A 55,542-nucleotide genomic window follows, 5' to 3' on the forward strand; every position below is an offset into this window, starting at 1 on the left:
AGGGGGCTGCGCCCCCTCGCGCTCCCCCCTTGCGTATTTGGGGAAAGATGAAGCCGAGGCCGGGCGGATGCGATCAGGCGTTCCAGGCGATGGCGGTCTGGGTCTGTTCGCCGAGGCCCTCGATGCCGAGGCGCACGGTCTGGCCCGCGCGCAGGTAGGTCTGCGGCTTCTGGCCCATGCCGACGCCGGGCGGCGTGCCCGTGGAGATGATGTCGCCGGGCTGAAGGCTCATGAACTGGCTGACGTAGTGGACGCGGTGGCGCACGCCGTAGACCATCGTCCGGGTCGAGCCGTCCTGGTAGCGGTGGCCGTCGACCTCGAGCCACATGGCGAGGTCCTGCGGGTCGGCAACTTCGTCTTGCGTCACGAGCCAGGGGCCGATGGGGCCGAAGGTATCGGCGGATTTTCCCTTGATCCACTGGCCGGATCGCTCGTTCTGGGAGGCGCGTTCGGAATAATCGTTGATCACGCAGTAGCCCGCGACGTGGTCCATCGCGTCGGCCTCGTCGACATAGGAGGCGGTCCGGCCGATGACGACGCCGAGCTCGACCTCCCAGTCGGTCTTTTCCGAGCCGCGCGGGATGCGCACGGGGTCGTTCGGCCCGCAGATCGCGGAGGTGGCCTTGGCGAAGATCACCGGCTCGGGCGGGACCTCCATGCCGCTTTCGGCGGCGTGGTCGGCGTAGTTGAGGCCGACGCAGATGAACTTGCCCACGGCGCCGACGCAGGGGCCGAGGCGGGGCTCGCCCTCGACCACGGGCAGCGTCGCGGGGTCGAGGGCCGCGAGCCGTGCGAGCCCCTCGGGCGTGAGCGTGTCGCCCGCGATGTCGGCCACCGCGCCCGAGAGGTCGCGGATGCGGCCCTCGGCGTCGAACAGTCCCGGCTTTTCCGAGCCCGGAGGCCCGTGGCGCAAGAGTTTCATGTCCCTGTTTCCCGTCGCTTGGTTCGGTCAGACGTTGGACCAGCCGCCGTCGATCACGACGGCCTGCCCGGTCATGAAGGCGCTTTCGTCGCTGCCGAGGTAGACGGCGAGATGCGCGATTTCTTCGGAGGTGGCGATGCGGCCCATCGGCTGGCGCGCGATGAAGTCGGCGCGCGCCTTGTCCACGTCGCCGATGGCCTCGCCCTGCGCGCGGACCCGCGCGTGCCACGAGGGGCTTTCGACGGTGCCCGGGCAGATCGCGTTGGCGCGGATGCCCTGCGTGACGAAATCGGCGGCGACGGACTTGGTCATGGCGATCACCGCGGCCTTGGTGGCGCCGTAGACGAAGCGGTTGGGGGCGGCGATGATCGAGGAGACGGCGGAGGCCATGTTGACGACGGTTCCGCCGCCCGCGCCGATCATGGCCGGAAGGAAGGCACGGGTCATGCGATACAGGCCGCGCACGTTGAGATCGAGCGAGAACTCGAACGCGTCGGGGTCGCAATCGAGGATCGTCCCGTGGTGGACGTGGCCCGCGCAGTTGAACAGGATGCCGATGGCGCCGGTTTCGGCGGCGAAGGCCGCGACGGCGTCGGCGTCGGTCACGTCGAGGCGGTGCGTCCGGGCGCCCGCGGCGGCGAGCGGGGCGAGGCTGTCGCCGTCGATGTCGGTCGCTATCACCTCGGCGCCCTCGGCGATGTAGGCCAGGGCCGTGGCCTGGCCGATCCCGGCGCCGGCCGCCGTGATGACGGCGCGTTTGCCCTTCAGTCGCATCGATCCCTCCGATCGGGCCGCGAGGCGGGCTTGCCGCCCCCACCGGCCTTGGCTAACATGCTAGAATGTTATCTGGCGTCACAAGCGGACCGCAACCCGAAAACGGACCCGATGCCGGGGCCGGTGCGTCGCGCCTGGCGCCGCTGGAGGCCTACGAGGGCTCGTTGGCCACGCGCGTCTACCAGAGCCTGAAGGACGCGATCCTGTCGCTTGCCTATCAGCCGGGCGAGATCCTGCGGAAGGGCGAGATCTGCGAGCATCTCGGCATCTCGCGCAGCCCCGTGTCGGAGGCGGTGACGCGGCTGGCGGCGGAGGGCCTTGTCGACGTGGTGCCGCAGGCCGGGACCTTCGTGGCGCGGTTCTCGATGTCGGAGATCCGCGAGGGGGCGTTCCTGCGCGAGGCGCTGGAGGTGGCCGCGATCGAGCAGGTCGCGGACGGCCTCACCGAGGAGCAGCTGGTGGCGCTGCGCCGGAGCCTGCGCATCCAGGAGGCGCTGGTGGAGGATGACGACGTCGCGGGCTTCTACAAGCTCGACGCCGAGATGCACGAGCTGATGCTGTCCTTCACCGGCTACCGGCGGCTGGCGCAGATCGCCGAGACGAGCTGGCTTCAGGTGAACCGCGCGCGGCGGCTGGTCCTGCCCAACCGGCGCCGGATCGCGGAGACGCTCGAGGAGCACCGCGCGATCGTGGATGCGCTGGAGGCGCGCGACCCGGAGGCCGCGCGGACCGCCACCCGCACGCATCTGCGCCAGCTGCTTCGCTACCTCGAGCCGCTGGAGCGCGAGCATCCGGAACTGTTCCAGCGCAAATGAGCCGTCCGAACCGTCCCCGCTACGCCGCCCGCCTCAACGCCTTCAGGCGCAAGGGGGAGACGGTGATCGACATGATCGGGCGGGCGGCCGAGGTGGGCGGGCTGGACGCGGCCGACCTGAACTATCCCGACCATTTCGCCGATCACCGCGCGGGCGAGGTCGCGGCGCGGCTGGCCGATGCGGGCATGGCGGTGAACGGGCTCGCGATGCGCTACTACACCGATCCGGGCTTCCGGCTGGGGGCGTTCACCCATCCCGACCGCGCGGTTCGGCGCAAGGCCATCGACCAGACCAGGGACGGCATCGACACCGCGCTGTCCATGGGCGCGCGGCTGATGACGCTGTGGATGGGGCAGGACGGGTTCGATTACGCCTTCCAGATGGACTACGCGCGGGCCTGGGACGATACCATGGCCGCGCTCGAGGAGGTCTGCGCCCACGCGCCCGAGTGCGGCATCGCGCTGGAATACAAGCCCAACGAGCCGCGCGCCTTCGCGCTGATGCCGGACGTGGGAACGACGCTTCTGGCCTGCCGCGAGGTGGGGCGCGAGAACCTCGGTGTGACGCTCGATTTCGCGCATGTGCTTTACGCCGACGAGATGCCCGCGCATTCGGCCTACCTCGTGTCGCGGCATTCGCGGCTGATGGGCCTGCACCTGAACGACGGATACGCCAAGCGCGACGACGGGCTGATGGCGGGCTCGGTGCACCCGGTACAGACGGTCGAGCTGCTGGTCGAGGTCGCGCGGCAGGGCTACGACGGGGTGATCTACTTCGACACCTTTCCCGACATGGGCGGTCTGGATCCCGTGGCCGAGGCGCGGGCCTCGATCGCGATGACCGAGCGGCTGAAGGTGCTGGCGGGCGAGCTTTACGCCAGCGAGGCGCTTGCGGCGGCCATCGCGCGGCAGGACGCGGCGGCCTCGTCGCGGATCGTGGCCGCGGCGCTTTACGGGGCCTAGGGGCGGATGTCCGGCCTTCTGGTGGTGGGCGCGCTGCACTGGGACGTGGTGGTGCGCGCGCCGCGCCTGCCGCGCGTGGACGAGACGCTCAAGGGGCAGGCGGTCGATTACAGGTTCGGCGGCAAGGGCGGCAACCAGGCGCTGGCGGCGGCGCGCGCGGGCGCGCGGACGGCCTTCGCGGGGCGCGTCGGCGCGGACGACCCGGGGCGTCGGATGCGGGCCGCGCTTGTCGCGGCGGGCGTCGATGTCGCGGGCCTGCAGGAGGGGCGGGGCGCGTCGGGCATGAGCGTGGCGATCACCCGCGGCGACGGCGCCTACGGCGCGGTGATCGTGTCGGGCGAGAACCTTGCGATCGACGCCGCGGCGCTGATGGTGCCCAAGGGGTGCCGGATGGTCCTTGCGCAGAACGAGATCGCCGCCGCGACGCTTGGCCTTCTGCCGGGGTTGGCGCAGGCGGCGGGCGCGGAATTCTGGCTGAACGCGGCGCCGGCTGACGATCTGCCCGAGGGCCTTCTGCGGCAGGTGGACGGGTTGATCGTGAACCGGCTGGAGGCGGGCGACCTGCTGGGCTCGGCGGCCCTTTCGCCGGGGGAGATGGTCGAGGGGCTGTCGGCGATGGCGACGCGCGCGACGGTGATCGTGACGCTGGGCGAGGAGGGCGTGGCCCATGCCGTGCCGGGCGGCGATCCGGTGATCGCGCCGGCGCGGCGGGTCGAGGTGCGCTCGACCCATGGCGCGGGCGACATGTTCGCGGGCAGCCTTGCCGCGGCGATCCTGCGGGGCGACGATGTCGGCGCGGCGGTCGCCTTCGCGCAGGAAAGGGCGGCGGCGCTGATCTCGAGCCGCCGCTGAGACGCGCCTAGATCCGGTAGAACCGCGCCGCCGTGCCGCCGAACACGGCCTCCTTCGCCGATGGCGACAGGTGATCGGTCAGCGCCTTGGCCGCCTCGCGCCAGTCGTCGTAGCTGGCCTCGAGCTGGCAGACCGGCCAGTCCGAGCCCCACATCACCCGGTCCGGGCCGAAGACGTCGAGGACGTGGCGGGCGTAGGGTTCCAGTCTGTCCAGCGTCCAGCCGTCGCTTTCGGTGACGATGCCCGACAGCTTGCAGCAGGCGTTCGTGTCCTCGGCGATGGCGCGCATCCCGTCGGCCCAATGCGCGAAGCTTTCGACCGAGTGGGACCTGATCTGGGGCTTCATGCAATGGTCGATCACCACCCGCATCTCGCGGTGATGGGTGAGGATCTTGTAGAAGTTTTCGAGATGCCGCGGAAAGCCGAGCGCATCGAAGGTCAGGTCGAGGTCGATCAGCGCCTCGTAGGCCCATGCGATGTCGTCGCGCAGCATCCAGTCGTCGTCCGCGATGTCCTGTATCATGGGCCGGACGCCGGAGAACCTGGGATGCTCGGCCAGCCGTTCCAGATGCGCGCGGTCCGACGGTTTCTCGAAGTCGATCCAGCCCACGACGGCCGCGACCGACGGCGTCGCGTCGGCGATGCCGAGCATGTATTCCGTCTCGAAGACGGTGGCGGCGGCCTGCACCAGAACGGTGCGCGAGATGCCGTGGCGGTCGAGCATGGGGGCGAGGTCGGCCGGATGGTAGGGCCGCGCGAGCGTGGCGTCGTCCATGGGCATCCAGTCGTAGTCGCCCCGCCGCGGGTGCCAGTAGTGCTGGTGCGCGTCGATCATGTCCATCTCTCAGTCCTCTGTCGGCGCGTCGTCGCGCATGAGTCCCTCGGCCTTCAGGTCGGCCCAGAGAGCGGACGGGATCGCGGCCCCGGCCGCCCGAAGGTTGCTGTCCATCTCGGCCACGCCCTGCCCGCCGGGGATGACCGACACGACGCAAGGATGGCGCAGCGGGAACTGGAAGGCCGCGTCCACCAGCCGCACGCCGTGCGCGCCGCAAACCGCCTCGATGCGGGCGGCGCGGTCGAGGATCCCGGGCGGCGCGGGGTCGTAGTTGTAGAACGCGCCGGGCCGGGGTCCGGTGGCGAGGATGCCGGAATTGTAGGGCCCGCCGATGACGACGCCGATGCCGCGCGCCTCGCAGAGCGGGAGGAAGCTTTCGAGGGCGTCCTGTTCCAGCAGGGTGTAGCGTCCGGCAAGAAGGAAGAGGTCGAAATCGCCGCGCTCGGCCAGCCACTGACACGGCTGCCATTCGTTCAGCCCCGCGCCGAAGGCCCTGATCGTGCCTTCCTCGCGCAGCCGCAGAAGCGCCCTGTAGCCGCCCTCCATGAACTCGGCCAGCCGCGCGTCCAGCGCCGCCTGCGAGCCGTGGTTGAAGACGTCGAGATCGTGGGCGTAGAGGATGTCGATCCGGTCGACGCCAAGCCGCTCGAGGCTGAACTCGACCGAGCGCAGGACGCCGTCGTGGCCGTAGTCGTAGACTTCCTGCCGGGCGGGCACGTCGAACCACTTGCCGACGCCGTCGCGGTCCTCGGGCGCGCAGGCCCGCAGGAGCCGGCCCACCTTGGTCGACAGGACGTAGCCGTCGCGCGGCTTGCCGCGCAGGAACCGGTTCAGCCGCGTCTCGCCGAGGCCGAGGCCGTAAAGCGGCGCGGTGTCGTAGTAGCGGATGCCCGCATCCCACGCCCGGTCGAGGATCGCCTGCGCCTCGTCGTCCGGTATCGCCCTGTAGAGATTGGCGAGCGGCGCGGTGCCGAAGCCGAGCCGCGTGAAGGTCAGCCCGCCGTTTCCCAAGCGGTCCCAATGCCTTGTCTCTTGCGCCATGCAGCCCCTCCGTCAACTGACATGCTAGAATAAAACGCGGTGGACTGCACCTGTTTCTTGCGCCAGCATGGACGCGAGGAGAGGGATCATGGACCGTTTCAAGCATACGTTCGGCACGTCGAAGCCGGTGATCGCGATGGTGCATCTCGGCGCCCTGCCGGGAAGCCCGCTGCACGATGCGCAGGCCGGCGTGGCCGGCATCGTCGAGGCCGCCGCCCGCGACCTCGACGCGTTGATGGCCGCGGGCGTCGACGCGGTGATGTTCGGCAACGAGAACGACCGCCCCTACGAGCTGGAGGTGGACGCGGCCTCGACCGCGACGATGGCCTACGTCATCGGCCAGCTGCGCGGGCGCATCGCCGTTCCGTTCGGCGTGAACGTGCTGTGGGACCAGATGGCGACAGTCGCACTGGCGGCGGCGACCGGCGCCGCGTTCTGCCGCGAGATCTTCACCGGGCTCTATGCCTCGGACATGGGGCTTTGGGCGCCCGACGCGGGCCGGGCCATGCGCTACCGCGACCGGCTGGGGCGGCGGGACATGCTCATGCTCTACAACGTGTCGGCAGAGTTCGCGGATTCGATCGACCGCAGGCCGCTGGCCGACCGCGCGCGCTCGGCGGTGTTCTCGTCGATCCCCGACGCGGTGCTGGTGTCGGGCGCGATCACCGGCGAGGCCGCGCGGATGGAAGACCTGGAGGCGGTCAAGGCCGTGCTGCCCGGCACGGCGGTCCTGGCCAATACCGGCGTGAAGCACGAGACGGTGGCCGAGGTCTTCCGCATCGCCGACGGCTGCGTGGTTGGGTCCTCGCTGAAGGTGGACGGGCAGACCTGGAACGCCGTCGATCCCGAGCGCGCCGCCGACTTCATGGCGCGCGTCCGCGCCGCGCGGGGCGGCGCATGAGCCGCATCGCCGACGACCTCAAGGCGCTGATGCTGGTGCCGGGCGTCGCCGGCCACGAGGAGCGGGTGCGCGCCGCGCTCCGCGAGCTGCTGCCGGTGGAGGCGCGGACCGACGCGCTGGGCAACCTGATCGCGAGCATTCCGGGCGAGGGGCCGCCCGTCATGCTGTTCACGCACATGGACCAGCTCGGCCTGATCGTGCGCAAGGTCGAGACGGACGGCCTGATCCGGGTGCACCGGCTCGGCGGCATTCCCGAACGCGCGCTGCCCTGCCAGGAGATGATCCTGTGCGCGCGCGGCGGCGACATCCCGGCCATCGTCGGCATGAAAAGCCATCACGCGACCCAGCCCGACGAGAAATACAAGGTGCTTCCGGCCACCGACCTCTACCTCGACGCCGGGTTCTCCTCGAAGGCCGAGGCGGAGGCGGCCGGCGTCGTGATCGGAACGCCCGTGGCCTACAGGCCGCAGGCCGTCGAGCTTGCCGGGGGGCGTATCGCCGGGACCAGCGTGGACGACCGTGCCGGCTGCGCCGTTCTTGTAGACGTTTGCCGCTGGTTGGCGGAGCGCGAGGTCGGGCCGCCCGTCCACGTCGTCTTCGCCACGCAGGAGGAGTTCAACCTGCGCGGCGCGCAGGTGGCCGCGCAGGCGCTTCGGCCCGCCATCGCCATTCAGGTCGACCTGATGATGGCGACCGACACGCCCGACATGGCCCATCTCGGCGAGATGCGGATGGGCGGTGGGCCGGGCATCAGCCTCTACAGTTTCCACGGGCGCGGCACGCTGAACGGCGTCCTGCCGCATCCCGCGCTGGTCGATCTGTTCGAAGGGGCGGCGGCGGCGGAAGGGATGGCCCTGCAACGCTCGGCCCAGATCGGCGTGCTGACGGACAACTCCTATGTCCAGCTGGTGGGCGAGGGCGTGGCCGCGATCGACGTGGGGTTCCCCATGCGCTACAGCCACGGGCCGCGCGAGATGGTGCAGGTCTCAGACCTCGAGGATCTCTCGCGGCTGATCCTTGCCGCGCTGTCGCGGATCGGACCCGGCTTCCGGACGGAGCGCGGGTGATGCGCTACACGCTCGGCGTGGATATCGGCACCTACCAGACCAAGGGCGTTCTGGTGGACGACGAGGGCCGGGTGGTGGCCGAGGCGGCGCGCGATCACCAGATGATCGTGCCGCGCCCCGGCTGGGCCGAGCATCGCGCCGAAGAGGACTGGTGGGGCGACTTCGTCCACGTCACCCGCGCGGTTCTGGCGGCCTCGGGGGTGCCCGGCGACGAGGTCGCCGCCGTCGCCTGTTCGGCCATCGGACCGTGCATGTTGCCGGTGGACGGGCAGGGCGCGCCCCTGATGAACGGCGTGCTTTACGGGGTCGATACCCGCGCCATGGCCGAGGTCGAGGAGATGACGCAGGCCATCGGCGCGGATGTCGTCCTCGACCGGTGCGGCAACGCGCTGACTTCGCAATCGGTGGGCCCGAAGATCCTCTGGCTGAAGCGAAACCGCCCCGAGGTCTTCGACGCGGCGGCGCGGATCCTGACCTCGACCAGCTTCGTGGTGCACCGCCTGACCGGCGAATACGTCATCGACCACTACACGGCCGCAAACTTCTCGCCGCTCTATGACGTGGGCGCGCAGGACTGGTGCTTCGATCTCGCGCCCGACCTGATCGGGGCGGATCGCCTGCCGCGCCTGCTGTGGTCGTCGGAGATTGCGGGCAGGATCACGGACAGCGCCGCCGCCGAGACCGGCCTCGCCGCCGGGACGCCGGTGACGGCGGGCACGATCGACGCGGCGGCCGAGGCGCTTTCGGTGGGCGTCCGGGGGCCGGGCGACATGATGGTCATGTATGGCTCGACCATCTTCATCATCACGCTGACGCCCGAGCGGGTCCGCGACGCGCGCCTTTGGTATGCGCCGTGGCTGTTTCCCGGACAGCACGCCTCGATGGCGGGGCTCGCGACCTCGGGCACGCTGACCCACTGGTTCCGCGACCAGTTCGCGCGCGAGCTGCCCCGCGACGAGGCCTTCGCGACGCTCGCCGCCGAGGCGGCCGGGATCGCGCCCGGCGCCGACGGGCTTTTGTTCCTGCCATATTTCTCGGGCGAGAGGACGCCGATCCACGACCCGCACGCCAAGGGCGCCTTCTTCGGGCTGAACCTGACGCATACCCGAGCGCATCTCTATCGCGCGCTGCTGGAGGGGATCGCCCACGGCACCGCCCATGTGGCCGAGACCTACCGCGGGGCGGGCGCGCCGCCGACGCGCGTGCTGGCGGTGGGCGGCGGCACGCGGAACGCGATCTGGATGCAGGCCACTTCGGACATCTCGGGGCTGGATCAGGAGGTCTGCGAACGGACCACGGGGGCAAGCTACGGCGACGCGTTTCTCGCGCGCGTCGCGCTGGGCGAGGCCGAGGCGGGCGACATCGCCGCGTGGAACCCTGTGGCGCGCAAGGTGGTTGCCGGAAGGCGGCCGGAATACGTGCGGGCCTATCCGCTGTTCCGGCGCCTCTACGAGCAGACCAAGGACATCGCGAGGGATCTTTCGACATGAGCCCGAGGGACTTCGCCAGAACGGCGCTGGCCGAGATCGGCGAGGTCATGGACCGGCTTGACGTGGCGCCGGTCCGCGCGGCCTGCGAGCGCATCGTCACGTCGCGCCACGTCATGGTCCACGGCTGCGGGCGCGAGGGGCTGATGATGCGCGCCCTCGCGATGCGGCTGCATCACCTCGGCCTCTCGGTCTCGGTGCAGGGCGACATGGCGGCGCCGCCCCTGTCGCGGGGCGATGTCTTCGTCGTCTCGGCGGGACCCGGGGAACTGTCGACCGTCACCGCGCTGATGGGGCAGGCGCGCGAGGCGGGGGCGGACATCATCTTTCTGACCGCCGTGCCCGAAACCCACGCCGCGCATCTTGCGAGCCTTGTCCTGCCGATCCCCGCGCAGACGCGGGCGACCGAGCACGAGGCGTCCTCGGCCCTGCCGATGGGGTCGCTTTACGAGGGGGCGATGTTCGTGCTGTTCGAGGCGATGATCGACGATCTCGCCCGTCATCTGGGCCAGAGCGCCGGGGACATGCGCGCGCGCCACACGAACATGGAATGAGGCCTCACTTCACCGCGCCGGCGGCCATGCCCTTGATGATGTAGCGCTCCAGCACGATGCCGATGACCACGAGCGGCAGGATCGCCGCCGTCGAAAGCGCCGCCATCGACCACCAGTTGATGCCCTGCGATCCCGTCTGCGAGGCGACCATGACCGGCAGCGTCACGGCGTCGGTCGAGGCCAGGAGGGCCGCGAAGAAGTATTCGTTCCACGTCAGCACGAGGCACAGGATGAAGGCCGCGACCATGCCGGGCAGGGCGATGGGCAGGATGATCGTCAGGAACGCCCCCCAGATCGACAGCCCGTCGACCAGCGCGGCCTCCTCCAGCTCGGTGGGGATGGAGCCGAACTGGTCGCGCATGATCCAGATGACGATGGGCATGACCGTGAGGGCGTAAAGCAGGATCAGCCCGATCCGCGTGTCCAGAAGGTCGATCTCGCGGTAGAGCACGAGGAAGGGCAGGGCGAGGACCACGGGCGGCAGGATCAGCTGGCTGAGGAAGAAGAACGAGATGTCGTCGTTCTTCATCGGACCGAAGCGGTATTCGAAGCGCGACAGCCCGTAGGCCGCGAGCGAGCCCAGCACCAGCGCCAGAAGCGACGCGCCGACGGAGACGACGGTTGAGTTCCAGAACCGCAGCATGAACTGCTCGCGGACCGTCGAGGGTTCGATGATCGTCTCGGGGCTGAGGCCCAGCGACCGCCAGCCAAGCCATTCGGGCTGGTAGTGCACCCAGGGGATCAGGTTGCCCTGCATCACGTCCGGCGCGGTCTTGAACGAGGTCGTGACCGTCCAGAAGATCGGCCCGAGGCAGATGATCGTCCAGAAGATCAGCACCGAGTAGATCGCGACCCGGCCCAGGTACCATTTCGGGCGAAAGGCACGGTCGGCCTCGGTGTCGCGGAAGATCTGGGTGGTCGCGTCTGCCATGTCAGTATCGGGGCCTCATCCAGCGGGACACGAGCTTGATGAAGATCGTGAAGGCGATGACGATGAGCACGAGGTAGACCACGGCCAGCATCGTGCCGTAGCCAACGTTCGAGCGGTCGCGGTATTCGCGGAAGATGTAGGACGTCACGCTGTCGGTGGCCCCGCCGGGACCGCCGGAGGTGATCGTGATGATGATGTCGGCCAGCTTCAGCTTGAAGATCATACGGATCATGATCGCGGTGATCGAGACCGGCAGCATCAGCGGGAACGTCACCTCGCGGAAGTTCTGCCACGGCGTCGCGCCATCGACGCGCGCGGCCTCCTGGATGTCCTTCGGGATCGACTGCAGGCCGGCCAGCAGCATGATCATCATGAAGGGGATGAAGGTCCACGCGTCGAGCGCAGCGATCAGGTAGGGCGCGATCTCGGCGTTGCCGAAGAAGCTGGGGTTCTGCCAGCCAAGCTCGCGGGCGACCCGTGCGAGGGGGCCGAAGCGGGCCTCGAACATCGACTTGCCGATCATCCACGACACCGCCACCGGGCTCAGCATCAGGGGCAGAAGGAAGGCCACGCGGAAGAACTTGCGCGCGCGGATCTGGCTGTTGAGGATCAGCGCGAGGCCGAAGGCGATGACGTATTCGACCGCGATCATCGCGGTGTAGAACACCATGTTGCCGAGCGCGTTCCAGTAGAAGCGGTCGCCCCACATCTGGCGCACGTTGTCGAGGCCGTTGAACTGCTGCCCGCCGACGGACGAAAGGTTCCAGTCGGAAAAGGCGATGGTGACCGCGAAGATCAGCGGGAAGATCACCATCGACACGATGAAGATCGTCGCCGGCGCGATGAAAAGCTGCCGCTTGCCGCGCTCGCCGAAGCGGATGACGAGCGACGCGCAATAGGCGGTGATGAACAGGCACCATGCATAGAGGGTGGGGCGCCAGGTCTCGACCAGCGCCGGGATCGAGGGGTCGGCCGCGCCGCGGTGGGCCACGATCTGCGCCCCGGCGACCGCGGCAAGGATGGCGAAGGCGCCCCACAGGAGCAGGCGGCCCAGCCGCTCGCGCGTGGGGCCGATCTGATCGTTGGTGACGACGTAGAGGCGGTCTTCGCTCATGCTCGCTCGCTGCCCGGTCCTGCCCCTCGGGGCGAAAAGGGTGCGGCAGGTCCCCCCGCCGCACCCGGTCGTGTCACGTCCCGGCGGCCCCGGTCACATGCCGAGCGACGCGCGGTAGAGCGCGACCTGGCTTTCGCGGCCGATCTGGTCGGTGATGCCTTCCCATGCCGCGGCGATGGCGTCCGCCGTCTCCTGCGCCGAGCCGTATTCGCCCGAAAGGCCCCGCACCAGTTCGTCCTCGGCGATCGAGTAGTACTGGAAGATGCCCGGGATGCGCGGCTCAACGGCGGCGTTGGGGTGGTTGTAGCTGTCGAGGTTCGAGCTGAGGTAATCCTCGACGAAGGCCCGGTCGTATCCCGCCGCTTCCCATTCCTCGTAGTTGAAGTGCGAGTTGCGGTAGGGCTGGAAGCCCGAGGGATAGGCCGAGCACCACAGCGACAGGTCGCGCCCGCCGAGATGCGCCGCCGCCGACCAGGCCGCCGTGCGCTTGCGCTCGTCGCCCTGGACGTTGTTGGTGACGTAGACCCCCCAGCCGATATAGGCGTTGTTGGGCGCCTCGTTCATCATCTCGTCCCAGGCGCCCGAGCGACTGTTGTAGACCCGCGTCGCGCCGGGGTTGATCGAGAAGCCGACGACGTCGCCCACCAGCGAGGTGTCCGAGGTCCGCGCGTTCGAGCCCACGTCGCCCCACCAGGTCAGGCCCATGCCGGTGCCGGCGAGGAACTGCTGGAAGGCCGTGGTGTTGGGGTCGGCGTTCAGCTGGTCGGCGGGGTAGGCGCCCTCGACCTGCATCAGGTCCATGACGTCCTGGATCGCCTGCACCCACGCGGGGTTGTTCACGCGCGGGGTCATGTCCTCGGGGTCGAACAGCCATGCCGGGTCGTCGGGATGCTTGGCGTAGGAGGCCGCGCGGTCGGCGAGGAAGTAGAACCCGAAGCCGCCCCAGGTGTATTTCAGCGGGTCGAGGAAGCCATGCGCGGGAAGGCCGGTCAGCGGGTCGGTCTTGCCGGCGAGGAAGCGCGAATGGGCGTTCACCTGCTCCCAGGTGGCGGGCGGCGCCCAGTCCGACCCATCGCCCTCCTCGGCCCAGGCCGCGGCAAGCTCGTCGCTCTCGTAGTAGTCCTTGCGGTAGGCGAAGGTATGGCAGTCGCCGTCGATCGAGACGCGGTAGGTCTGGCCGTCCCATGTGCCCACGGGCGCCTTGAGGTAGTCGACGTAGTCGTCCATGTCGATGTCGGCCGCGACCCATTCGGGCATCGGGTCTAGAAGGCCCCGACCGGCGGTGTCGCCCTCGAACGGCGCGCCCATCTCGAGCACGTCGAAGTCCACGGTGCCGGTCGCGATCGACTGTTGCAGGCGGGCGTTGTAGTCGGCCTGCGCGAGGTCGATCCAGTTGATCGTGGCGCCGGTGTATTCCTCCCAGGGGCGCAGGAAGCCGCGGAACAGGAAGTTGTGGAGGTTCTGGTTGTTGAGCCCCATGAAGGTCAGCTCGACCCCCTCGAACTCGCCTTGCGCGAACCGCTCGCGGGTGGAACCGAGGCACAGCTCGCCCACGCGCTGCCAGTCGCTGTCGGTGGGGCTGCCCATGCCGACGCCGGGTATCTGCAGGATCTGGGCGCGCAGGTCGCCCTGGGCTCGCGCGGCCCCGGTCAGGCCCGGAAGGCCGCCCGTCGCGGCCAGCGCGCCGACGCCGGCGGCCCCCCTCAGCATGGCGCGGCGGGACATCATCGCCCGCACAACGGCGTTGTAGTTCGAGACTTTCATTCCAAGATCCTCCCAATCGGTTCAGGGCTTCGACGACCCGTCGTTCCGCCTTCGCCATGTCCGGTCTAGCGCCGGATCGCCGGTGTCGAATGCGGAGGGGAGGCGCGCCTCCTCCCGGCGCAATCCCCGCACGGGGTGACGTCCCATGGGGGGATGTTCGGTCAGCGCCCGCCCGTGTGTCAAGCATCTAACATGTTAGTATGGTCAGATGGTGGACAGGCCCCTTGCCCTGCGCTACCCATCGATGGGGCGGCGGACCGAAGGGGCGCCCGCCGGGGAGGCATCCGGGGAGGCACACGGGGAGGGACATGGCAGAGGTCGCCATCAGAAGCCTGCGCAAGAACTACGGCGCGGTCGAGGTGATCCACGGGATCGACCTCGAAATCGGGCGCGGGGAATTCGTGGTGCTGGTCGGGCCCTCGGGCTGCGGCAAGTCCACGCTCCTGCGGATGATCGCCGGGCTGGAGGAGGTCACCGACGGCGACATCCTGATCGGCGACAGGCGGGTCAACCACCTGTCCCCGAACGAGCGCGACATCGCCATGGTGTTCCAGTCCTACGCGCTCTATCCGCACAAGACGGTGCGCGCGAACATGGGCTTCTCGCTGAAGCTGCGGAAGATGGACCGGGGCGAGATCGACCGGCGCGTGAACGAGGCGGCCGAGATCCTCGGCCTCACGCCCTACCTCGACCGCTATCCCCGCGCGCTCTCGGGCGGGCAGCGCCAGCGCGTCGCGATGGGCCGCGCCATCGTGCGAAACCCGCAGGTGTTCCTGTTCGACGAGCCCCTGTCGAATCTCGACGCCAAGCTTCGGGTGCAGATGCGCACCGAGATCCGCGAGCTGCACCAGAGGCTGAAGACCACGACCGTCTACGTCACCCACGACCAGATCGAGGCGATGACGATGGCCGACAAGATCGTCGTGCTGAACGGCGGCAACGTGGAGCAGGTGGGAAGCCCGCTGGAGCTTTACGACAGCCCGAGGAACACCTTCGTGGCAAGTTTCATCGGTTCGCCCGCGATGAACCTGATGGCGGGCGGCGTGCTGGGCGTCGAGGGCGGGACGGCGCGCATCGACCTCGGGCAGGGAAGCGTCGTGGAGATGCGCGCGCCGCCCGGCCTCGGCGCCGGCGCTAAGGTGACGCTGGGCGCGCGGCCCGAACACCTGCGGCTTGCCGATGACGGCCTGCCGGTGACGGTGCGCGTGGTCGAGCCCACGGGATCGGAGACCCACGTCGTGTGCAAGTTCCAGGACCGCGAGATCACCGCCATCTTCCGCGACCGGGTCACGCTGCGGCCCGGCGACACCGCGACACTGGCGCCCGAGACCGAAAGCCTGCACATCTTCGACGGTGAAACGGGCGACCGGTTGGGCGCGGCGTCCTGAGCGACAGGGAGGAAAGACATGCTGAAGGGAATCGACCCAAGGCTGAACGCGGACGTGCTGCACGCGCTGCGCTCCATGGGGCATGGCGACGTGCTGGTGGTGGCGGACACGAACTTCCCCTCGGACAGCGTCGCGCGGCACACCGTCTACGGCGAGCTTCTGCGGATGGAGAACCTGAGCGCGGGCGAGGCGATGCAGGCGATCCTGTCGGTCTTTCCGCTCGACACCTTCGTGGACGATTTCGCGGCGCGGATGGAGGTGGTCGACGCCCCCGGCGAGATCCCGCCGCCGCAGGCCGAGGCGCAGGCCGAGATCGACCGCGCCGAGGGCAGGCCGCGGCCCATGGTCGGCGTCGAGCGGTTCGAGTTCTACGAGCGCGCGCGCGAGGCCTACGCGGTGATCCAGACCGGCGAACGGCGGTTCTACGGCTGCTTCCTTCTGCGGAAGGGCGTGATCGGGCCGGAGGGCTAGGGCCTTGGCGCACGACATCGTCATTCTCGGCGTCTTCGTGGCCGACACCGCCTACCGCGCGGGGCGGATGCCGCGCATGGGCGAGACGATCCTCGGCCAGAGCTTCGCGCTCGGGCCCGGCGGGAAGGGCTCGAACCAGTCCGTGGCGGCTGCCATGGCGGGCGGCGACGTCGGCTTCGTCACGAAGCTCGGGCGCGACACCTTCGCCGAGATGGCGCTGGCGACGTGGGAGAAGGCGGGCGTGACCTCGCTCGCCACCCAGCACGACGACAGCTACACGGGGGCGGCCTTCATCTTCGTGGACGACGCGACGGGCGACAACGCGATCATCATCAGCCCCGGCATCGCGGCGACGATCTCGCCCGCGGACGTCGAGGCGCAGGCCCCCGCCATCGGCGGGGCGCGGGTCTTCGTCACGCAGCTGGAGCAGCCGCAGGACGCGGCGATCCGGGCGCTGTCCATCGCGCGCGAGGGAGGTGCCGCGACGATCCTCAACCCCGCGCCCGCGGCCGAGATCCCCGACGAGATGCTGGCGCTTTGCGACTACATCACGCCGAACGAGACCGAGGCCTCGGAGCTGACGGGGATCGAGGTCACGGACATCGCGAGCGCCGAACGCGCGGCCGCGGCGCTGATGGGGCGCGGCGTCGCGAAGGCGGTCATCGTGACGCTGGGCGAGAACGGATGCCTGTGGTTCGACGGCAACGCGCGCCTTCACGTCCCCGCGCTGAACGCCGGCCCGGTGGCCGAGACGACGGGGGCGGGCGACGCCTTCAACGGCGGCTTCGCCGTGGCGCTGGCCGAGGGGATGACGCCCGAGGCCGCGCTGCGCTTCGCCAACGCGACGGCCGCGATTTCGGTGACGCGGCCCGGAACCGCGCCGTCGATGCCCGCGCGCCCGGAGATCGAGGCGCTTCTGGCGCAGGGCTGACTACTCGGCCAGCTGGCGCAGAAGGTCGCGCATCTCGCGCAGACGCGCGGCGCCGATGCGCTCCTGAAGGGCGTGCTCGTGTTCGGCGGCGGCGCGGGAAAGGTCCCTGAACGCCGCCTCGCCGGGCGGTCTGAGGGCGAGGATCTCGACGCGGCGGTCCCGCTCGCTCGTGCGGCGTTCGAGGAATCGCCTCGCCTCCAGCGCCGCCACCGCGCGCGATACCTTCGTCTTGTGGATCCGCGCGCGCCGCGAGATCTCGCGCGCCGACATCTCGCCGTAGCGGCCAAGGTGGAACAGGACGCGCCATTCCGTGCGCAGCATCCCGTAACGCTCCTTGTAGACGCGCGAAAACCGCAGCGACTGCGCCTCGGCGGCCGCGTTCAGAAGGTAGGGCGTGAAATCGCTCAGCTCGAAATCGCCGGTTTCGGACATCCCTTTACACCCCGCCGCCCTTGTTGGTTACAAAAGTAACCATACACCTGTCGCGACCGGAAAGGGAGGATCGAGCGCATGACCGACCAGTCACCTTCGCGCGACATGGTGCAGGACCGCAACGCGCAGGGCACGCATCCGGGCTACATGCCGGGCTTCGGCAACGACTTCGAGACCGAGGCGCTTCCCGGCGCGCTGCCGCAGGGGATGAACAGCCCGCAGAAATGCGAATACGGCCTTTACGGCGAGCAGCTGTCGGGCACCGCCTTCACCGCGCCGTCCCACCAGAACGAGCGGACGTGGTGCTATCGCATAAGGCCCTCGGTGAAGCATTCGCGCCGCTACGAGAGGATCGACCTGCCCTACTGGAAATCCGCGCCGCACATCCCCGAAGACGTGATCTCGCTCGGCCAGTATCGCTGGGACCCGGTGCCGCACACCGATCAGGCCCTGACGTGGCTGACGGGGATGCGCACGATGACGACGGCGGGCGACGTGAACACGCAGGTCGGCATGGCGAGCCACATCTACCTCGTCACGGCGTCGATGGTGGACGACTACTTCTATTCCGCCGACAGCGAGATCCTGATCGTGCCGCAGGAGGGACGGCTGCGGTTCCTCACCGAGCTTGGCGTCATCGACCTGAAGCCGCAGGAGATCGCGATCATCCCGCGCGGGCTGGTCTACCGCGTCGAGGTCGTGGACGGCCCCGCGCGCGGCTTCGTCTGCGAGAACTACGGCCAGAAGTTCGAGCTTCCGGGGCGGGGACCCATCGGGGCCAACTGCATGGCGAACAGGCGCGACTTCAAGACGCCGGTGGCGGCCTTCGAGGACCGCGAGGTGCCGTCGACCGTCACCGTCAAGTGGTGCGGCCAGTTCCACCGGACCGAGATCGGGCATTCGCCCCTCGACGTGGTGGCCTGGCACGGCAACTATGCGCCGGTGAAATACGACCTCACGACCTACTGCCCGGTGGGCGCGGTCCTTTTCGACCACCCCGACCCGTCGATCTTCACCGTTCTGACCGCACCCTCCGGCGTGCCGGGGACGGCCAACATCGATTTCGTGCTGTTCCGCGAGCGGTGGATGGTGGCCGAGGACACGTTCCGCCCGCCGTGGTATCACAAGAACATCATGTCCGAGCTGATGGGCAACATCTACGGCCAGTACGACGCGAAGCCGCAGGGCTTCGTGCCGGGGGGCATGAGCCTTCACAACATGATGCTTCCGCACGGGCCGGACCGCGAGGCCTTCGAGGGCGCGTCGAACGCAGAGCTTGCGCCCCGGAAGCTCGACAACACGATGTCGTTCATGTTCGAGACCCGGTTTCCCCAGCACCTGACCGAGTTCGCCGCACGGGAAGCGCCGCTTCAGGACGACTACATCGATTGCTGGGACAGTCTCGAGAAGAAGTTCGACGGCACGCCCGGACGAAAATGACGCGGCGCCCGCGGCAAGGGAGGAAGACCATGACCAAGGCATTCGCCAGCGCAGGCGACCTGACCGAAAAGAAGGTCAGCTTCACCGAGATCGGTCCGGGCATCCACGCCTTCACCGCCGAGGGCGATCCGAACACGGGCGTCATCATCGGCGACGACAGCGTCATGGTGATCGAGGCGCAGGCGACGCCGCGCCTTGCGCGCAAGGTGATCGAATGCGTGCGCTCGGTCACGGACAAGCCGATCAGCCACCTCGTCCTGACGCATTACCACGCGGTTCGCGTCCTCGGCGCCTCGGCCTACGGCGCGCCGCAGATCATCATGTCCGAGGGCGCCCGGTCGATGGTGGCCGAGCGCGGCCTGGAGGACTGGGACAGCGAATTCGCCCGCTTCCCGCGCCTGTTCGAGGGGCATGACGAGATCCCCGGCCTGACCTGGCCCACGACCACGTTCTCGCAGGCGATGACGGTCTACCTCGGCAATCGCCGCGTGGACATCTTCCGGCCCGGCCGCGCCCACACGTCCGGCGACGCGGTGATCCGGGTGCCGGACTGCGAGGTGATGTTCACGGGCGACATCGTGGAATACCGCTCGGCCTGCTACTGCGGCGACGGGCACCTGAGGGAATGGACGGACACGCTCGACGTCATCGCGGGCTTCGAGCCGCACGCCATCGCGCCGGGGCGGGGCGATGCGCTGGTCGGCCGCGAGATGGTGGCCGCCGCCATCGAGAGCACGCGGGATTTCGTGGCCTCGACCTACCGCCCGGCGGCGCGCGCCGCCGCGCGGGGCGGCACGCTCAAGGACGCATGGGAGGCCGTGCGCGAGACCTGCGATCCGAAATTCGCCGACTTCGCGATCTACGAGCATTGCCTGCCCTTCAACGTCTCCCGCGCCTATGACGAGGCGCTCGGCATCGACACGCCGCGCATCTGGACCGCCGAGCGCGACGCGAAGATGTGGGCGGCGCTGCAGGGATGAGGAGGCGCACGGGTCCCCCGCGCATGGCGCGCGACGAAGCCCCGGCAACTGCGCGGCGGATGCTGGCCGGATCCGCTGTGCCGCCGACCACGCGCACCAAGGTCCTGCCCGTATTCGCGCGGCACGCCGCCGCCGCATTCCACGCCTGACCCGCAGGAGAGGACGCCATGCCCGCCCATCCTCATGCCGAGCAGCCCTTCGTCCGCCCGCCGGAACTCGACGGCGGGACCACGCAAGCGCAGGTCGCCATCGTCGGCGCGGGGCCGGTCGGCCTGTCCATGGCGATCGACCTCGCGCTGCACGGGGTGGCGAGCGTCGTCCTTGACGACGACAACGTGGTGTCGGTGGGTTCGCGCGCGATCTGCTGGGCGAAGCGGACGCTCGAGATCTTCGACCGGCTGGGCGTGGGCGAGCGGATGCTGGAGAAGGGCGTGACGTGGAAGGTCGGGCGGCTGTTCCACGGGGACGCGGAAGTCTATTCCTTCGACCTCCTGCCCGAGGCGGGCCACAAGTATCCCGCCTTCATCAACCTGCAGCAATACTACGTCGAGGAATACCTGCTGGATCGCGCGCGGGAGTTTCCCGGCCTCATCGACCTGCGGTTCCTGTCGCGGGTCGCGGACCACGAGGACAGGGGCGAGGACGGCGTGCGCCTGACGGTCGAGACGCCGGAAGGCCGTTACGTCCTCGACGCGCGCTACATGCTGGCCTGCGACGGGGCGAATTCGCCGACGCGCGCGCGCATGGGCCTCGACTTCGAGGGGCGGACCTTCGAGGAGCGGTTCCTGATCTGCGACATCGAGATGAAGGACAGCCCCTTCGGCGAGCATGGCGTGCCCGAGCGATGGTTCTGGTTCGATCCGCCCTTCCACGCGGGCAAGTCCGCGCTTCTGCACAAGCAGCCCGACGACATCTACCGCATCGACCTGCAGCTGGACGCCGCCGCCGATCCGAAGGCCGAGGCCGAGGAGGCCCGCGTGATGCCGCGCCTGCGCGCGATCGTGGGTGACAGGCCGTTCCGCATCGACTGGCTATCGGTCTACCGGTTCCGCTGCATGATGCTGGAGCGCTTCGTGCATGGCGGGGTGATCTTCGTGGGAGACAGCGCGCATGTCGTGTCGCCCTTCGGCGCGCGCGGCGGCAACGGCGGCATCCAGGACGCCGACAACCTCGGCTGGAAACTGGCCGCCGTCCTGAACGGCGAGGCGCCCGCGACGCTGATCGACAGCTACGACGACGAGCGGCGCCATGCCGCGCGGGAGAACATCCTGAACTCCTCGCGCGCCACCAGCTTCATGACGCCCAAGACGGAGGCCGAGGCGCTGTTCAGGTCCGAGACGCTGCGCATGGCCCACGACCAGCCCTTCGCGCGGGAGTTGATCAATTCGGGGCGGCTGTCGCGGCCCTGTTCGCTGGCGGGCCTGCCCCTGCAGACCGCGGGCGAGGCGCCGGTGCCGCCCGGCACGGCGATGGTCGATGCGCCCCTCGGCGACGGCTGGCTGATCTCGATGGCGCAGGGGGCGTTCACGCTGGCGGGTTTCGGCAACGTGCGGCTGCCGGACGTGCCGGGCGTCCGGCGCATCGGCATCGCGCAGCGCGCGGCCGCGTATCCCTGCCACGCCGACATGCAGGGTCACGCGCTCGGCCGCTACGGGATGGGCCTCGCCTACCTGTTCCGGCCCGACGGCCATGTGGCGGCGGTGTTTTCAAAGCCCACGGCGGCCGGGGTGGCGGAGGCGCGCGACCGCGCGCTGGGCCGGTGCCACGCCATGCAGGAGGCGACGTGATGGGCGCGCGCAGGATCTTCCGAAGCGGCTTCGCGGGGCGGGGCGACGAGGTCTACGCAGCCCTTCTCGAGGCGCATTCAGGGCTGGACGACGCCGCGAGCCAGGCGCTCAACGCGCGGCTGGTCCTGCTTCTGGCGAACCGGATCGGCGACGTGGACGAGGTCCGCGAGCTGATCGCGACGGCGCGCTCCTACGCCGGGGACTGAGCGCGCTCACTCGGCGGCGAGCTTGTTTTCCTCGGCGTCGATGCCGCCGCGCCCGACCGCGTCGTAGGCCTGGAACCCGGCCTTCTTCACATCGCTCGCGGCGTAGATGTTGCGCAGGTCGGCCATGCGGGGCGTGGCCATCCGCCCGGCGAGACGCTTCAGGTCCAGCGCGCGGAACTCGTTCCATTCGGTCAGGAGCACGACCAGGTCCGCGCCCTCGGCCGCCTCGTAGGGGTCGTCCATCCAGACCGCGCCGGGCAGCATGGCCTCGCCCTCGCGGCGGCCCTGCGGGTCGACCACGCGCACCTTCGCGCCGCCGCCGACCAGCGCCGGCACGATGGTCAGCGAGGGCGCGTCGCGCATGTCGTCGGTGTTGGGCTTGAACGTCACGCCGAAGACCGCGACCGTGCGGCCGTTGAAGGATCCGTCGCAGAGGTCGCGCAGCTTGCCGATCATCCGCGTCTTCACGCCGTCGTTCACGCGGATCACGGTCTCGACGATGTTCTGAGGGGCCGCGTGCTCCTGCCCGATCCGGGCGAGCGCGCTGGTGTCCTTGGGAAAGCACGAGCCGCCGTAGCCGGGCCCGGCATGGAGGAACTTGTTGCCGATCCGCCCGTCGAGGCCCATGCCCTTCGCCACCTCCTTCACGTCCGCGCCGACACGCTCGCACAGGGCCGCGATCTCGTTGATGAAGGTGATCTTCGTGGCGAGGAAGGCGTTGGCCGCATACTTGATCATCTCCGCGCTCTCGAGGTCGGTCGTGACCACGGGGAAGTCGCGCAGGAACAGCGGGCGGTAGATCTCGGCCATGACCTCGGCCGCGCGTTCGGTCTCGACGCCGACGACGACGCGGTCGGGGCGCATGAAGTCGTCGATCGCGGCCCCCTCGCGCAGGAATTCGGGGTTGGAGGCCACGTCGAACTCGGCCTCGGGGTTGGCGGCGGCCACGGCCTCCCTGACCTTGCGGTTGGTGCCGACGGGCACGGTGGATTTCGTCACCACGACCGCGTAGCCCGTCAGCGCGCGCGCGACCTCCTCGGCGGCGGCCATGACGTAGGTGAGGTCGGCGTGGCCATCGCCGCGCCGCGTGGGCGTGCCCACCGCTATGAAGACCGCGTCCGCGCCATCGACGGCGCGCGAAAGCTCGGTCGTGAACGAAAGGCGGCCCGCCTCGACGTTGCGCGCCATCAGCGCATCGAGACCCGGCTCGTAGATCGGCACCTCGCCGCGTTCCAGCATCTCGATCTTGGCGGGGTTCTTGTCGACGCAGACGACCTCGTGGCCGAAATCCGAAAAGCAGACCCCCGAGACGAGGCCGACGTAACCGGTGCCGATCATCGCGATCTTCATCTTGGCGCTCCGTTGTTCATGCGGGCAGGCCTGCCGCCCGGGACTTCAGATCCGATATCACGGGGAGGCGCTGCCCCGCAGCAATTTTCCGTGCCCCCTTCCGGCCCGACCGGCGGAGGGCCGGACGCGGCCTCGTTACTCCAGCGCGTGGAAAAAGGAAACGCTGTCGCGGCGAGTGGGGGCTAGGCGTAGCTTGCCGTGTCGCCGAGAACGCGCAGGACCTGCCGCGCGACGGCGCGCCCGCCTGCGTCGCGGGCCGTGCGCGTCACCACGAGAAGCGGGGCGTGACGGTCGCAGGCGAGCGCGACGGACTCCGCCATCGTGGTCACGGCCGCGCCGATCTCGTCGGTGATGGTCGCGGGACCGAGCCCGTGATCCTCCAGAAGTTCGGCCAGGTCGACCGCGCCGTCCTCGTCGAGAGCGGGCGCGGCGCGTTCGGGGACCACCACCTCCTCGAGCGCGGCCCGGTCGCCCGCGCGCTTCAGCAGGCGTTGGAGATACACGAGGCGCCTGGTCCCGAACAGCGCCGCCTCCTCGGGGTCTGCGCCGCGCAGGCCCGACTTCGCCCGGTGGACCTCGGGGACGAAGGGTGCGCCGCCCGCCATGAGTCGGCCCTGCGCGGGGGGCGGGGCGGCCGGCTGGGCGGCCTTGGGCTGCGCCGGCGCGGCCTCGGGGCGCGTCACGATCGTGCCGCGCCCGGGCTTGCGGTGCAGGAGGCCCATCCCCTCGAGCGTCATCAGCGCGCGGCGCATCGTGCCCTGGCTGACCCTGAACTCCTCGGCGAGCACGAATTCGTTGGGAAGCCGCAGGCCGACCTCCCAGGTGCCGGTCTCGATCCTGCGGATCATTTCCGCCTCGGCGGCCTTGTAGAGAGGTGTGCGCGCCATGATGCCCTTCCAGTCCGTCTCCGCGACCTCTGCGCCTTGCTGGCGCGGGGGTCAATTCAGGTGTTCGATCAGCCGCGAATGCCGGTCGAAGGCCGCGATCAATGCCCCGAGATTGGGCAGCTCTGCCGCTTCCAGCATCGGGATCATCTTGCGGAAGGCCTCGCCGGTGCCGATGGCGTCGCCGATGGCGGTGTGACGCTCGGCCTCGGGGATCGCGATGCCCAGCCGCGCGCAGAGGGCGTCCAGCGTATGCTCGGCCGATTGCCCGAACAGGACGGCCGAGCACAGGACCGTGTCGAGGATCGGCTGGTCGAAGCGGCGGCCGATCTCGCGCTCGCGGCGCCTGAGGAAGGACATGTCGAAGGGGGCGTTGTGGGCCACGAGCACCGCGCCGTCGGCGAAGGTGTGGAACCGGGCGATGGCCTCGGTCACGCCGGGGGCGTCGGCCACCATCGCGTCGGTGATGTGATGGACCGCGCTCGAGGCGGCGGGAATGGCGCGGCCCGGGTTCACCAGCATGTCGAAGCGTTCGGCCTGCACCAGCTTGCCGTTGACGACGCGCACGGCGGCGATCTGGCAGATCTCGTCCACCTGCGGATTCAGGCCCGTGGTCTCGGTGTCGAAGACGACGAAGGACAGGTCCCTGAGGCGCGCGGCGGCGAGGTCGCCCGCGATCTCGGCGTTCAGGAGGTCGAAATCGTAGAGCACGGTGCGCTGCGGGCGTCCGGGCCTTGCGCTGGCGAGCGGCAGCGGCAGGCGCAGCGCGTATCGCCCCGGACCGGCCGGTTCGCGCAGGACGGCGGTGCCGTGCGCGGTGGTGACGCTCGTGCCGGTGAAGCCGGTCATGCCGGGCGACAGCGGCTCGGCGAGCCACGCGGCGAGGGCCGCCTCGCCGGGCAGCTCGCCCGTGGCCTCGAGGCTCAGGACCGCCGTCTCGGCGCCCTTGGCCGTGATCGTCAGGGTGAGATCCCGCGCGCCCGCGCCCGTCCAGTCCAGCGCCAGCCGCTCCAGCAGTCGCGCCACCGCGAAGCCGTCGCAGCGCAGGCCGGTCTCGCCCAGATCGCAGGCGAGCCGCACGCCCTTGCGTCCGAGCCGCGCCGCCAGGGCCGCGCCGAGATCCTCGGCCGCGATCCGCTCCATCGGCCACCACTCGGTGTCGGTGGCGCGCTTGCGCCGCGCGGTCTCGTCCGCAAGATCGGCCAGCCGCCGCGCGGCCTCGCCCCCGGGCAGGTGGGCCAGCGCCGCCTCGACACCCGCCAGAAGCCCCTCGAGCAGCTGCGTGCGCTCCAGATGCGTGGCGATGCCGGCGGTCACGTCGCGCAGGGTCAGGACGTAGCCGGGCCGCTCCGTCTCCTGGCCCTCCAGCCGAAGAAGCCGCATGCGCGCCTCCAGAAGCCGCGCGCCCGCCCGCGTCGTCACCAGGATGTCCGTGCCCTCGCCGCCGCCCTTGCGCACGAGCCTTTCGTAGGCCTGTTCGACCGGTCCCATCCGCAGAAGCCCGCGCACGGGCCGGTTCAGCCCCAGCGCCTCGGACGCGCCGAGGATCTCGCGGGCATGCCCGTTGTAAAGCGCGATCGTGTGGCCGGGCGTGCAGAACAGGACGCCGTCCGGCATCTCCGACAATAGCGCCTCGAGGCGGGTCTTCTCGGTGTTGAGCCGCGCCGTCTCGCGGCCCACGGCCATCGCCATGGCGTTGCGTGTCTCGGTCAGGTTGGTGGTGACCGCGGCTGCGGCGGTGCCGAGATCGCCGAGGTATTTCGCGCCCGAATGATCGATCGCGTCGTCGACGTCGGCATGGGCGCGGGCGCGCATCTCGCCCGCGAGACGCTCGACCGGCTTTGCAACGTTCTCGTCGAACAGGACCCAGACCCAGGTGGTGAGCGCGAAGATCGCGAGGATGGCGATGAAGCCCGCGACGACGAAGGCGGACAGGGCGTGGTCCTCGCCGAGGCGGACATAGCCGAGCACGAGGCCGGCGATGGCGAGCGCCGAGGTGGCCGTCGCAAGGACGGCGAACAAAAGGAAGATGCGCAGACGCAGGCTGAGCGTTGTGAACATGGGTCGGGGCCTCCTCCTTGCCCCGTGGGATCGGGCCTCGCCGGGCGGTCGCGCGACGCCAGGCGGGCGGTTGGCGTCAGCCGGCGGCGGTCCTTCCCTCGCAGACGGCTCTAACGATGGGCAGGACGGGGTCGGCCTCGCGCCAGTCGGCGTCCGCGGGCACGCCCGCCTCGTCGAACTCCATGTCCTGCGTGACGTCCGCCCAGAGGCCCGCCCCGCAATCGACCAGCACCGGCACCACGGCCTGCGGCTGCCATCGTTCCTGGATGCGCAGCTGCACGGCGTAGATCTCGGCGCCCTCGGCCGTCGCGACCGTCTCGGATGGAGAATACGAGATGAAGCCGCGGATCCACGGCTGAACGTAGGTCCACGGCTGATACCATGCCTTCTGCTCGCGCGTGGACAGGACCACGAGGTCCTCGGCCATCGTCGAGCGGACGCCGTCATACCAGCCGTATTCCTGCCCCACGGTCGCGACGATCATCGCGATGCCGGCGCAGAGCGGGATGACGCCGCCCGGCAGGCGCTTGCGCGTCAGGCTGCGCAGCAGAAGGCCGATGCCGGCCCCGGCGAAGCCTGCCACGAGTGTGGTCACGAGCATCCAGAACAATGGTTTCTCCTCAACTCAGGTAGCCGCGGCCGGAGCCCGCGGCATTCTGCATGGTCTTTATCACGACGAAGGCGTCGCGCAGGTGGCTGCGTTCGAAATCCGAAAGATCGCCCGGCGTCATGAAGTTGTCGGGCGCCTCGCCGCGCTTGATCTGCTCGGCCTGATGTTCCAGCCGTGTCTGCGCGATCATGTCGTAGGCGTCCAGCAGGTCGCGCCCCCCCGACGCCGAGACGGCGCCCGCATCCACCGCCGAGATCAGCCGCGCGCGGGTGTTCACGTCGGTCAGGCGGCCCTTCAGCGCATAGACGCGCCCAAGGTCCACGACCGGGACCACGCCGTTGTGCTTGAGGTCGATCGTGTTCTTGTGCTCGCCCGAGCGCACGGTCGCGAAGCCGCGAAAGAGGCCCAGCGGCGGCTGGTGCTTGAGCGAGTTCGAGATCATGTGCGCCACGAAGATCGAGTTCTTCGAGGCGGCGGCCAGCGTCTCGTCCTGGAGGTCGGCGAACAGGCCGAAATGCCCTCCGATGGGACGCAGGTCGAACATGACCGAAGCCAGCATCTGCGCCTCGGGGTTGGGTGTGGCGATCCAGTTTGCGAAATACTTGCGCCAGACGCGCACCGGCTGCCGCCAGCGGATGTTCGTCGCCATCATGTCGCCGGGGCAGAAGAAATATCCCGCCTCGTTCAGCCCGTCGGAGACGAACCTTGCCAGCTCGGCGAAATAGGCGTCGTCGGGCGGCGAGACCGCGTCGTCGAGGATCAGGCAGTTGTCCTGATCCGACACGCCGGTCTGTTCCTGCCGGCCCTGGCTGCCGCAGGCGAGCCAGAGGTAGGGCACCGGCGGCGGCCCCAGCCGCGCCTCGGCCAGCGCCAGAAGGCGGCGCGTCGTGGCGTCGCCGATGTCGGTGATCAGGCGCGTGACGACCTGGTGGGGGTTCTGTGCCGCGACCAGTTGCACCAGCAGGTCGGGGATGCGGCCGACGATCCGGGCGAGCGCCGCGCGGTCGGGCGCGGCCGCGATCTCCTGGATCAGGGCGGCCGAGGACGTGGCCTGGAACCGCGTGAGGTCGGTCTGGGTCAGGATGCCGGCCAGCCGGCCGGCTTCGACCACCGGCATGTGGGTGATGCCGCGTTCGACCATCGTGTGCAGGACGTCGGCCACCAGCGCGCCCGGCGGAAGCGTCACCGGGTCGGCGGTCATGACCTCGGCCACGGGCGTATCCAGCGGCAGCCCCTCGGCCACCGCGCGCGAGGTGATGTCGCCAGTCGTCAGGATGCCGCGCACCGCGCCGTCCTCGGCGGCGATGATGCACGAGACGTGGATCTCGCGCATCTTGCGGGCGGCTTCGATCAGCGGCGTCGCGGGGGTGCAGGTCAGCGGGTCGCGCGTCATCAGGTCCGCGAGCGCCATGGTCGTGATGTCCTGCCGCCGGGTGCGGGCGGGGCGGGTGCGGTCGAAGAAGCGCATGACGCGCGGGTGCGACCCGATCAGCCTGTGGAACGCCTCGGCCGGGATGCGCAGGAGGCGCGTGTCCTCGGCGGCCTTCGCGCTGACGACGGCGGTGCCGCCCTTCATCAGGCCGCGCTCGCCGAACGAGTTGCGGGGGCCGAGGATCGACAGGACCTCGCCGTCGGGGTCGGTGATGTCGATGCGCCCCTCGAGGATCAGGTAGAGATGCGTCTGCGGCTCGCCCGCGGAATAGACGGTCCCTCCCGCGGCGATGTCATGCAGGTCGACGTCGCGGGCCAGCGCCTCGCGATCCGCGTCGGGCAGGGCGTCGTAGGGATGCGTTGCGGCCAGCGTGGCGGCGATGTCGACGGCTTCGGGCATCGGTTCGGTCCCTGAAGAAGAAAGGCGCACCCCGATGGTGTCGGGATGCGCCGGTGTCCTGAACAGGGCCCGCGGTGTCGCAGGCCCTGTTCCCGTGTCCGAGGGTCAGTGACCCGTCGCGCCACCGGCGCCGCGCGGAACCCGGACGCTCTCGACGAGCTCCTGGATGTGCTGCGGCGGTGCGGCCGTCGCCTTCGACACGAAGTAGGCGACCGCGAAGTTCGCAAGCGCGCCGATCGGGCCGAAGTGGGTCGGCGGGATGCCGAACAGGTAGTTCGACGCCGTGTTCTCCAGCATGTTGGTGCCGGGGATGAAGAACCAGCCGAGGTACGTGAAGAGATAGAGGCAGGTCAGGATGAGACCGGCCAGCATCCCCCACGTCGCCCCGGCGGAGTTCATCCGCTTGGAGAAGATCCCCATCATCAGCGTCGGGAACAGGGACGCCGCCGCCAGACCGAAGGCCAGCGCCACCGTCTGGGCCGCGAAGCCCGGCGGGTTGAGGCCCAGGTAGGTCGCCAGCACGATCGCGCCCGCCATCGAGATCCGGGCCGCCAGAAGCTCGCCCCTTTCCGAGATGTTGGGGTTGATCACCGACTTGATGAGGTCGTGGCTGATCGCCGAGGAGATGGCGAGCAGAAGACCGGCCGCCGTGGACAGTGCCGCCGCGATGCCGCCTGCGGCGATCAGCGCGATGACCCAGCCCGGAAGCTGCGCGATCTCGGGGTTGGCGAGCACGAGGATGTCACGGTTGAAGGTGACGAGCTCGTTGCCCTCCCAGCCGCGCTCGGCCGCGATGGCCTGCATCTCGGCGTTGCCGTCGTTGTAGTACTGGATCCGGCCGTCGCCGTTCTTGTCCTCGACCGCCAGAAGGCCGGTCACGGACCAGGTGCGGAACCAGTCGGGCAGTTCGTCCTGCGCCACGGCTTCGCCTTCGATCCCGTTGGGCCACATGGTGGTCGTGATGTTCAGGCGCGCCATCGCACCCACGGCGGGCGCCGTGAGGTAGAGCAGAGCGATGAACACCAGCGCCCAGCCGGCGGACCAGCGTGCGTCGGCCACCTTGGGCACCGTGAAGAAGCGGATGATGACGTGCGGAAGGCCCGCGGTGCCGATCATCAGCGACAGGGTGAACAGCGCCATCAGCCAGTAGGAGCTGCCCGTGGTGTACTCGCTGAAGCCGAGGTCCGTGAGCAGTCCGTCCAGCGTCACCAGCAGCGGCGTGCCGGCGCCGGTGTTGCCCGGCGCCATGTCCGAGAACAGGCCGAGGCCCGGGATCGGGTTGCCGGTCAGCTGGAGCGAGATGAAGATCGCCGGGATCGTGTAGGCGATGATCAGCACGCAGTACTGTGCCACCTGGGTGTAGGTGATGCCCTTCATGCCGCCGAGAACGGCGTAGATGAACACGACACCGGAGGCGATCAGCAGGCCCATGGTGGAGTTCACCTCCAGGAATCGCGAGAAGGCGACGCCTGCGCCGGTCATCTGCCCGATCACGTAGGTCACGGAGATGATGATCAGCGAGATCACCGCCACGACGCGGGCGGTGTTCGAGTAGTAGCGGTCCCCGATGAATTCCGGCACGGTGTACTTGCCGAACTTGCGCAGGTAGGGCGCGAGCAGCATCGCCATGAGGACGTAGCCGCCGGTCCAACCCATCAGGAAGGTGGAGTTCTGGTAGCCCACGAAGGCGATGAGACCCGCCATCGAGATGAACGAAGCCGCCGACATCCAGTCGGCCGCGGTGGCCATGCCGTTGACGACGGGGTTAACGCCGCGGCCTGCGGCGTAGAATTCCGAGGTCGAGCCCGCACGGGCCCAGATCGCGATGCCGAAATAGAGCGCGAAGCTCAGGCCCACGACGATGATGTTGAGTGTTGTCTGATCCATGGTCAGGTCCGCCCCTTACTGCTCGTCCACGCCATGTTCCTTGTCGAGCTTGTTCATACGCCAGGCGTAGAAGAAGATCAGAACGAGGAACACGAGGATGGATCCCTGCTGGGCAAACCAGAAGCCCAGGTCGGTGCCGCCCACTTCGATCCCGCTGACCAGCGGGCGGAGCAGGATCGCGAAGCCGTAGGACGCGAGGGCCCAGATGACCAGACAGATGGTCACAAGGCGGATGTTCGCGGCCCAGTAGGCATTGTTGTCAGTTTTTTCAGCCATGTAGCTCTCCCTTCGAGGTCCAGGCCGGCCAGTCCCTCCTGGTCAGTCCGGCATGTACCGCCGCCGGGACGGATGGCCCCGGCGGCGGATTTCGTCATGCGTCCGCGGATCCCTCGTCGAGGGAGGCCACGATCGCGTGCAGCCGCGCGGCGATCTCGCCGATCTCACCCATCGCGGGGATGGAGGTGAGGGCGCCGCGGGCGGCGTAATGGTCTGCGAGCGGCGCGGTCTCGGCGTGGTAGGCGGCCAGTCGCGTGCGCACGGTCTCGGCGTTGTCGTCGGCGCGGCGCTTCATCTCGCGGCCGCCGCACTTGTCGCAGACGCCGTCTTCGGCGGGCTGCTTGAAGCTGTCGTGGTAGCCCTCGCCGCAGGCGGCGCAGGTGTAGCGGCCCGAGACGCGGGCGATCATCGCCTCGTCGTCGACCTCGAGGTTCACGACGGCGTCGATGCGCTGGCCGCGCTCGGCCAGAAGCGCGTCGAGCGCCTCGGCCTGCGCGGTGGTGCGCGGAAAGCCGTCGAGGATGGTTCCCGCCGCGACGTCGGGCTGGTCCAGCCGTTCCTTCAGGACGGCCAGCACGATCTCGTCGGAGACGAGCGCGCCGCTTTCCATCACGGCCTTCGCGGCGAGGCCCGCCTGCGTGCCCGCAGCGACCGCGCCCCGCAGGAGGTCGCCGGTCGAAAGCTGCACGAGGCCGAAGCGCTCCATCAGCATCCGGGCCTGCGTCCCCTTGCCCGCCCCCGGAGGGCCGAGCAGGATGAGGTTGACGGGGCGTGTCCTGACGGTGGCGTCGTCCATCATGCTCTCACTTGCCCGCACGGTTCGCGATGAGGTCGTCCACCACCGAGGGATCGGCCAGCGTCGAGGTGTCGCCGAGCGACCCGAAGTCGTTTTCGGCGATCTTGCGCAGGATGCGGCGCATGATCTTGCCCGAGCGCGTCTTGGGCAGGCCGGGGGCGAACTGGATGACGTCGGGCTTTGCGATCGGGCCGATCTCCTTGCGGACCCAGGTCTGGAGCTCCTTCTTGAGCTCCTCCGTCGGCTCCTCGTCGGCCATCAGCGTGACGTAGCAGTAGATGCCCTGGCCCTTGAGATCGTGCGGGAAGCCGACCACGGCGGCCTCCGACACCTTCTCGTGGGCCACCAGCGCGCTTTCGACTTCCGCAGTGCCCATGCGGTGGCCCGAGACGTTGATGACGTCGTCGACGCGCCCGGTGATCCAGTAGTAGCCGTCGGCGTCGCGGCGGCAGCCGTCACCGGTGAAGTAGTAGCCCTTGTAGTCCGAGAAATAGGCCTGAACGAAGCGGTCGGGGTCGCCCCAGAGGGTCCGCATCTGGCCCGGCCACGAGTCCTTGATGCAAAGGACGCCCTCGGCCTCGGTCTCGTGGATCTCGGCGCCGGTCGTCGGGTCGAGGATCACGGGCTGCACGCCGAAGAACGGCACGGTGGCCGACCCCGGCTTGGTCTCGGTCGCGCCGGGCAGGGGGGTGATCAGGTGGCCGCCTGTCTCGGTCTGCCACCAGGTGTCCACGATGGGGCATTTCCCCTTGCCCACGACCTCGTTGTACCAGTTCCAGGCTTCCGGGTTGATCGGCTCGCCCACAGATCCCAGCAGCTTCAGGCTGGAGAGATCGTATTTCGTCACGAACTCGTTGCCCTGTCCCATCAGGAGGCGGATCGCGGTCGGCGCGGTGTAGAACTGGTTGACCGCGTGCTTCTCGCAGACCGCCCAGAAACGGCCGGCGTCGGGATAGGTCGGCACGCCCTCGAACATCAGGGTCGTGGCCCCGTTCGCAAGCGGGCCGTAGATGATGTAGCTGTGCCCCGTGACCCAGCCGACGTCGGCCGTGCACCAGAACACGTCCCCGTCCTTGTAGTCGAAGGTGATCTGGTGGGTCATGGCGGCATAGACGAGGTAGCCGCCCGAGGTGTGCACCACGCCCTTGGGCCGTCCGGTCGAACCCGAGGTGTAGAGGATGAACAGCGGATCCTCCGCGTTCATCTCCTCGGCGGGGCAGTCGGTGCCGACGGTCGAGGCGATGTCGTCATACCACACGTCGCGCTCGGCGACCCAGGCCACCTGCGCCCCGGTGCGCTTGACCACGAGGCACTTCACATGGTCGTCGCAGTGCAGCAGCGCCTTGTTGACGTTGTCCTTCAGCTCGGTCACGCGGCCGCCGCGCGGCGCGCCGTCGGAGGTCACCACGACCTTCGCCTCGCTGTCGTTCACGCGGTTGGCGAGCGCGTCCGGCGAGAAGCCCGCGAACACCACCGAGTGGATCGCGCCGATCCGCGCGCAGGCGAGCATGGCGTAGGCCGCCTCGGGGATCATCGGCAGATAGAGCACCACGCGGTCGCCGCGCGTCACGCCCAGTTCCTTGAGAACGTTGGCGAAGCGGCCGACCTCGGTGTGGAGCATCTCGTAGGTGATGTGCTGGGCGGGCTCGGACGGGTCGTCGGGCTCGAAGATGATCGCGGTCTGGTCGCCGCGCGTCGCGAGGTGGCGGTCGATGCAGTTCGCCGCGACGTTCAGGGTGCCGTCCTCGAACCAGCGGATGTGCACGTCGTCATGGGCGAAGGACGAGGCCTTCACCTTCGAGTAGGGCTTGATCCAGTCGAGCCGCTTGCCCTGCTCGGCCCAGAAGGCCTCGGGGTCGCGCACGCTGTCGCCGTACATGCGCGTGTAGGCCGCCGTGTCCACGTGGGCGTCAGCGAGAAGGCTCGGCGTCTGGCTGTCTTTCGGCATTTCGGATCCCCTCCAGGATGCGACGGCGCCGCCGCCCTTGCGGATCGCGCCGGACCGTCGGCGGGACCGTCCCGGCCCCGACGTGTTCCAATGGTCCCGCCCGAGGCCGCGCGTCGGCGCCTCGGCGAATGCGGGCGCCCCTTTCGGGGCATGACGATGTCCGGTCAGCCTCCCCCAACCTGTTCCGACGGGCCGTCGCCGCTTCCCTTGCCACCCGCGTCCGTGTTCCCTCGCGGATGCCGCCGGCTTCGGCCGTCGTGATGGCGGTCGGGGTGCAGTCGCTCCCAGCCGATTCCGCCTCGGGCGGACCATGGCAGTTTTGCGTCGGCGAAAGAATATGTCGCGCAAGCGGCCGATTCGATTATGTCATGAGTTTTCACGCCGCAGTGCAGAAGTTGTAAATTCGTTTACAGATGGCGCGAATTTCCGTCCCGCGCAGGGCGTTGCCGGCGGCGCGGCGCGGGATGCGGTTTTCAGCGGGCGGCCCGCGTCACCCCAGCAGCGCGAAGGCCTCGCCCAGCCAGGACATCCGCTCCAGCCCCGGTTCGAGGAAGTGCGTGCCGATCAGTTCCCGCGCGAGGGTCGCGATCTGTTCGGGGATCGGGCCGGCCCAGTCATCGGCGGCATAAAGCACGATGCGCCGCGAGATCGGCTCGCCCGGGAGCGGCAGGGCGTCGATGCCGCCCGCGAAACGCCCGGCGCGCAGCAGGCTGAGGGGCGTGGTGATCGTCCAGCCGGTGCCGGACGCGACAAGGGCGCTGATCGACTGGTTGGAGTCGATCTCGAAGCGTTGCGGCAGGCTGAGGCCGGCGCGTCCGAGATAGGCCTCGATCTGCTGGCCCATCACCTGGTCGAGGTCCCGGCGCAGGAAAGCGAGGCCGGACAGCTCGGCAAGGTCGGCCTCGGGGCGGACGCCGCGCGGCACGGCGAGGATGTAGGGGTCGCGCACCAGCGGGTGCGGCACCGTGCCCGGCGGATCCGCCGAGGGCGCGGCGCAGATCGCGACGTCGAGCGCGCGGTCGGCGAGGCGGGCGGCAAGCGTATGGCTGGGGCCGGTCTGCAGGCGGAAGGCGCATTGGCTCATCGCCTCGGCCAGCCGCATGGCGAGCGTCGGCGTCACCTCGTTCTCGAAATCCTCGATCACGCCGAGCGACAGCGCGGAAAGCCCCGTCAGGTCGAGCGAGGTCAGGTCCCGTTGCCCGGCGCGCAGAAGCTCCAGCGCAGTCTCGGCGCGTTCGAGAAACAGCCGCCCGGCGGGCGTCGGCGTCATCGGCCGCCGCGAATGGTCCAGAAGCTCCACGCCGAGGGCTTGGCTGAGGTTCTTCATCTGCTGCGAGACGGCGGGTGCGGACAGGCCCAGCTCGCTTGCCGTGGCCGCGACCGATCCGGTCCGCGCGAGCGAGGTGAACACCTCGAGCCCGCGCAGCGTCAGGCCCTTCAGGGGATTTGCTGGCATCTGCGGTCCTGTCGGTCGGGCGCGCGCGGCGGAGGTGTCATGACGCCATGATGGCCGCACCGTCCCCGGCGTCAATGCGCTTGCGGTGCGCTAGCTTTCGATGACGAGCTCGGGAAAGTTGCGCGCCGTGACGCGGACGATCTCGGCGAGGCGCTGGAAGGCCGCGCCGGCGCCCGAGTTCCGGCGCCAGACAAGCCCGATGGAGCGCGCGAAGCGTCGTCCGCGGAAAGGCCGCGTGACGACGTCCCCGGCCGCCCGCGCATCGATCTCGGAGCGGACGTAGAGGGCGGGCAGGAAGGTCATGCCCATGCCCATCGCCACCATCTGCCTGAGCGCGTCGAGCGACGTTCCCTCGTAGTCGCGCGACAGGTGCGCGCCCGTCTCGGCGCACAGCGCCGAGATCTGGTCGTGCAGCGCATAGGCGGGCGACAGCGACAGCACCGTCTCGTTGGCAAGGTCGTGGTTGTCGAGGCCGTCGCGCGCGGCGAGCGGATGATCGGCGGGCAGGGCGACGGACAGGGGCTCGCGGAACAGGCGCGCGGTCTCGAAGGCCGCGCCCGGCACCGGAAGCTGCGTCAGGATCAGGTCCTGCTGGCCGTCGTTGAGCTGGCGCATCAGCTCGCGCGGGGCAGCCTCGCGGATATAGAGGCGCAGGTCGGGATGCGAGCGGTGCAGGTCGCCCACGACGAAAGGCATGAGGTAGGGGCCGAGCGTGGCCGACGTGCCCATCCGGATGGTCCCTGCCAGCCCGGACTTCAGCGTCACCGAAAGATCGAGGATGTCCTGCGCCGCGTCCAGCATCTCGCGCCCGCGCCGCGCGACCTCGCGGCCGGCCAGCGTAAGCTGGACAGGGCCGCGCCCGCGCTCGACCAGCGTCTGGCCGAGGGCGTCCTCCAGCGTCTTGATCTGCACGGAAAGCGAGGGCTGGGAGATGCCGCAGCTTTCGGCGGCCTCGCGGAAATGCTGCGTGTCCTCCAGCGCCACGAGATAGCGGAGCTGGCGAAGGGTGAACGGCGGAATCGAGTTCGGCATCGTGCGGCTATCCCCTCTTTCCGTTGGACATAGGAAGATCCAATGGAAATGAAAGGCTTGCTGATCTTTTTACTATGGCCGACTCCGGTTACGTCTGGTCCACGATCGAGGGAACGGAATGGCAGGCTCGTGGGCACGCGCGGTTCTGCCAGGATGTCGGTGCCGCGCTGGCAGTTGTCCCTACCAGTGCACACGGACCCGCACCGGCATCCTTCGGACGGTCTTTACGCGGACCCCGCCGTCAACCGCCTGGAGATCGTCCGTCCCTCGGTCGTACGATCCTCCCGGTTCAATCCACCCCCGGTTCAATCGACCACCGGTTCAATCGACAACCGTCACCTCCGGCGTCGTGCTCCGGAGGATGCGCCGGATCGCCTGCGCAAGTTCCTGGTATTCCGCGCCCCGCGCCGCGCGCGCCCGCCAGACCATGCCGACGGCGCGGAAGGGCTGCGGGCCTTCCAGGGGCCGCGCGGTCACGAGCTGGTTGGGCCGGACCTCGGAGCGGACGTAGAGCGCGGGCAGTAGCGAGATGCCGAGGCCCATCGCCACCATCTGCCGGATCGTGTCGAGCGACGTGGCCCCGTAGTCGAGGCTGATCTCGGCCCCCGTCTCCTCGCAGATGCGCCGCACCTGGTCGTGCAGGCGGTGCCCCGTCTCGAGCGTCAGGATGCGCTCGCCCGAGAGCCGGTCGCGCGGAACCCGGTCGAGCGCCGCGATCGGATGATCGTTGGCGGCGACGGCCAGCAGCGGCTCGCGGAACAGCCGCGCCATCGAAAGCTCCGCGCCCGCCGCGGGCAGCGGCAGGAACAGCAGGTCGAGCGATCCCGCCTCGAGGCGGCCCATGAGGTCGGACGCCAGCCCCTCGCGGACATAGAGCCTGAGGTCGGGATACCCGGCGTGCAGGTCGGGGATCACCAGCGGCAGGAAGTAGGAGCCGAGCGACTGCACCACCCCGACGCGGATCGTGCCGCCCAGCGGCTTGCCGCCGCGCCGCGCGATTTCCACGATCTCGTCCACCTCGGCGAGGATGCGGCGCGCGCGGGCCGCGATCTCCTCGCCCTCGGCGGTCATCACGACGCGCGAGCGCGAGCGTTCGGCCAGCTGCACGCCCAGCTTCTCCTCCAGCGCCGAAAGCTGTGCGGACAGCGTCGGCTGCGTGACGTTCGCCCGCTCGGCCGCGCGCCGGAAATGCAGGGTTTCGGACAGGAGCGCGAGGTATCTGAGTTGCTGGAGGCTGGGCATGGCGGGCTTTCGATAGATAACATCGATCAAAATACTCCTGAATTTCGATTGGACCAATCAGAAACGAGGCCCTACCTCCGCCTTGATCTTGTGCGGGGACGGACATGCAACGCTTCAAGAGCATCCTGGCGGTGCTGACCGAGGACAGCCTCGACGAGGTTGCCTTCGAGCGTGCCGTGCACCTTGCCCGCGTCAACGGCGCGGCGCTGACGCTCGTGGACGTCATCGACGCCGCGCCGGGGGAGCTGTCGCGGCTTCTGAACGCGCTATCGGGCGCGCGCGGCGGCGTGATCGAGGAAGACGTGCTGGCCTATCACCGCGACAGGCTCGCCGCTTTCGCCGCCCGCGCCCGCGCGCAGGGCGTGGACGTGAGCGAGGCGGTCCTGCAGGGCGTCCCCTTCGTCGAGGTGATCCGCATGGTCCTGCGCGAAGGCCACGACATCGTCGTGAAGGGCGCGACGGACGCTGGCCACGGGCGCGGCGCGTTCAAGGGCTTCGACATGCACCTGATGCGCAAGTGTCCCTGTCCGGTCTGGATGCTGATGGGGCAGGGCCACGGCAAGTTCGACCGCGTTCTTGCCGCGGTCGATCCCTCGCCCGAGGCCGATGCCGGACGCGAGGGGCTGGACCGCGCCGTGCTGGACCTCGCCACCAGCCTCGCCACGCGCGACGACGCCGAGATCCATGTCGCGCACGCATGGTTCCTGCAGGCCGAGCGCGCGTTGCGTCACGGCCGCTACACCTCGGGGCGGCAGGACGAGGTCGACCGCATGGTCGAGCGCGAGCGGCAGGAGGCGGGGGGGCGCCTCGCGCGGCTTCTGGAGGGATATCCGCAGGTGCCGCAGGCGCATCGGCACCTCGTCAAGGGCGACCCCGGCGACGTCGTCGCCGCGTTCGCCGAGGCCGAGGAGATGGACCTGATCGTGATGGGAACGGTCGGGCGCACGGGGCTTGCGGGGTTCGTCATGGGAAACACCGCCGAGACGATCCTGCGCGCCGTGACCTGTTCGGTGATCGCGCTGAAGCCCGAGGGGTTCGCATGTCCGGTGACGCTGGACGCCGGGTGACGGGGCGCAAGTGAGAGAAATGGGCCGGACCCGCCGCGAAGGGCGGGGCGACGCGGCCCGCGAGGGATAGGGAAGAAGAGCTTGGCGAAAACCGGAGCAGAAGTGCCGCGCGTCCTTGGCGGTCCGGCGGGGTGGATCTCGGTCCTGATCCCGGCGGCGATATTCCTTTGGTTCCTGCAGTTCCTCGCCCCCGTGCAGGCGGGCGGGCAGGTCCTTCTGGGCATCGACTGGGTGCCGTCCATGGACATCAGGCTGTCGATCCTGATCGACGGCCTCAGCCTGACCTTCGGCCTCCTGATCTCGGGGATCGGGGCGCTGGTGACGCTCTATTCGACGAAATACCTCGGCAATCATCCCGAATACCCGCGCTTCGTCCTTTACCTCATGCTGTTCATGGTGGGGATGCTGGGCCTCGTGCTGGCCGACAATCTGATCGCGCTGTTCGTGTTCTGGGAGATCACGACGATCTCGTCCTACCTGCTGATCGGCTTCGACAGCGACAGCGCCAAGTCGCGGCGCTCGGCGCTTCAGGCGCTCCTGCTGACGGGCACGGGCGGCCTCGCGCTGCTGGCCGGCATGATCATGCTGGGCAACGCGGCGGGGTCCTTCGAGCTGTCGGTGATCCTGACGCGGGGCGACGAGATCCGGGCGCATCCGCACTACCTGCCCATCGCGATCCTGTTCCTCGCGGGGGCCTTCACGAAGTCGGCGCAGTTCCCGTTCCACTTCTGGCTGCCCAACGCGATGGCGGCGCCGACGCCGGTGTCGGCCTACCTGCATTCGGCCACGATGGTGAAGGCGGGCGTCTACCTGATGGCGCGGATGAACCCCGCGCTGGGGCAGACGGACCTCTGGTTCTGGACGCTGGTCGTCGCGGGCGGCTTCACCACCGTCTTCGCAAGCCTGCTTGCCGTGCGCCAGACCGACATCAAGCAGGTGCTGGCCTACACGACCCTGATGGCGCTGGGCGCGCTGACGCTGTTCATCGGCGCGGGGACGTCGGACGCCATCAAGGCGGCGATGCTGTTTCTCGTGGTGCACTCGCTCTACAAGGCGGCGCTGTTCCTGATGATCGGCCTCGTCGATCACGAGACCGGCACGCGCGAGGTGGACGATCTGCGCGGTCTTGCCCGCAAGATGCCCGTGACCTTCGTGGCCGGCGCGCTTGCCGCGATCTCGATGGCCGGCATCCCGCCGATGGTGGGCTTCATCGGGAAGGAGTTCCTCTACAAAGCGGGTCTCGGCCTCGATGTCGCGTCCCTTTGGGTGACGGGCACGATCTTCGCGGCCTCGGTCCTGATGTTCGTCGCCGCCGGAATCGCCGTGGCGCGGCCCTTCCTCGGGCGTCTGCCCGAGCGGCTTTCGGCCACGCACGAGGGACCGTGGCCGATGTGGATCGGGCCCCTGATCCTGGGCGCGCTCAGCCTCGTCTTCGGCGTCGCGGCGGATCTGGGCGCGACGTGGCTGATCGCGCCGGCAACGCTAGCGGTCTACGGATCGGGCGTCGAGGTGGACCTCTACCTTTTCCGCGAGGTGAACCAGGCCTTCGTGCTGTCGCTCGTGACCTTCGCCTCGGGCTTCGTCCTCTACATGAGCCATCGTCGCCTGCGCGCGGTCCTCGCCCGCGCGATCGAGATATCGCCGCTGAAGTTCGATCCCGGCTGGGACCGCACCCTCGACGGGCTGAAGGCGCTGGCCGAATGGCAGACGCGCATCCTGCAGTCGGGCGTCCTGCAACGCTACATGGTCACCGTTTTCGTGACGCTCGCGGTGGGTGTGGCGGCCACGATCTGGGCGAAGGACGCGCTGGGCCCGGTGACCCTGGATCTTGCCGGGCAGCTTGACGGGCTTCTGTTCAAGCACTGGGCGGTGCTGGTCTTCATCACCGCGGGCGCGCTGCTGACGGCATACACCTCGAGCCGCATGACCGCGGTGGCCGCGCTGGGCGTCGTCGGCATCGGCGTCGCGCTGATCTTCATCATGTTCTCCGCGCCAGACGTCGCGATCACGCAGCTTCTGGTGGAGACGCTGACCGTCGTGCTGGTGGCCGTGGCGATGCTGAAGCTGCCGCACCTCAACATCCGCAAGGAACAGCGGCGGCCGGGCCATGCGGCCCTGTCGGTGACGATCGGCGCGCTTGTGACGCTGATCCTGATCGGCGTGCTGCAGGGCGACATCGACCGGCGCATCACGGACTACTTCGAGATCGCGAGCTGGCCCGAGGCCTTCGGGCGCAACATCGTCAACGTGATCCTCGTGGACTTCCGCGCGCTCGACACCTTCGGCGAGATCGCGGTCGTGGTGATCGCGGCGCTGGCGGCCTACGCGCTTCTGCGCGGGACCCGCTACGAGGGCGGCGTGTCCGACCCGCCGGCGACGGTGACGCCCGCCGCGACGCCTGCCGCAACCCGCAACGCGACGCCCGCTTCCGGGAAGGACAGCTGACATGATGAATTCGATCATCCTCAACGCGGCGACGCGGCTTCTGGTGTCGCTTCTGCTGCTGTTCTCCGTGTTCATGCTCCTGCGCGGCCACAACCTGCCGGGCGGAGGCTTCATCGGCGGCCTGATCGGGGCGACGGGCTTTGTGCTTTATGCGATCGCACAGGGGGCCGACGCCACGCGCGAGGCGCTGCGTTACGAACCGCAGAACATCGCCATGATCGGGCTCGGCGTCGCACTGGCCGCCGGGGTCTACGCCGTGTTCTTCGACGACGCCTTCTTCACCGGCCAGTGGTGGTTCATCGGCGACCGTGAAAGCGGGGAATACATCCCGATCTCTTCCGTCCTGTTCTTCGACATAGGGGTCTACCTGGTGGTGTTCGGGTCGGTCCTGACGCTGGTGCTCGCGCTGGAGGAGGAAGTCTGATGGAGCTTTTCGTCGCCATCATGGTCGGCGTGCTGGTGGCCGCCGCGATCCACCTGATGCTCGCGCGGAACGTTCTGCGCTTCATCTTCGGGCTGATCCTGATCTCGAACGCCGCGAACCTGACGATCTTCGTGTCGGGCCGGCTGACGGCCGAGGCGCCGCCGCTGATCCCCTACGGCGAGGATGCGCCGGTCGAGGCGGTGGCCAACGCGCTGCCGCAGGCGCTGGTCCTGACGGCCATCGTCATCGGCTTCGGCCTGTTCGCCTTCGCCCTGACGCTGGTCTACCGGACCTACCAGAACCTCGGCACGCTCAACTCCGACGAGATGCGCCTGGCCGAGCCCAAGACGGAGACGCCGGAGTGAGCTGGATCCTCGCAACCCCGATCATCATCCCCTTCGCCACGGCGGTCCTGGCCTTCCTGTTCCGCAAGGGGCCCGAGGGACGGTGGCTGTCGGTCATCGGCTCGGCCGCGCTTCTGGTCGCGTCGGGCGTCCTGATGGCCGAGGTCCTCGACCGGGGCGTCGTCGCCGCTCAGATGGGCGGCTGGGGCGCGCCCTTCGGCATCACGCTGGTGGCCGACCTCCTGTCCGCCGTGATGGTCGTGATCACCGGCATCACGGGCCTTGCCGTCGCGGTCTACGCGCTGGCCGACATCGACGAGCGCAAGGAGGCGCTGGGCTACCACGCGCTGTACCAGGTGCTGCTGGCGGGCGTCTGCGGCGCGTTCCTGACCGGCGACATCTTCAACCTCTACGTCTGGTTCGAGGTGATGCTGATCGCGTCCTTCGGCCTTCTGGTGCTGGGCGGAGCGCGCGAGCAGCTGGACGGCGGGATCAAGTACGTCACGCTGAACCTCGTCTCGACGATCCTGTTCCTGTCGGGGATCGGCCTGCTTTACGGCATGACCGGCACGCTGAACATGGCCGACCTGCACGGCGCGGTCCAGGAGGTGGGCAATCCCGGCCTCCTGATCGTGATCGCGGTGATGTTCATGATCGCCTTCGGCGTGAAGGCGGCGGTCTTCCCGCTGTTCTTCTGGCTGCCGGCCTCCTACCACACGCCCGCCTTCGCGGTGTCCGCGATCTTCGCGGGGCTCCTGACGAAGGTGGGCGTCTACGCGCTGATCCGGGTGTTCACGCTGATCTTCACGACCGACGTCGCCTATACCCACACGATCCTGCTCTGGGTCGCGGGCTTCACCATGGTCACGGGGGTGCTCGGGGCGGCGGCGATGAACGACTTCCGGCGTATCCTGTCGTTCCATATCGTCAGCCAGATCGGCTACATGATCCTCGGCCTTGCGCTTTTCACGCCGCTGGCGATCGTGGGGGCGGTGTTCTACCTCGTGCACCACATCATCGTGAAGGCGAACCTGTTCCTGGTGGCGGGCGTGGCGAAGCGCATCGCGGGCTCGACCGAACTCGACCGGATCGGCGGGCTCTACAAGACCGCGCCGCTTCTGGGCTTGCTGTTCCTGATCCCGGCCTTCAGCCTCGCGGGTTTCCCGCCGCTGTCGGGGTTCTGGGCGAAATACGTCCTCGTGAAGGCCTCGCTCGATGCCGGAGCCTACTGGATCGCGGCCGTGGCCCTGGTCGTGGGGCTTCTGACGATCTACTCGATGACGAAGATATGGGGCTACGCCTTCTGGAAGCCGCATCCCGCGGGCCAGACGCCCACGCTCGCGGCGCTGACACCGCGCGACCGGGCGGCGCTGCTCATCCCGATCTCGTCGCTCGCCGCGCTGACCTGCGTGATCGGCTTCTTCCCGGAGCCCTTCGTGGCCTTCGCCGAGCGCGCGGCGGGGCAGCTTCTGGATCCGCGCGACTACATCGTGGCGGTGCTGGGTGAGGTGGGGACGAGCGCGCCGGGACTGGCGCAGATGGAGGCGGCCGAATGAACATCTTCACCCTGAACATCGCGCTGGCCGTCGCATGGGCGGCGCTGACGGGCAACATCACGCTGTCGGGGCTGGTCGTGGGCTTCGCGCTCGGCTCGGCCGCGCTGTATCTCACGCGGCCGCTCTTTCCGGGCTGCGACCGCTATTTCCGCCGCGTCTGGCGCTGGGCGAAGCTGTGCGTCCTGTTCCTCTACGAACTGCTCGCAAGCTCGATGCAGGTGGTCTGGGACGTGCTCACGCCCTCGCACAAGGCGCGTCCCGGCGTGATCGCGATGCCGCTCGACGCGAAGGGCGAGATGGAGATCCTGCTGGTGACGAACCTGATCTCGCTCACGCCGGGCACGCTGTCGCTCGACGTGACGGACGACTGCAATACCCTGTTCATCCATGCCATGTTCGCCGACGATCCCGATGCCATCCGGGCGCAGATGAAGAACGGCATGGAACGCTGGGTGATCGAGGCGATGGAGTAGGCCAATGGGACTTCTGGATGTAGCCATCGACGTGTCGTTCGTCCTCGTGATGCTGGGCGTGGCCTTCGCCTTCGTGCGCCTGATCAAGGGGCCGAGCCTGCCCGACCGGATCGTGGCGCTGGACATGATGACGGTCCTGATCGTGTCGTTCTGCGGGCTTTACGCCATGCTCTCGCAGGATACGGCCTTCGTCGACGTGGCGATCGTGCTGGCGCTGGTGGGCTTCCTCGCCACCGTGGCGCTGGCGCGGTTCGTGGAGCGGCGTGTCACCCGGCGGGACGAAAGCCGCCTGGAGGAGGTGCCGCCGGCGCAGCACGCGCAACCGCAAGGGGAGGAACGGACATGATCGCCGAGATCATCATGGCGGCGCTGGTGCTGCTGGGCGGCTTCTTCTGCTTCGTGGCGGGCCTCGGGGTCCTGCGGCTTCCCGACGTGCTGATCCGGATGCACGCCTCGACGAAGGCGGGCACGCTGGGATCGGGCCTGATCCTCGTGGCGGTCGCGATCTACTTCGCCGACACCGCCACGACCACGCGGGCGGTGGCGACGATCCTGTTCCTGCTGATCACCGCGCCGGTCGCGGCGCACACGATCGGGCGCGCGGCGTTCCGGTCGGGCGTGGCGCTGTGGAACACGAAGATCGAGGAGAAGGCCGAACGCGAGCTGTCTCGCTAGGCCGTCAGGTCTGAAGGAAGTCGTGGCGCCCGTCGGGGCGCAGCGCGCAGGCCGTCAGCCGCCCGGTCCGCCATGCGCCGGTGTCGAGCGCGATGCGCCCGTCCGCGAAGACGGGCCCCTCCATCTCGACATGGCCATGGGCGACCCATGTGCCGTCGGCGCGGGCCACGGCCTCGAACTCGGGGTGGCCCCACAGGAGCACGCGCGCGGATTGCGCGTCCATCGCGTGGACCGGGTCGGCGCCGGCATGGACGGCCCAGACGTTGCCCGAGTTCCAGCTGAGAGGCAGGCCGGCCATCCACTCGGCCAGGCCTTCGGGCATCGCCGCGCGCAGGCGGCGCGCCGCATCCTCGAAATCCGGGACCTTCGCGGCGGCCTGCATGTCGTCGGTGTCGATGCGGAAGCTCCTGAGCGTCGCGGCCCCGCCGGCGCGCATCCAGCGCGGCCCGCGCGTGACCGGATCGGCGAGGAAGTCGAGCAGCATCCGCTCGTGGTTGCCCATCAGGCAGATGACGTTCCGGGGGTAGTCGCGCGTCAGCTCGCGCAGGCGGGCGAGCGCCTCGGCGCTGTCGGGGCCCTGGTCCACATAGTCGCCCAGGAACACCAGTTGCGGATCGCCCGCCCCCGTGCCGCCGATATGCGCGTCGATGAGTTCCAACAGCAGTTCCAGCAGATCGGCGCGTCCGTGGATGTCGCCCACGATGTAGGTCGCGCGTTCCGGGCGCGGGTGATCGGCCTCGGCGGCGCGTCCCGCGGTGGCGGGCGCGGCCTCGGGGCGGTCCTTGCGGCGGAGAAGCGAACGGACGGAGCGCATCATGATGCCTGACGTGCGACCTCGGTGGCGGGTTGGCAAGGGGAAAGGCGGACGCCGCGACGCCACGGGCCGCCCGCGTTGCAGATCGGCTAGTCCTGCGCCCGCAGAACGCGCGCGGGGCGCACGGAAAGCGGGCGCAGCGCGAAGCCGAGGCCCGCGATGAGCGTGGCGAGTGCGCCCCCGAGAACGATGGCCACCGCCGAGACCGGCTCGAACCGGTAGCTCGTGTCCATCACGAAGGTCGTGACGCTCCACCCGCCGAGGGCCCCCGCGGCGATGGCCACGAGACCTGCGGCCGCGCCCAGAAGCGCCGAGCGCAGGGCGAAGCTGGCGAGGATACTGCCCCGAGCGGCGCCCACCGTCTTGAGGACCGCGGCCTCGAAGACGCGGCCGCGCTCGCCCGCCGCCGCCGCACCGATCAGCACGATGAACCCTGTCAGAAGCGTCGCCGCCGCCCCGTAGGAGGTGGCCGCCGCAAGGCTGCGCAGCGCCTCGGCCACCTGGTCGATGGCGTCACGGACGCGGATCGCGGTGATGTTGGGCGCCGCGCCCGCCACGTCGCGCAGGATCGCGGCCTCGGCCTCGGGCTCGGCGTAGACGGTGGCGATGTGGGTATGGGGCGCGCGCGCAAGCGCGTTGCGCGACATCGTCAGCACGAAGCCGATGCCGGCATTCTCGAACTTCACCTCGCGCAGCGCCGCGATGCTGGCCGTGATGTCGCGCCCGAGCACGTTCACGGTGATCTCGTCGCCGATGCCGAGGCCAATCTCCTGCGCCTCCTCGGCGGCGAAGGCCACGAGCGGCGGGCCGGCGTAGTCGTCGGGCCACCAGTCGCCGGCCACGATCTCGCTGTCGGGCGGCGCCGTCTCCAGGTAGGTCAGCCCCCTGTCGCCCTGGATCACCCAGTGATCGCCCGCCACGTCCGCCGCGCGCGCGCCGTTGATGCGGGTGATGACGCCGCGCAGCATCGGGGCTGTGTCGACGCGGCTGACCGCCGGATCGTTTTCGACCCGGTCGAGGAAGGGGCCCAGCTGGTCGGGCTGGATATCCACGAAGAAGTAGGTCGGCGCGACCTCGGGCAGGTCGCGCTGGATCGCGGCGCGCAGGTTGGCGTCGATCTGGCCGACGGAGGCCAGCACGGCAAGGCCGAGGCCGAGCGACAGGACCACCGATGTCGCCTCGGACCCCGGCCCGCCCACGGCGCCGAGCGCGGTGCGCAGCGCGGTGCGCCCCCGCACCCAGCGGCTGCGCGCGGCACGGCGCGACACCGCGCGGATCAGACGCGCCGACAGCGCGAGCAGGACGAGCGCGCCGAGGATGCCGCCAGCGGTGCCGAGCGCGAGTTCGGGGATGCCCGACAGCGTCACGGCCAGCCCGACCAGCAGAAGGGCCAGCCCGGCGATCACGGCGAGGTAGACCGGACGCGGCAGCCCGCGCGACGGCCCGGCGGCGTCGCGGTAAAGGGCCGCCGCGCGCACCTGTTCGGTCCGTGCCAGCGGCCAGAGCGTGAAGATCAGCGCCGTCAGCACCCCGTAGAGCGCGGCCTCGGCGAGCGGTGCGGGATAGACCGAAACGGCGATCGGCACCGGCAGCCGCGCCTCGATCACGGGCGCGAGCGCAAGCGGGATCACGGCCCCGAGCACGATCCCCGCGCCTACGCCCGCCAGCGTCAGAAGGCCGATCTGCGCGAAGTAGGCCGTGAAGATCGTCCGCCCCTCGGCGCCGAGCGTCTTGAGCGTCGCGATGGTCGCGATCTTGCCCTCGAGATAGGCGCGCACCGCCGAGGACACGCCGATCCCGCCCACGGCAAGTCCCGCGAGCCCGACCAGCACGAGGAAGGCACCGATCCGCTCGACGAATTCCTGCACTCCCGGCGCGCCGTTCCGCGCGTCGCGCCAGCGCATCCCGGTGTCGGCGAAGCGCCCCGCGGCCTCGGCCTCGAGCGCCGCGAGATCGGCGCCGGGGGGCAGCGCGAGGCGATAGTCCGTGTCGAACAGCGTGCCGGGCTGCAGCAGCCCCGACGCCTCGAGCGCATCGAGCCGCACGATGGACCTCGGCCCGAGCGCGAAGCCGCCCGCCGCGCCGTCAGGCTCGACCTCGAGCAGGGCGCGCAGCTCGAAGTCCTGCGTCCCCAGGCGCACGGTGTCGCCGACGGAAAGCGCGAGGCGGTCCACCAGAAGCCGCTGCATCACGATGCCCGGAAGCGCCCGCGTCGCGAGCGCGTCCGCCAAGGGCATGTCCGGTTGCAGGACCACGTCCCCGTAAAGCGGATAGGCGCCGTCGATGCCGCGCACCTGCGTCAGCGCGCGCTCGGTCGCGCCGTCGCGGTCGAGCGTCACCATCGAGCGGAAATCGACGGTTTCCGAGACGGCCGTGGCGATCCGCTCCATGAAGGCGCGCTCGTCCTCGCTTGCGAAGCGGTAGGTGAAGCTCATCTGCGCGTCGCCGCCGAGGATGGCCGCCCCTTCGCGCGACAGGCCTGCCTCGATCGCCTCGCGCACGCTGCCGACGGCTGCGATGGCGGCCACGCCGAGGGCGAGACAGGCGAGGAAGATGCGGAAGCCGCGAAGGCCGCCGCGCAAGTCCCGTGCCGCGATGCGAAGCGCGATGTTCACTCGGCGGCCTCGCGCAGGGCGTCGCCCGCCACGCGCCCGTCGCGCAGCCGGATCTCGCGGTCGCAGCGCCGGGCGAGGTCGGGCGCGTGGGTCACAAGGACCAGCGTCGCGCCGTGCCGGTCGCGCAACTCCATCAGGAGGGTCACGATGGCCTCGCCGGTCGCGCCGTCGAGGTTGCCCGTGGGCTCGTCGGCCAGCAGGATGTGCGGCCGGGGCGCCGCGGCGCGGGCCAGCGCCACGCGCTGCTGCTCGCCGCCCGACATCTGGCCGGGGTAGTGATGCGCGCGCGACGCGAGCCCCACCGCCCGCAGCTCGGCCTCGGCCCGGTCGAAGGCGTCGCGGTGCCCCGCGAGTTCCAGCGGCGTCGCCACGTTCTCGAGCGCCGTCATCGTCGGAATGAGGTGGAAGGACTGGAACACCACCCCCATATGATCGCGGCGGAACCGGGCGAGCTGATCCTCGTTCATCGCGGTAAGATCGCGGCCGAGCGCCGTTACGGACCCGCCCGTTGCCCGCTCGAGCCCGCCCATGAGCATCAGGAGCGAAGATTTGCCAGACCCCGAAGGCCCCGTCAGCGCCACCGTCTCGCCGCGCGCCACGTCCAGCGTGATGCCGTGCAGGATGTCGACCGCGCCCGCGTTTCCATCGAGCGTGAGCCGCGCATCCCTCAGCGAAAGTACCGTGTCTTCCATGACTGAACGCCTCGGTTCATTTTGCTCTTGGGCATATGGGGCCGTCCGGCGCGTCGGCAAGGCGGGCGCGGTGGCGCTGGGGCTTGCCGCGACGCTGACCGGGACGGCGTGGGCCGAGGACGATCCGGTCACGATCGTGGCGTTGGGCGACAGCCTGACACAGGGCTTCGGGCTGGTCGACGGCGCGGGCTTCGTGCCGCAGCTGGAGGCATGGCTGCAGGCGCGCGGCCATGACGTCGAGGTGCAGAACCACGGCGTTTCGGGCGACACGACGGCGGGCGGCCTTGCGCGGGTGGCATGGGCGCTCGGTCCCGAGGCGGACGCCATGATCGTGGCGCTGGGCGGCAACGATCTTTTGCGCGGGCTTCCGCCCGGCACCAGCCGCGCGAACCTTGACGGGATCCTCGCCGAAGCCGAGGCGCGCGGCCTGCCCGTCCTGCTGGTGGGGCTGAACGCGCCGGGCAATTACGGGCCGGACTACAAGGCCGAGTTCGACGCGATCTATCCCGAGCTGGCGGCGCAATACGGCGCGATCCACGTCGAAAGCTTCCTTGGCGCGCTTGAACGGGCGGCGGACGCGGACCGCGCGGGGGCGATCGCCCGCTACATGCAGCCGGATGGGCTGCACCCGAACGCCGAGGGCGTCGCGCTGATCGTCGAGGCGCTGGGCCCCGAGGTCGAGGCGCTGCTGGAACGTGTCGGCGCGGGATCTTGAGGCCGGGCCGGGGGCCGCGGCGGCTTGCCCTCACCGCAGGGGGCGGTAGGCTTGCGGCGAAGATCGCAGGGAGGATCCCCATGACCCACGTTCTTGCCATCGACCAGGGCACGACGTCCACGCGCGCGATCGTCTTCGACAGCGTGGACGGCACGCTGCAGCCGGTGGCGAGCGCGCAGGAGGAGTTCGCGCAGCATTATCCCGCCTCCGGCTGGGTCGAGCACGACCCTCAGGAGATCTGGGCCACGACCCTCTCGACGGCGCGCGACGCGCTGGGAAAGGCGCCTGGGCCCGTCGCCGCCATCGGCATCACCAACCAGCGCGAGACCGTGATCGTCTGGGACCGCGAGACCGGCCGGCCGATCCACAACGCCATCGTCTGGCAGGACCGGCGCACCGCCGCGATGACCGCGGCCCTGCGCGCCGAGGGCCACGAGCCGATGGTGCAGCAAAAGACCGGCCTGATCCTCGACCCGTATTTCTCGGGCTCGAAGGTCGCGTGGCTTCTGGAGAACGTCGAGGGCGCGCGCGAGAAGGCGCGCGCCGGCAAGCTCGCCTTCGGGACGGTCGATTCGTGGCTGATCTGGAAACTGACGAACGGCAGGCGCCACGTCACCGACGCCACGAACGCGGCGCGCACGCTGCTCTACAACATCCGCGAGGGGCGATGGGACGAGGACATCCTGAAGCTTCTGGACATCCCCGCCTCGCTTCTGCCCGAGGTGCTGGACACGGGCGCCGATTTCGGCACCGCGGAGGCCGGCCATTTCGGGGCCGCGATCCCGATCCTCGGCGTCGCGGGCGACCAGCAGGCGGCGACGCTGGGGCAGGCGTGCTTCACCCCGGGGATGCTGAAATCGACCTACGGGACCGGGTGCTTCGCGCTTCTGAACACCGGCGACACGCTTGTCGAAAGCCGCAACAGGCTGCTTGGGACCATCGCCTACCGCTTCGACGGCAAGGTGACCTACGCGCTGGAGGGGTCGATCTTCATGGCCGGCGCGGTGGTGCAATGGCTTCGTGACGGGCTGAAGATCATCGGCACCGCCGCCGAGAGCCAGTCCCTCGCGGCCGAGGCGGACACGTCGCAGACGCTCTACCTGGTGCCGGCCTTCACCGGGCTAGGCGCGCCCTACTGGGATCCCGATTGCCGCGGCGCGCTGTTCGGGATCACGCGCAACACCGGCCCGGCCGAGATCGCGCGCGCGGCGCTGGAATCGGTGGGCTACCAGACGCGCGACCTCTACGAGGCGATGTCGCACGACTGGGAGGGCGCGGGCGCGGCGAACGTGCTGCGCGTCGATGGCGGCATGACCGCGTCGGACTGGTCGATGCAGTTCCTCGCCGACATCCTCGGCGCGCCGGTCGATCGGCCGAAGGTCCCGGAGACCACGGCGCTGGGCGCGGCGTGGGTCGCGGGGATGCAGGCGGGCGTCTGCCCCGGCGCGGAGGATTTCGCGAAGGGCTGGGCGGTGGAGCGCGAGTTCCACCCGCAGATGGACCCCGCCACGCGCGAGGCGCGCTACGCGGGCTGGAAGGACGCCGTCGCGCGCACGTTGAGCGACCGTGGCTGAGCGCGGGACCCTGCGCGCGGCGCTGGCGCAGATGCGCTCGGCCGACACGCACGACGCCAATATCGAGACGGTCGCGGCGCTGGCGGCCCAGGCCGCGGCGCAGGGGGCGGAGCTTCTGTGCCTGCCCGAGGTGGCGGGGCTGATGAACCGCGACGCCGAGGCCGCCCGCAGGCAGGTCGTCGCGGCCGCGGACGACCCCTTCATCGCCGCATGCCGCGACCTCGCCTCGACGCACGGGATGTGGATCAACATCGGCTCGACCCCGGTTCTGGCGCCCGACGGGCGTTTCCTGAACCATTCGGCGGTGATCGACGACACCGGCGCGATCCGGGCCGAGTACGACAAGGTCCACCTGTTCGACGTGGCCATCGAGGGCCAGGCGCCGATCGGCGAATCCAAGCGCTTCGCCCCGGGCACCGAGGCGGTGATGGCGGACACGCCCTGGGGCCCCTGGGGTCTGTCGATCTGCTACGACCTGCGCTTTCCCTACTTCTACCGCCGCTACGGGCAGGAAGGCGCGCGCCTGATCTTCATCCCTTCCGCCTTCACGGTGCCCACGGGCCGCGCGCATTGGGAAGTCCTGCTGCGCGCCCGCGCCATCGAGACGGGCGCCTTCGTGCTGGCCGCCGCGCAGGCGGGCGACCATGCCGACGGGCGCGAGACGTGGGGCCACGCGCTGGCCGTCGATCCCTGGGGGACGGTGCTGGCCGATCTCGGGCGCGAGGCGCCGGGGCTTGCCGTGCTCGACCTCGACCTCACGCGGGTGGAGGCCGCCCGGCGCCAGATCCCGGCCCTGCGGACGGGGCGCGACGTGCCGCTCAGGCGGGTCTAGCGCCGCCGCGTCATCATGAAGACGCCGCAGAGGGCCACGGCCGTCAGGATCATCGCCCATTCGAGGCCGTGGGGGTGGACGTGGGCGCCCGCGGTCTCGTGCGCCGAAAGCGCCGAGGGGACGAGGGCGAGGCCGATTGCGGAAAGTGCGCGTGTCATCCGGTGTCTCCTGTGGTTCGGGCCCGTGGGCCGCGACGCTCCCGATCGCTAGCGGGCGCGGCCCGGCCGGTAAACCGTGACGGCCGCACGCCGCGCGCGGATCGCGCCTGCGCCTCCGGCGGTGCATGCCGGGGCGCCATCTGCCGGCGATTTCATCGCTTTGCGGATGACGGACGCGCGACGCGCGCGCCGGCCGCTAAGCCTTGCCTCGCGCGGGCATCCCTGCTTGAGGTTGCACGGAACGTCCCCGGTCGGAGGCTCGCCGCGACATGACGGATTTCGACATCGCCGTGGTCGGCGCGGGCATCGTCGGCACCAGCTGCGCGCTGTGGTCGGCGATGCGCGGGCACCGCGTCGTGCTGATCGATCCCGCCGAGCCCGGATCGGGCACCAGTTCCGGCAACGCCTGCACGCTGGCGACCTATGGCTGCCTGCCGGTGAACGATCCTTCGGTTCTGACCGGCCTTCCGCGCCTTCTGTGGGGGCGTGACAGTCCCGTGTCGATCTCGTGGGGCCATGCGCTGTCGCATCCGGGCTGGATGCTGTCCTTCCTCGCCAATTGCCGCGCCGCGCGGTCGCGCGAGATCGCGGGGCACCTGGCCGCGCTCCTGTCCCATGCCGATGCCGGGCTGAACCCGCTGATCGCCGAGGCGGGGGCAGAGGACCTTGTGGTGGCGCGCGGCCAGATCACGGTCTGGTCGACGCCCGAGGGCGCGAAGGGGGCCGAGCGCGGCCTTGCCCTGCGCCGGTCGCTTGGCGTGACGGTCGAGGACCTGACGCCCGAGGAGGCACTGGGCCTCGAGCCGGGCCTCGCGCTGCCGGTCGAGCGTGCGGTCCTCTATCGCGAGGCGCGCCATGTCCGCGACCCAGAGGAGCTGGTGCGGCGCCTCCACGCCCGCTTCGCCGCGCTGGGGGGCGCGACGCTGGCGGCGAGGGTGTCAGCCACGCGGGCCGATCACGCACTGGTGCGGATCGACGCGGGGGGCGACACCCTGACGGCAGGCCGCGCCGTGATCGCCGCCGGCGCGTTCTCGGGCGCGATCAGGGGCGGCGGGGCCGAGCGGATGCCGCTGGGGACCGAGCGCGGCTACCACCTGCTTTTCGCGGACGAGGCGGGGCGGCTGACCCGTCCCGTGGGCTGGGCCGAAGGCGGGTTCTACGGCGTGCCGATGGCGAAGGGACTGCGTTTTGCGGGCACCGTCGAGATCGCGGGCCTCGGCGCGCCCCCGAACGCGCGCCGCCTCGCGTGGATGCAGCGCAAGGCCGCCGAGTTCGTCGGGCCCTTGCCCGCGCCCACGTCCACGTGGCTCGGCTATCGCCCGACGATGCCGGATTCGCTGCCGGTGATCGGCCAAAGCCCGTCCTCGGGGCGCATACTGCACGCTTTCGGGCACCAGCACCTCGGCCTGACGCTGGGCGGGATCACGGGCCGGATCGTGGCCGACATGGCCGAGGGCCGCAGTCCCAACGTGGTCCTCGACGCCGTGCGCCCCGACCGGCGTTTCGCCTAGGTCTCGGGGCCGGGCAATGCGCCCGAGGCGAGCGTCCGGCTCAGCTCGACGCCGCTTTGGCCGGTCCGCCGCATCGCGAGGATCAGGCGTTCGGCCTGGAACGCGGCCTCCGCCACGCCGGTGCCCGCGTCGCGCACGTTCGAGATGCAGTTGCGCGCGCTGTCGGGCGTTCCCGGGCGCGGTCCGTGCGTGACGTAGATCCCGAGGCTGTCGGCCGCCGACAGGCCGGGGCGTTCCCCCAGCGCCATCACGACGGTTTCCGCACCCATCGCCCGCGCGATCCCGTCGCCGAGGGCGACGCGCGCCTGCCGCGCGAGGATCACGGGGCCGACGCGCAGTCCCGATGCGGCCAGGCGGTCGGCCAGCGCCGAAAGGAAGGCGACCCCGTTCAACGCCACCGCCGTCGCCGACAGCCCGTCGCCCAGCACCAGCGCCACGTCGGCCGGTCCGGCGCCGGCCAGCGCGGCCTCGGCGTCGCTGGGCAGCCGCCTGCCGAGGTCGGGGCGGCGGATGAACGTGTCGCGGTCGCCCGCAAGGCTCGTCACCGTGCGATGCGCAAGGCCCGACCGTTCGAGCGCGGCGCGCAGCGCGGGCAGGTCCATCTCGGCCTCGACCGCCGCCCGCGCCCGCGCGTGGTCCAGCGCGAAGGCCAGCGCGTCGCCCGTCGAAAGGGCCCGCCCGCGCGCGCCGAAGGTCAGCCGCGCCTCCGTGAGGGCGCGGATCTCGTCCCGGGTGATCTCGTTGCGGGTCATGCCGGAAGCCTCAGGCGTCCGAACGCGGCGTCGAGCGCGGGCAGCGCCGCGCCGGGCGAGCCGATGCCGTTGCGCGCCATCCACTCGGCGAATTCCGGGGCGGGCGGGCGGCCCAGCGTGTCGCGGATGAAGTGCGCGTCATGGAACGACAACGACTGGTAGTTCAGCATGATGTCGTCCGCGCCGGGCACCGTGATGACGAAGTTCACCCCTGCCGCCGCCAGCGCGGTCAGGAGAATGTCCATGTCCTCCTGATCCGCGTAGGAGTGGTTCGTGTAGCAGACGTCGACCCCCATCGGCAGCCCGAGAAGCTTGCCGCAGAAGTGATCCTCGAGCCCCGCGCGGGTGATCTCCTTGCCATCCGCGAGGTATTCCGGCCCGATGAAGCCCACAACCGTGTTGACCAGAAGCGGGCGGTAGGCCCGCGCGACGGCATAGGCGCGCGTCTCCATCGTCTGCTGGTCCATGCCGTGATGGGCGTCCGCGGACAGCGCGGCGCCCTGCCCGGTTTCGAAATACATCAGGTTCGCGCCCTCGGGCGCGCGCCCCAGCCCCCGGACCGCGTCCCGCGCCTCGTCCAGCAGGGCCAGCGTGACGCCGAAGCCCGCGTTCGCCTTCCGCGATCCCGCGACGGACTGGAACACGAGGTCCACGGGCGCCCCGCGCTCCATCGCCGCCAGCGCCGTCGTGACATGACCGAGGCAGCAGGTCTGCGTCGGGATGTCGAGCTGCGCCCGGATCGCGTCCAGCACCTCGCAGATGCGGACGTAGTCGGCCACGGCATCGGTCGCCGGGTTGACGCCGATCACCGCGTCGCCGGCCCCCATCAGCAGCCCGTCGAGCGCCGACAGCGCGATCCCCCGGCTGTCGTCGGTGGGGTGGTTGGGCTGGTTGCGCGTCGAAAGCCGGCCGCGAAGTCCGATCGTCGAGCGGAACCGCGTGACGACCTCGATCTTCGCGGCGGCCGCGATCAGGTCCTGCGCACGCATGATCTTCGAGACCGCGGCCGCCATCTCGGGCGTGATGCCCCAGGCGATGCCGGCGATGTCCCGCCCGGTCGTGGCGGGGTCGAGCAGCCAGTCGCGCAAGCCCCCCACGGTCAGCGCGGCGACGGGCGCGAAGGCCGCGGCATCGTGCTGGGCCGCGATCAGGGCGGTCACGTCGTCGTCCTCGACCTCCAGCACGTCGGTCAGGAAATCGGCGAGGGCCACGTCGGCGAGGCAATGCTGCGCCGCGATCCGCTCCAGCGGGCCTTCGGCGGCGATCCCGGCCAGCGCGTCGCCCGACCGTGCTGGCGACGCCCTGGCGAGAAGCGCCTTGAGCGAGGGGAACCCGAAGAGCGTTCCGTTGATGGTCGCGCGGTAGCCCATGGGCGCGAGTTCACCACGCGCGGAAGGACGGGACAAGCCGCCGCGTCACCCAAGGGCGGCGCGGCGGCCCGGCGCGTCAGGCGACGCCGAAGGCCGTCATGGCGTCCGCCACCTTGGTGAAGCCCGCGATATGCGCGCCGCGGGCGTAGTTCACGCCGCTTTCCGTCTCGCCGTGTTCGAGGCAGGTCGCGTGCGCGTCGCGCATGATCCTTTGCAGGGCTTCGGACAGGTCGTCCTCGTCCCGTTCGAGGCGGGCGGTGTTCTGGCTCAGCTCGAGGCCCGACATCGCGACGCCGCCGAGGTTCGCGGCCATTCCCGGCGCATGGAGCAGGCCCGCCGCGTCGATCTCCTGCGTCGCCTCCTGCGTGAGGGGCAGGTTCGCCCCCTCAACGACCACCCGGCAGCCGTTGTCGATCAGCGCCAGCGCCGCGTCACGGTCGATCTCGTTCTGCGTGGCGCAGGGCAGGGCGACGTCGCAGGCCACCGACCACGGCGCCT

At 69.9% G+C, this 55,542-nt stretch carries 53 protein-coding genes (1 of these 53 only partly in view); 26 read left to right on the forward strand and 27 right to left on the reverse strand.

Features of this window, described 5'->3' with window-relative positions:
* Positions 1 to 73: 73 nt before the first annotated feature.
* Both P6F26_RS13965 and P6F26_RS13970 read right to left on the reverse strand, forming a co-directional pair.
* Complete coding sequence (locus P6F26_RS13965; RefSeq protein WP_278029307.1) at positions 74 to 922, reverse strand: ureidoglycolate lyase; 849 nt, start codon at positions 920 to 922, stop codon at positions 74 to 76.
* A gap of 27 nt (positions 923 to 949) precedes the next feature.
* The gene (locus tag P6F26_RS13970; protein ID WP_278029308.1) at positions 950 to 1,696 is read right to left on the reverse strand and encodes an SDR family oxidoreductase; all 747 of its coding nucleotides are present in this window, start codon (positions 1,694 to 1,696) and stop codon (positions 950 to 952) included.
* 164 nt (positions 1,697 to 1,860) lie between these two features.
* Here P6F26_RS13970 and P6F26_RS13975 point away from each other — a divergent pair, with 164 nt between their 5' ends.
* The 3 genes from P6F26_RS13975 to P6F26_RS13985 are packed head-to-tail and all read left to right on the forward strand — an operon-like array spanning position 1,861 to position 4,325.
* Positions 1,861 to 2,511 carry a GntR family transcriptional regulator gene (locus P6F26_RS13975; RefSeq protein WP_278029309.1) on the forward strand — a complete coding sequence of 217 codons (651 nt, stop codon included), beginning with the start codon at positions 1,861 to 1,863 and terminating at the stop codon, positions 2,509 to 2,511.
* Positions 2,508 to 3,473 (forward strand): sugar phosphate isomerase/epimerase family protein, encoded by a 966-nt coding sequence (locus P6F26_RS13980; protein ID WP_278029310.1) that lies wholly within the window; start codon positions 2,508 to 2,510, stop codon positions 3,471 to 3,473. The genes P6F26_RS13975 and P6F26_RS13980 overlap by 4 nt, the downstream gene beginning before the upstream one ends.
* Positions 3,474 to 3,479: 6 nt before the next feature.
* Positions 3,480 to 4,325, forward strand: a complete 846-nt coding sequence (locus P6F26_RS13985) for a PfkB family carbohydrate kinase (RefSeq protein ID WP_278029311.1) — start codon at positions 3,480 to 3,482, stop codon at positions 4,323 to 4,325.
* Between the two features lie 7 nt (positions 4,326 to 4,332).
* Here P6F26_RS13985 and P6F26_RS13990 read toward each other — a convergent pair whose 3' ends face one another.
* A complete protein-coding gene (locus P6F26_RS13990; protein ID WP_278029312.1) occupies positions 4,333 to 5,166 on the reverse strand; it encodes an amidohydrolase family protein in 834 nt (277 codons plus the stop codon).
* 3 nt (positions 5,167 to 5,169) lie between these two features.
* A complete protein-coding gene (locus tag P6F26_RS13995; protein WP_278029313.1) occupies positions 5,170 to 6,201 on the reverse strand; it encodes an aldo/keto reductase in 1,032 nt (343 codons plus the stop codon).
* Between the two features lie 88 nt (positions 6,202 to 6,289).
* Between P6F26_RS13995 and P6F26_RS14000 the strand changes: the two genes are divergently transcribed.
* The 4 genes from P6F26_RS14000 to P6F26_RS14015 are packed head-to-tail and all read left to right on the forward strand — an operon-like array spanning position 6,290 to position 10,210.
* Entirely contained in the window at positions 6,290 to 7,102 is an 813-nt protein-coding gene (locus P6F26_RS14000) for a BtpA/SgcQ family protein (protein WP_278029314.1), read from the forward strand.
* Positions 7,099 to 8,169 carry a M42 family metallopeptidase gene (locus P6F26_RS14005; protein WP_278029315.1) on the forward strand — a complete coding sequence of 357 codons (1,071 nt, stop codon included), beginning with the start codon at positions 7,099 to 7,101 and terminating at the stop codon, positions 8,167 to 8,169. Before P6F26_RS14000 ends, P6F26_RS14005 begins: the two co-directional genes overlap by 4 nt.
* Positions 8,169 to 9,659 carry an FGGY-family carbohydrate kinase gene (locus P6F26_RS14010; protein ID WP_278029316.1) on the forward strand — a complete coding sequence of 497 codons (1,491 nt, stop codon included), beginning with the start codon at positions 8,169 to 8,171 and terminating at the stop codon, positions 9,657 to 9,659. Before P6F26_RS14005 ends, P6F26_RS14010 begins: the two co-directional genes overlap by 1 nt.
* Positions 9,656 to 10,210 carry an SIS domain-containing protein gene (locus P6F26_RS14015; protein ID WP_278029317.1) on the forward strand — a complete coding sequence of 185 codons (555 nt, stop codon included), beginning with the start codon at positions 9,656 to 9,658 and terminating at the stop codon, positions 10,208 to 10,210. Before P6F26_RS14010 ends, P6F26_RS14015 begins: the two co-directional genes overlap by 4 nt.
* A gap of 4 nt (positions 10,211 to 10,214) precedes the next feature.
* Here P6F26_RS14015 and P6F26_RS14020 read toward each other — a convergent pair whose 3' ends face one another.
* The 3 genes from P6F26_RS14020 to P6F26_RS14030 form a co-directional block, all read right to left on the reverse strand.
* Complete coding sequence (locus P6F26_RS14020; RefSeq protein ID WP_278029318.1) at positions 10,215 to 11,141, reverse strand: carbohydrate ABC transporter permease; 927 nt, start codon at positions 11,139 to 11,141, stop codon at positions 10,215 to 10,217.
* Position 11,142: 1 nt separating this feature from the next.
* Entirely contained in the window at positions 11,143 to 12,255 is a 1,113-nt protein-coding gene (locus P6F26_RS14025; protein WP_278029319.1) for a carbohydrate ABC transporter permease, read from the reverse strand.
* Between the two features lie 93 nt (positions 12,256 to 12,348).
* Entirely contained in the window at positions 12,349 to 14,019 is a 1,671-nt protein-coding gene (locus P6F26_RS14030; RefSeq protein ID WP_278029320.1) for a type 2 periplasmic-binding domain-containing protein, read from the reverse strand.
* A gap of 308 nt (positions 14,020 to 14,327) precedes the next feature.
* Between P6F26_RS14030 and P6F26_RS14035 the strand changes: the two genes are divergently transcribed.
* From P6F26_RS14035 to rbsK, 3 genes are read left to right on the forward strand one after another with little or no spacing between them, the layout of a single operon-like run.
* Positions 14,328 to 15,407, forward strand: a complete 1,080-nt coding sequence (locus P6F26_RS14035; protein ID WP_278029321.1) for an ABC transporter ATP-binding protein — start codon at positions 14,328 to 14,330, stop codon at positions 15,405 to 15,407.
* Positions 15,408 to 15,425: 18 nt separating this feature from the next.
* Positions 15,426 to 15,878: an RbsD/FucU family protein gene (locus P6F26_RS14040; RefSeq protein ID WP_278029322.1), complete on the forward strand. Its 453-nt coding sequence runs from the start codon at positions 15,426 to 15,428 to the stop codon at positions 15,876 to 15,878.
* A 4-nt stretch (positions 15,879 to 15,882) separates the two neighbouring features.
* On the forward strand, positions 15,883 to 16,809 hold the full coding sequence (gene rbsK, locus P6F26_RS14045; RefSeq protein ID WP_278029323.1) for a ribokinase: 927 nt from the start codon (positions 15,883 to 15,885) through the stop codon (positions 16,807 to 16,809).
* Here rbsK and P6F26_RS14050 read toward each other — a convergent pair whose 3' ends face one another.
* Positions 16,810 to 17,241: a MarR family winged helix-turn-helix transcriptional regulator gene (locus P6F26_RS14050; RefSeq protein ID WP_278029324.1), complete on the reverse strand. Its 432-nt coding sequence runs from the start codon at positions 17,239 to 17,241 to the stop codon at positions 16,810 to 16,812.
* A 78-nt stretch (positions 17,242 to 17,319) separates the two neighbouring features.
* Here P6F26_RS14050 and hmgA point away from each other — a divergent pair, with 78 nt between their 5' ends.
* From hmgA to P6F26_RS14070, 4 genes are all read left to right on the forward strand, one after another.
* Positions 17,320 to 18,681 carry a homogentisate 1,2-dioxygenase gene (gene hmgA / locus P6F26_RS14055; protein ID WP_430736753.1) on the forward strand — a complete coding sequence of 454 codons (1,362 nt, stop codon included), beginning with the start codon at positions 17,320 to 17,322 and terminating at the stop codon, positions 18,679 to 18,681.
* A 29-nt stretch (positions 18,682 to 18,710) separates the two neighbouring features.
* The gene (locus tag P6F26_RS14060; protein WP_278029325.1) at positions 18,711 to 19,661 is read left to right on the forward strand and encodes an MBL fold metallo-hydrolase; all 951 of its coding nucleotides are present in this window, start codon (positions 18,711 to 18,713) and stop codon (positions 19,659 to 19,661) included.
* Positions 19,662 to 19,828: 167 nt separating this feature from the next.
* Positions 19,829 to 21,448: an FAD-dependent monooxygenase gene (locus P6F26_RS14065; RefSeq protein WP_278029326.1), complete on the forward strand. Its 1,620-nt coding sequence runs from the start codon at positions 19,829 to 19,831 to the stop codon at positions 21,446 to 21,448.
* Positions 21,448 to 21,654 (forward strand): DUF2783 domain-containing protein, encoded by a 207-nt coding sequence (locus P6F26_RS14070; protein WP_278029327.1) that lies wholly within the window; start codon positions 21,448 to 21,450, stop codon positions 21,652 to 21,654. Before P6F26_RS14065 ends, P6F26_RS14070 begins: the two co-directional genes overlap by 1 nt.
* Before the next feature lie 6 nt (positions 21,655 to 21,660).
* Here P6F26_RS14070 and P6F26_RS14075 read toward each other — a convergent pair whose 3' ends face one another.
* The 12 genes from P6F26_RS14075 to P6F26_RS14130 all read right to left on the reverse strand — a co-directional run bounded on the left by P6F26_RS14075 (position 21,661) and on the right by P6F26_RS14130 (position 37,027).
* Complete coding sequence (locus P6F26_RS14075) at positions 21,661 to 23,004, reverse strand: UDP-glucose dehydrogenase family protein (protein WP_278029328.1); 1,344 nt, start codon at positions 23,002 to 23,004, stop codon at positions 21,661 to 21,663.
* Positions 23,005 to 23,186: 182 nt separating this feature from the next.
* The gene (locus tag P6F26_RS14080) at positions 23,187 to 23,891 is read right to left on the reverse strand and encodes a GntR family transcriptional regulator (RefSeq protein WP_278029329.1); all 705 of its coding nucleotides are present in this window, start codon (positions 23,889 to 23,891) and stop codon (positions 23,187 to 23,189) included.
* 51 nt (positions 23,892 to 23,942) lie between these two features.
* Entirely contained in the window at positions 23,943 to 25,949 is a 2,007-nt protein-coding gene (locus tag P6F26_RS14085; RefSeq protein WP_278029330.1) for a 3'-5' exonuclease, read from the reverse strand.
* Between the two features lie 76 nt (positions 25,950 to 26,025).
* Positions 26,026 to 26,550, reverse strand: coding sequence for a hypothetical protein (locus tag P6F26_RS14090; RefSeq protein WP_278029331.1), 525 nt, complete (start codon positions 26,548 to 26,550; stop codon positions 26,026 to 26,028).
* Positions 26,551 to 26,569: 19 nt separating this feature from the next.
* Positions 26,570 to 28,390 carry a DUF294 nucleotidyltransferase-like domain-containing protein gene (locus P6F26_RS14095; RefSeq protein ID WP_278029332.1) on the reverse strand — a complete coding sequence of 607 codons (1,821 nt, stop codon included), beginning with the start codon at positions 28,388 to 28,390 and terminating at the stop codon, positions 26,570 to 26,572.
* Between the two features lie 105 nt (positions 28,391 to 28,495).
* Positions 28,496 to 30,277: a sodium:solute symporter family protein gene (locus P6F26_RS14100; protein ID WP_278029333.1), complete on the reverse strand. Its 1,782-nt coding sequence runs from the start codon at positions 30,275 to 30,277 to the stop codon at positions 28,496 to 28,498.
* Between the two features lie 15 nt (positions 30,278 to 30,292).
* Positions 30,293 to 30,553, reverse strand: a complete 261-nt coding sequence (locus P6F26_RS14105) for a DUF4212 domain-containing protein (protein WP_278029334.1) — start codon at positions 30,551 to 30,553, stop codon at positions 30,293 to 30,295.
* A gap of 94 nt (positions 30,554 to 30,647) precedes the next feature.
* Entirely contained in the window at positions 30,648 to 31,349 is a 702-nt protein-coding gene (locus P6F26_RS14110) for an adenylate kinase (protein ID WP_278029335.1), read from the reverse strand.
* Positions 31,350 to 31,356: 7 nt separating this feature from the next.
* The gene (acs, locus tag P6F26_RS14115) at positions 31,357 to 33,297 is read right to left on the reverse strand and encodes an acetate--CoA ligase (RefSeq protein WP_278029336.1); all 1,941 of its coding nucleotides are present in this window, start codon (positions 33,295 to 33,297) and stop codon (positions 31,357 to 31,359) included.
* Positions 33,298 to 33,787: 490 nt separating this feature from the next.
* Positions 33,788 to 34,753 carry a LysR family transcriptional regulator gene (locus P6F26_RS14120; protein ID WP_278029337.1) on the reverse strand — a complete coding sequence of 322 codons (966 nt, stop codon included), beginning with the start codon at positions 34,751 to 34,753 and terminating at the stop codon, positions 33,788 to 33,790.
* Positions 34,754 to 34,843: 90 nt separating this feature from the next.
* Positions 34,844 to 35,785: a hydrogen peroxide-inducible genes activator gene (locus P6F26_RS14125; RefSeq protein ID WP_278029338.1), complete on the reverse strand. Its 942-nt coding sequence runs from the start codon at positions 35,783 to 35,785 to the stop codon at positions 34,844 to 34,846.
* A 321-nt stretch (positions 35,786 to 36,106) separates the two neighbouring features.
* The gene (locus P6F26_RS14130; protein WP_278029339.1) at positions 36,107 to 37,027 is read right to left on the reverse strand and encodes a LysR substrate-binding domain-containing protein; all 921 of its coding nucleotides are present in this window, start codon (positions 37,025 to 37,027) and stop codon (positions 36,107 to 36,109) included.
* 104 nt (positions 37,028 to 37,131) lie between these two features.
* Here P6F26_RS14130 and P6F26_RS14135 point away from each other — a divergent pair, with 104 nt between their 5' ends.
* From P6F26_RS14135 to mnhG, 8 genes are all read left to right on the forward strand, one after another.
* The gene (locus P6F26_RS14135; protein ID WP_278029340.1) at positions 37,132 to 38,094 is read left to right on the forward strand and encodes a universal stress protein; all 963 of its coding nucleotides are present in this window, start codon (positions 37,132 to 37,134) and stop codon (positions 38,092 to 38,094) included.
* An 81-nt stretch (positions 38,095 to 38,175) separates the two neighbouring features.
* Positions 38,176 to 40,539 (forward strand): putative monovalent cation/H+ antiporter subunit A, encoded by a 2,364-nt coding sequence (locus P6F26_RS14140; RefSeq protein WP_278029341.1) that lies wholly within the window; start codon positions 38,176 to 38,178, stop codon positions 40,537 to 40,539.
* A 1-nt stretch (position 40,540) separates the two neighbouring features.
* Positions 40,541 to 40,963 carry a Na+/H+ antiporter subunit B gene (locus tag P6F26_RS14145; protein ID WP_278029342.1) on the forward strand — a complete coding sequence of 141 codons (423 nt, stop codon included), beginning with the start codon at positions 40,541 to 40,543 and terminating at the stop codon, positions 40,961 to 40,963.
* Complete coding sequence (locus tag P6F26_RS14150; protein ID WP_278029343.1) at positions 40,963 to 41,328, forward strand: Na+/H+ antiporter subunit C; 366 nt, start codon at positions 40,963 to 40,965, stop codon at positions 41,326 to 41,328. Before P6F26_RS14145 ends, P6F26_RS14150 begins: the two co-directional genes overlap by 1 nt.
* The gene (locus P6F26_RS14155) at positions 41,325 to 42,863 is read left to right on the forward strand and encodes a Na+/H+ antiporter subunit D (protein ID WP_278029344.1); all 1,539 of its coding nucleotides are present in this window, start codon (positions 41,325 to 41,327) and stop codon (positions 42,861 to 42,863) included. The genes P6F26_RS14150 and P6F26_RS14155 overlap by 4 nt, the downstream gene beginning before the upstream one ends.
* On the forward strand, positions 42,860 to 43,336 hold the full coding sequence (locus tag P6F26_RS14160; RefSeq protein ID WP_278029345.1) for a Na+/H+ antiporter subunit E: 477 nt from the start codon (positions 42,860 to 42,862) through the stop codon (positions 43,334 to 43,336). Before P6F26_RS14155 ends, P6F26_RS14160 begins: the two co-directional genes overlap by 4 nt.
* Positions 43,337 to 43,340: 4 nt before the next feature.
* A complete protein-coding gene (locus P6F26_RS14165) occupies positions 43,341 to 43,682 on the forward strand; it encodes an MrpF/PhaF family protein (protein WP_278029346.1) in 342 nt (113 codons plus the stop codon).
* Positions 43,679 to 44,011, forward strand: a complete 333-nt coding sequence (gene mnhG / locus P6F26_RS14170; RefSeq protein WP_278029347.1) for a monovalent cation/H(+) antiporter subunit G — start codon at positions 43,679 to 43,681, stop codon at positions 44,009 to 44,011. The genes P6F26_RS14165 and mnhG overlap by 4 nt, the downstream gene beginning before the upstream one ends.
* Before the next feature lie 4 nt (positions 44,012 to 44,015).
* On the opposite strand, the gene P6F26_RS14175 is transcribed toward mnhG, so the two are convergent.
* The 3 genes from P6F26_RS14175 to P6F26_RS14185 all read right to left on the reverse strand — a co-directional run bounded on the left by P6F26_RS14175 (position 44,016) and on the right by P6F26_RS14185 (position 48,132).
* Positions 44,016 to 44,828: a metallophosphoesterase gene (locus tag P6F26_RS14175; protein WP_278029348.1), complete on the reverse strand. Its 813-nt coding sequence runs from the start codon at positions 44,826 to 44,828 to the stop codon at positions 44,016 to 44,018.
* Positions 44,829 to 44,914: 86 nt separating this feature from the next.
* Entirely contained in the window at positions 44,915 to 47,440 is a 2,526-nt protein-coding gene (locus P6F26_RS14180) for an ABC transporter permease (RefSeq protein WP_278029349.1), read from the reverse strand.
* Positions 47,437 to 48,132 carry an ABC transporter ATP-binding protein gene (locus P6F26_RS14185; protein WP_278029350.1) on the reverse strand — a complete coding sequence of 232 codons (696 nt, stop codon included), beginning with the start codon at positions 48,130 to 48,132 and terminating at the stop codon, positions 47,437 to 47,439. The genes P6F26_RS14180 and P6F26_RS14185 overlap by 4 nt, the downstream gene beginning before the upstream one ends.
* On the opposite strand from P6F26_RS14185, the gene P6F26_RS14190 reads away from it, so the two are divergent.
* From P6F26_RS14190 to P6F26_RS14200, 3 genes are all read left to right on the forward strand, one after another.
* The gene (locus tag P6F26_RS14190; protein ID WP_430736754.1) at positions 48,131 to 48,847 is read left to right on the forward strand and encodes an arylesterase; all 717 of its coding nucleotides are present in this window, start codon (positions 48,131 to 48,133) and stop codon (positions 48,845 to 48,847) included. The genes P6F26_RS14185 and P6F26_RS14190 overlap by 2 nt on opposite strands.
* An 80-nt stretch (positions 48,848 to 48,927) precedes the next feature.
* Positions 48,928 to 50,421 (forward strand): glycerol kinase GlpK, encoded by a 1,494-nt coding sequence (glpK, locus tag P6F26_RS14195; protein WP_278029352.1) that lies wholly within the window; start codon positions 48,928 to 48,930, stop codon positions 50,419 to 50,421.
* Positions 50,414 to 51,253 carry a carbon-nitrogen hydrolase family protein gene (locus P6F26_RS14200; RefSeq protein ID WP_278029353.1) on the forward strand — a complete coding sequence of 280 codons (840 nt, stop codon included), beginning with the start codon at positions 50,414 to 50,416 and terminating at the stop codon, positions 51,251 to 51,253. Before glpK ends, P6F26_RS14200 begins: the two co-directional genes overlap by 8 nt.
* Here P6F26_RS14200 and P6F26_RS14205 read toward each other — a convergent pair.
* On the reverse strand, positions 51,250 to 51,411 hold the full coding sequence (locus tag P6F26_RS14205; RefSeq protein ID WP_278029354.1) for a hypothetical protein: 162 nt from the start codon (positions 51,409 to 51,411) through the stop codon (positions 51,250 to 51,252). The genes P6F26_RS14200 and P6F26_RS14205 overlap by 4 nt on opposite strands.
* A gap of 269 nt (positions 51,412 to 51,680) precedes the next feature.
* Here P6F26_RS14205 and P6F26_RS14210 point away from each other — a divergent pair, with 269 nt between their 5' ends.
* Entirely contained in the window at positions 51,681 to 52,922 is a 1,242-nt protein-coding gene (locus P6F26_RS14210; protein ID WP_278029355.1) for an NAD(P)/FAD-dependent oxidoreductase, read from the forward strand.
* Here P6F26_RS14210 and eutC read toward each other — a convergent pair.
* From eutC to gdhA, 3 genes are all read right to left on the reverse strand, one after another.
* Positions 52,919 to 53,674 (reverse strand): ethanolamine ammonia-lyase subunit EutC, encoded by a 756-nt coding sequence (eutC, locus tag P6F26_RS14215; RefSeq protein WP_278029356.1) that lies wholly within the window; start codon positions 53,672 to 53,674, stop codon positions 52,919 to 52,921. The genes P6F26_RS14210 and eutC overlap by 4 nt on opposite strands.
* A complete protein-coding gene (locus P6F26_RS14220; protein WP_278029357.1) occupies positions 53,671 to 55,044 on the reverse strand; it encodes an ethanolamine ammonia-lyase subunit EutB in 1,374 nt (457 codons plus the stop codon). The genes eutC and P6F26_RS14220 overlap by 4 nt, the downstream gene beginning before the upstream one ends.
* Before the next feature lie 76 nt (positions 55,045 to 55,120).
* On the reverse strand, positions 55,121 to 55,542 hold the 3' end of the coding sequence (gdhA, locus tag P6F26_RS14225; protein WP_278029358.1) for an NADP-specific glutamate dehydrogenase. It continues 922 nt past the right edge of the window; only the last 422 of its 1,344 coding nucleotides appear in the window; the start codon falls outside the window, past its right edge; the stop codon is at positions 55,121 to 55,123.

The organism is Roseicyclus salinarum, from assembly GCF_029624655.1.
Taxonomy (GTDB): Bacteria; Pseudomonadota; Alphaproteobacteria; order Rhodobacterales; family Rhodobacteraceae; genus Roseibacterium; species Roseibacterium salinarum.

Bases quoted from the DNA above. Each gene is read 5' to 3' on its own strand.
- P6F26_RS13965 (WP_278029307.1), bottom strand. From the start codon at position 922: ATGAAACTCTTGCGCCACGGGCCTCCGGGCTCGGAAAAGCCGGGACTG.
- P6F26_RS13970 (WP_278029308.1), bottom strand. From the start codon at position 1,696: ATGCGACTGAAGGGCAAACGCGCCGTCATCACGGCGGCCGGCGCCGGG.
- P6F26_RS13980 (WP_278029310.1), top strand. From the start codon at position 2,508: ATGAGCCGTCCGAACCGTCCCCGCTACGCCGCCCGCCTCAACGCCTTC.
- P6F26_RS13985 (WP_278029311.1), top strand. From the start codon at position 3,480: ATGTCCGGCCTTCTGGTGGTGGGCGCGCTGCACTGGGACGTGGTGGTG.
- P6F26_RS13990 (WP_278029312.1), bottom strand. From the start codon at position 5,166: ATGGACATGATCGACGCGCACCAGCACTACTGGCACCCGCGGCGGGGC.
- P6F26_RS13995 (WP_278029313.1), bottom strand. From the start codon at position 6,201: ATGGCGCAAGAGACAAGGCATTGGGACCGCTTGGGAAACGGCGGGCTG.
- P6F26_RS14000 (WP_278029314.1), top strand. From the start codon at position 6,290: ATGGACCGTTTCAAGCATACGTTCGGCACGTCGAAGCCGGTGATCGCG.
- P6F26_RS14005 (WP_278029315.1), top strand. From the start codon at position 7,099: ATGAGCCGCATCGCCGACGACCTCAAGGCGCTGATGCTGGTGCCGGGC.
- P6F26_RS14010 (WP_278029316.1), top strand. From the start codon at position 8,169: ATGCGCTACACGCTCGGCGTGGATATCGGCACCTACCAGACCAAGGGC.
- P6F26_RS14015 (WP_278029317.1), top strand. From the start codon at position 9,656: ATGAGCCCGAGGGACTTCGCCAGAACGGCGCTGGCCGAGATCGGCGAG.
- P6F26_RS14020 (WP_278029318.1), bottom strand. From the start codon at position 11,141: ATGGCAGACGCGACCACCCAGATCTTCCGCGACACCGAGGCCGACCGT.
- P6F26_RS14025 (WP_278029319.1), bottom strand. From the start codon at position 12,255: ATGAGCGAAGACCGCCTCTACGTCGTCACCAACGATCAGATCGGCCCC.
- P6F26_RS14030 (WP_278029320.1), bottom strand. From the start codon at position 14,019: ATGAAAGTCTCGAACTACAACGCCGTTGTGCGGGCGATGATGTCCCGC.
- P6F26_RS14035 (WP_278029321.1), top strand. From the start codon at position 14,328: ATGGCAGAGGTCGCCATCAGAAGCCTGCGCAAGAACTACGGCGCGGTC.
- P6F26_RS14040 (WP_278029322.1), top strand. From the start codon at position 15,426: ATGCTGAAGGGAATCGACCCAAGGCTGAACGCGGACGTGCTGCACGCG.
- P6F26_RS14050 (WP_278029324.1), bottom strand. From the start codon at position 17,241: ATGTCCGAAACCGGCGATTTCGAGCTGAGCGATTTCACGCCCTACCTT.
- hmgA (WP_430736753.1), top strand. From the start codon at position 17,320: ATGACCGACCAGTCACCTTCGCGCGACATGGTGCAGGACCGCAACGCG.
- P6F26_RS14060 (WP_278029325.1), top strand. From the start codon at position 18,711: ATGACCAAGGCATTCGCCAGCGCAGGCGACCTGACCGAAAAGAAGGTC.
- P6F26_RS14065 (WP_278029326.1), top strand. From the start codon at position 19,829: ATGCCCGCCCATCCTCATGCCGAGCAGCCCTTCGTCCGCCCGCCGGAA.
- P6F26_RS14070 (WP_278029327.1), top strand. From the start codon at position 21,448: ATGGGCGCGCGCAGGATCTTCCGAAGCGGCTTCGCGGGGCGGGGCGAC.
- P6F26_RS14075 (WP_278029328.1), bottom strand. From the start codon at position 23,004: ATGAAGATCGCGATGATCGGCACCGGTTACGTCGGCCTCGTCTCGGGG.
- P6F26_RS14080 (WP_278029329.1), bottom strand. From the start codon at position 23,891: ATGGCGCGCACACCTCTCTACAAGGCCGCCGAGGCGGAAATGATCCGC.
- P6F26_RS14085 (WP_278029330.1), bottom strand. From the start codon at position 25,949: ATGTTCACAACGCTCAGCCTGCGTCTGCGCATCTTCCTTTTGTTCGCC.
- P6F26_RS14090 (WP_278029331.1), bottom strand. From the start codon at position 26,550: ATGCTCGTGACCACACTCGTGGCAGGCTTCGCCGGGGCCGGCATCGGC.
- P6F26_RS14095 (WP_278029332.1), bottom strand. From the start codon at position 28,390: ATGCCCGAAGCCGTCGACATCGCCGCCACGCTGGCCGCAACGCATCCC.
- P6F26_RS14100 (WP_278029333.1), bottom strand. From the start codon at position 30,277: ATGGATCAGACAACACTCAACATCATCGTCGTGGGCCTGAGCTTCGCG.
- P6F26_RS14105 (WP_278029334.1), bottom strand. From the start codon at position 30,553: ATGGCTGAAAAAACTGACAACAATGCCTACTGGGCCGCGAACATCCGC.
- P6F26_RS14110 (WP_278029335.1), bottom strand. From the start codon at position 31,349: ATGGACGACGCCACCGTCAGGACACGCCCCGTCAACCTCATCCTGCTC.
- acs (WP_278029336.1), bottom strand. From the start codon at position 33,297: ATGCCGAAAGACAGCCAGACGCCGAGCCTTCTCGCTGACGCCCACGTG.
- P6F26_RS14120 (WP_278029337.1), bottom strand. From the start codon at position 34,753: ATGCCAGCAAATCCCCTGAAGGGCCTGACGCTGCGCGGGCTCGAGGTG.
- P6F26_RS14125 (WP_278029338.1), bottom strand. From the start codon at position 35,785: ATGCCGAACTCGATTCCGCCGTTCACCCTTCGCCAGCTCCGCTATCTC.
- P6F26_RS14130 (WP_278029339.1), bottom strand. From the start codon at position 37,027: ATGCCCAGCCTCCAGCAACTCAGATACCTCGCGCTCCTGTCCGAAACC.
- P6F26_RS14135 (WP_278029340.1), top strand. From the start codon at position 37,132: ATGCAACGCTTCAAGAGCATCCTGGCGGTGCTGACCGAGGACAGCCTC.
- P6F26_RS14145 (WP_278029342.1), top strand. From the start codon at position 40,541: ATGATGAATTCGATCATCCTCAACGCGGCGACGCGGCTTCTGGTGTCG.
- P6F26_RS14150 (WP_278029343.1), top strand. From the start codon at position 40,963: ATGGAGCTTTTCGTCGCCATCATGGTCGGCGTGCTGGTGGCCGCCGCG.
- P6F26_RS14160 (WP_278029345.1), top strand. From the start codon at position 42,860: ATGAACATCTTCACCCTGAACATCGCGCTGGCCGTCGCATGGGCGGCG.
- P6F26_RS14165 (WP_278029346.1), top strand. From the start codon at position 43,341: ATGGGACTTCTGGATGTAGCCATCGACGTGTCGTTCGTCCTCGTGATG.
- mnhG (WP_278029347.1), top strand. From the start codon at position 43,679: ATGATCGCCGAGATCATCATGGCGGCGCTGGTGCTGCTGGGCGGCTTC.
- P6F26_RS14175 (WP_278029348.1), bottom strand. From the start codon at position 44,828: ATGATGCGCTCCGTCCGTTCGCTTCTCCGCCGCAAGGACCGCCCCGAG.
- P6F26_RS14190 (WP_430736754.1), top strand. From the start codon at position 48,131: ATGACTGAACGCCTCGGTTCATTTTGCTCTTGGGCATATGGGGCCGTC.
- P6F26_RS14185 (WP_278029350.1), bottom strand. From the start codon at position 48,132: ATGGAAGACACGGTACTTTCGCTGAGGGATGCGCGGCTCACGCTCGAT.
- glpK (WP_278029352.1), top strand. From the start codon at position 48,928: ATGACCCACGTTCTTGCCATCGACCAGGGCACGACGTCCACGCGCGCG.
- P6F26_RS14205 (WP_278029354.1), bottom strand. From the start codon at position 51,411: ATGACACGCGCACTTTCCGCAATCGGCCTCGCCCTCGTCCCCTCGGCG.
- P6F26_RS14210 (WP_278029355.1), top strand. From the start codon at position 51,681: ATGACGGATTTCGACATCGCCGTGGTCGGCGCGGGCATCGTCGGCACC.
- eutC (WP_278029356.1), bottom strand. From the start codon at position 53,674: ATGACCCGCAACGAGATCACCCGGGACGAGATCCGCGCCCTCACGGAG.
- P6F26_RS14220 (WP_278029357.1), bottom strand. From the start codon at position 55,044: ATGGGCTACCGCGCGACCATCAACGGAACGCTCTTCGGGTTCCCCTCG.